This window comes from Blautia sp. 2227st1_G12_2227SCRN_220401 (genome assembly GCF_039062885.1).
Classification (GTDB): domain Bacteria; phylum Bacillota; class Clostridia; order Lachnospirales; family Lachnospiraceae; genus Blautia_A; species Blautia_A fusiformis.
In genome coordinates, this window is record NZ_JBCLNI010000008.1 from 57,672 (window position 1) to 115,342 (window position 57,671).

The window sequence follows — 57,671 nt, forward strand, 5'->3', positions numbered from 1 at the left end:
AGCCTGGATCGTTAAGAACAGCTGGGGTACAGGCTGGGGAAAATCCGGATATTTTTATATGTCCTATGAGGATAAGTCTGTCAGTGAGCTGGTTGCGGCTACGGTTGTCAATACACCGAAATATAGCAACAATTATTTTTATGACGGAACGTCAGGGCTTGGCTCCATCCGCATGTATGCGGGAGAACAGCTGTCCACGGTTTTTCGTGCCAGTGCAGGAAACGGAAAAGCGGAATCGCTTGGTGAGGTGACTCTTAGCTCCATGTCTGCCAATAATTCCTATACTGTGCAGGTATACACAAATCTGAAGGATGCCAGTGATCCTACCAGTGGAACACCGGCATATTCCACACCGGTTTGCTGCAGTCAGCCGATGGCTGGGGTTATGACCTTTCAGATCCCGGAGGTCCTGCTCAGCCAGAACAGTCTGTATTCTATTGTGGTGACAAATGCAGGAAGCACATATATAAAATACTGTGTGGAGGCAGAGGTCAGTTATGGCTGGTGCAGCTTTTCTCCGTCTATCGTATCCGGTCAGAGCTTTCTGCGATATAACGCGGAGGATACCTGGATGGATGCGGTTGAATTTAATCCATCGGTAACGCCGAGGATCAAGGCGCATACCAGGACTCTGAGCAGTGCGGCCAGGATGCAGCTTTCTTCCTCTGAGATAAGTCTGTATTCCGGAGATCAGAAAACACTGAATGCTTCGGCTACCAGATCCGAGATGGATGCTTCCGGCATTGTCTGGGAAAGCTCAGATACCAGTGTGGCTGCTGTAAATGGAAGCGGCGTTGTTACTGCAAAAAATCCGGGAACAGCAACCATAACCTGCTACGGAAAAAATGCCAGGGGAATCCGAGCTACCTGTAAGGTTACGGTGAAGCTTCGTCAGACCACAGGTGTAAAACTGGTTTCCAAGGCATTTAACAGGATACGGATCTCCTGGAAAGCAGTTCCCGGCTGCAATCGTTATGCTATCTATCGCTGGGATGAAAGCGGAAATTCAAAAAAAATGGCAACCGTGACAGCAGATGTAGTGACCTGGCAGGATACTGCAGTGAAAACAGGAAGCACTTATACGTATCGGATCCGGGCTTCTTATGTACTTTCCGGAAAGAAGACTGTTTATGGAGCCGTATCTTCGCCGTTCTCAGCAAAAGCGGAGCTGGGAAAGGCCCGTGCAGTGGCTGAAGCTGTCAGCGGACCATGTAACAGGGTATCCTGGAAGAAGGTTTCCGGAGCCAGTGGATATTATATCTACCGGAAGCTCCAGGGAAAAAGCTGGGTTCGGATCGGAACCGTGAACAACAAAGTATTATCCTGGCAGGATACGGAGATTGAAGGAATCACCTCCTACGCTTATGCTGTAAGGCCTTATAAGAATGTAGACGGGAAAAAAGTTTTCGGAGGATATCAGGCAAGCAGCTATATCCTGTCCTATCCGGAACTTCAGAAGATATCCAGTGTCAGGAAGACCTCCAGGGGGCTGAAGATCTGCTGGAAAGCGCAGAAGAAAGCAGATTGCTATCAGATCTACCGTAAGACCGGAAAGGGTTCATGGAAAAAGATCAGTACAGTTTCCGGAGGCAGCAGCTCCTCCTTTGAGGATAAGACCGCAAAAAAGGGAACAACGTATTACTATGCGGTGCGTGCAGGGATAAAAACCTCCGGTGGAAAAGTACTCTGCGGAGGATATGCCGCAAAAGCAGCAAAGAGATAAAAGTGTTAAAATATAAAACGCCCGGATCTGGCTTGAAACATTCCAGATCCGGGCGTTTTATGTTTTGGTTGAATATGTGTATTATATATGATTATATCAGGCAGTTCAAAAGAAAGATCAGTCGTTGTTGATCACAACGCCTTTCTGAAGCATGATGTTGGCATAAAGTGCTTTCTCACTTGTGGAGATGATGCAGTATGCAGTTTTTGCTTCGTCATAAAATGCGAAACGCTCGATGTTTCCGACGGCTTTTTCGCCACGCTCGTCATGCTTGGAAACGATTTCTTTATATGTATCCCAGATCGGTGTCTCCACATTATCGCCAGGCATTACTTCCATCAGGTTTACCGGATGCTCTACATAAGTATCCAGCGGGAAGAGCTTCAGGATGGCATCCAGGATCTCCGGAACGCCATGTCCGTCACAGCGGATGGTGATGGCATTTTTTCCCATGGATTCTACAGGGAAGTTTCCGTCAGCGATAACAAGACGGTCACTGTGTCCCATCTCACATAAAACCTTCAGTAATTCTGGTGATAAGATTTCTGGAATTCCTTTTAACATAGTTCATATCCTCCTAAGATCATTGTGTACTTACAGTATTTTCGGAAATTATAGCATCAGGCTCAGGTGATCAGAACAGGATACATGGATTTCCGAAACTGTTATGACGCCGGTAGTATCAGACAGACCTGCCCGGCCACAGGCTTTAGAACTCTTATTAATTAATCTAACGGTATTTGGTCTTCTTTTCAAGGGAATATTTTCCTGTAAATGATGAAAATTTTATGGTTGACAGAAACCCTGTGGAGCGCTATGATGAACTCAAACGGAAACGTTTCGGTTTCTGGACCAAATGAGGAAATAATACAAAACAAACACAATGATTATGATTCCAAGGAGGAGAAGATTATGCCACTGGTTACATCGAAGGAAATGCTGTTAAAGGCACAGAAGGGCGGATATGCAGTAGGAGCATTCAACGCAGAGAATATGGAGATGGTGAAGGCGATCATCCAGGCAGCTGAGGAGCTGAAAGCACCGGTTATGATCCAGACAACACCTTCTACTGTTAAATATGGTACGGTTGAGACTTACGCTGCGATCGTAGCAGCAGAGGCAGCCAAGGCTTCCGTTCCGGTATGCCTTCATCTTGACCACGGCAGTAGCTTTGAGCTTGCGATGCAGGCAATGCATGCAGGCTATACCTCTGTGATGATCGATGGTTCCAAGCTGGATTTTGAGGATAATATCAGAGAGACCAGGAGAGTTGCGGATGTGGCAGCAGCCCTGGATATCCCATGTGAGGCTGAGCTCGGTAAGGTCGGTGGTAAAGAGGATGATCTTGAGGCTGAGGCAGACACTAACACCGACCCGCAGGAGGCGAAGGAATTCGTGGAGCGTACAGGTGTTACTTCCCTGGCAGTTGCCATCGGAACCGCACATGGTTTCTATGTGGGAACACCGGTTCTTGACAAGGAACGCTTAAGCGAGATCCGCGAAGTCGTAGATATCCCCCTTGTTCTTCACGGGGCATCCGGACTCAGTGATGAGGATGTCAGCGACTGTGTAAAACGTGGTATCTGCAAGGTTAACTTTGCAACAGAGCTTCGTGCTGCATATTCCAGGGCAGTGAAGGAGACCTTTGCAGAGAATGAGAACACCATCGACCCGAAGGCCTACGGAAAGAAAGCGATCCAGGCAGTGAAGGAGCTGGTTGAGGCGCGTATGAAGGTTTGCGGCTGTGATGGAAAGGCAGAATGATCTTCTGTAAAAAAACAGAAACGGAGTGATCAGTATGGCAGCAACCATGAAAGATATTGCCAGGCGGACCGGACTTGGGCTCGCAACGATTTCTTCTTATTTTAACGGCGGAAACGTAAGAGAAAAAAACAGAATAAAGATCGAGGAGGCCATTCAGGAGCTGCATTATGAGGTCAATGAGGTGGCCAGAGGGCTTAAGACCAATGCTACCAAGACCATCGGCGTGGTGATCCCGGAGCTTAACAATACCTTTTGCGCGGAGATCATCACAGGAATGGAGGATGTCTTAAGGAGTCACGGATATGCGACTATTGTCTGTGACTGCCGTACCGATAAGAGACTGGAGCGGGATGCAGTGGAGTTTTTAAGCCGGAAGCGTGTGGACGGGATCATCAGCATGCCGGTGGATGCGGAAGGCAATCATCTGAAAAAATTCCAGAAAACCGGAAAGCCCATCGTACTCATTGACCGCAGAATCAGGGAGCTTTCCTGTGACAGTGTTCTTGTAGACAACGAGAAGGCGGCTGAGGACGCAATGAGAGTTTTTTTTCAGGCAGGACACCGTAAGATCGGGATCATTGGCGGACCGGAGGAAATTTCCACAGCTCAGGAACGTCTCCAGGGGTACCGCAATGCATACGAAAAAGAAAATATACCGGTACGGGAATCTCTGATCTATCACGGCGATTATACCATTCAGGGCGGTGTGCAGGGAATTGAGAAGCTTGTTGCGGACAATCCGGATATGACGGCCGTGTTTGTTACCAACTATGAGATGACCATGGGGGCGGTGATCGGGATGAATGAGCTGGGTCTTAAGATCCCGGAACAGCTGTCTATGATCGGTTTTGACAATCTGCAGTTTGCCAGAGCATGCAATCCCAAGCTTACCATTGTGGCACAGCCTACACAGGGGATTGCCGGAGAAGTGGCGGGAATCATGCTGAAACGGCTGGAAGGGGCTGCAAGTGAAGAAACAGAACCGATCACGGAGAAGCTTGGCGCAGAGATCATCATGGGAAAATCCGTCTGTGTGCTGGACGAGAAGGAGAAGCTATAATGAAACCATATTTATTAGGTATTGATATCGGAACCAGTGCCTGTAAGGTTGCGGTTTTTGAAAAATCGGGAACGGTTGTGGCTGCGGCCAACGGCGATTATCCGGTTTACTATCCGAAGGAGGGCTGGGCAGAACAGAATCCGGAAGAATGGTGGAGTGCTGTCTGTCAGGCGGTAAAGAAGGCCATCCAAAAAGTGGGGATAGCACCTGAGGAGATCGCAGGCATCGGTATTGACGGTCAGAGCTGGTCAGCCATTGCCATGGATAAGGACGGAAATGTACTGACAAACACTCCGATCTGGATGGATACCAGAGCACAGTCTATTTGTGACAGATTGAATGAAGAGATCGGGGCAGAGCAGATTTTTGAAGTATCCGGTAATTCCCTTCAGCCGTCCTACACAACTGCAAAGATCCTCTGGTATAAAGAAAATCTCCCGGAGGTGTACCAAAGGATCCACAAGATCCTGCAGTCTAACAGCTACATTGCATATAAGCTGACGGGTGTGATGAGCCAGGATGTTTCCCAGGGCTATGGCCTGCATTGCTTTGACATGAGAAAGGCAGCCTGGGATGAAGATATGTGCAGAAAGCTTGGGATTCCCATGGAATTTCTTCCTGAGATCTGTGCCTGTGATCATGTTGTGGGAACAGTTACAGAGAAGGCGGCGGAGGAATCCGGCCTTGCTGTGGGAACACCGGTTGTTGCCGGTGGTCTGGATGCGGCATGCGGAACACTGGGAGCTGGAGTAATCCATCCGGGTGAGACACAGGAGCAGGGAGGACAGGCCGGCGGAATGAGTATCTGCATGGATGCGTACAAGGCAGATCCCAGACTGATCCTTGGCTATCACGTGGTTCCGGGACAGTGGCTCCTTCAGGGAGGAACCACCGGAGGTGGTGGTGTCATGCGCTGGTTTGAACGTGAGTTTGCAGATTATGAGCGCTCTGTAGCAGGGGAAAAAGGCTCTTCTCTGAATCAGCTCAATGAGATCGCGGAAAGGGTCGCACCAGGCAGTGACGGAGTGGTATTTCTTCCATATATGTCCGGTGAGCGTTCCCCGATCTGGAATCCTAATGCGAAGGGCGTATTCTACGGACTGGATTTTGCCAAGACCAAGGGACATATGGTACGTGCCTGTATGGAAGGCGTAGCACTTTCTCTGAAACACAACCTTGAGGTGGCAAAGGAAGCGGGAGCAGATGTGGAAGTTCTCCGTGCAATGGGAGGCTCTGCAAATTCTCTTCTCTGGACACAGATCAAATCCGATATCACAGGAAAACCCATCGTAGTGCCGTCCTCTGATACGGCAACAACACTTGGTGCAGCGATTCTGGCAGGTGTTGGTGTTGGAATGTATCAGGATTATGATGAGGCCATCCGTCTTACGGTAAAGGAAACAAGAAGACATGAACCGAACCCGGAAAACCGGGACGTTTATGAGAAAACCTATAAAACCTATTTAAATCTCTATAAATCTCTTGAACCTATGATGAGAAATGAGGAGGAAAAGTGATCATGAAAGCAGCAGTAGTAGTAGCAAATGAGGATGTTCAATATCAGGATGTGGAAGAACCCCAGGTAACACCTGGCCATGTGAAGATCAAGGTAAGATATTCCGGGATCTGCGGATCTGATATCCCGCGTGTATTAAATCACGGCGTACATTTTTATCCCATCGTGCTTGGACATGAATTTTCCGGCGATGTGGTGGAAGTGGGAGAAGGCGTTACCAAGGTGAAGGTCGGCGACCGTGTATCCGGTGCACCACTTCTTCCCTGTATGAAATGTGACGACTGCCAGAAGGGTAATTTCTCTCTCTGCAAGCATTACAGCTTCATCGGTTCCAGAGAGCAGGGAGCAAACGCAGATTATGTAGTGGTTCCTGAGCAGAATGCAGTACCATTCGCAGACAATGTTCCATATGAGCAGGGAGCCATGTTTGAGCCTGCAACCGTAGCCATCCACGGTATATTCCAGAACGATTACCACGGCGGAGAGTATGTGGCGATCCTTGGCGGCGGTACGGTCGGTATGTTCACCATGCAGTGGACAAAGATCTTTGGCTCCAAAAAGGTAGTGGTCTTTGATATCAGCGATGAGAGACTTGCTCTTGCAAAGCGTCTCGGCGCAGATGAGATCATCAACACAAAGGAAGAGGGATATATGGAAAAAGCCATGGCCATTACAGGTGGAAAGGGCTACGGCTTCGTATTTGAGACAGCAGGACAGGTTCCTACCATGCATATGGCATTTGAGCTTGCAGCAAACAAGGCACATGTATGCTTCATTGGTACTCCTCATGAAAACCTTACCTTTACACCGAAGGAGTGGGAGAACATGAACCGTAAGGAGTTCAAGCTTACCGGTTCCTGGATGTCCTACAGTGCCCCGTATCCGGGCCGTGAGTGGGAGCTGACGGCGCATTATTTTGCAACTGGCCAGCTGAAGTTTGACCCGGGCTTCATCTATAAGAAAATCCCGATGAGCCAGGCACAGGAGGCATTCCAGCTGTTCAAGACACCGGGCCTTGTAAAAGGAAAGATCCTTCTTTCCAATGAGGAAGACTGATATGATCCTGACAGTAACCTTAAACGCTGCCATTGACAAGCGTTATGTAGTGGATGATTTTAAAGTGGGCAAAGTGAACCGTGTGCGTGAATGTACCTACGTTCCCGGCGGAAAGGGACTGAATGTTTCCAAGCCGGCGTCCATTTACGGTGCTGAAGTGGTTGCCACCGGCTTTGTAGGCGGCCACGCAGGCAATTATATAGAAGCTGCCCTGAAACCCTTTGGCATTAAGAGTGCTTTTTACCATGTAGAGGCGGAGAGCCGCTCCTGTATCAACATCTGGGATGAGGTGAATCATGTACAGACCGAATTCCTGGAGCCGGGATTTACACTGACAGAGGCAGATTTTGAGGGCTTTGAGAAAAAATTTCGCCAGCTTGTAAAAGACGCTTCTGTTGTGGCGATATCCGGCAGCGTGCCGAAGGGACTTGACGGAAGTGCCTACCAGCGCCTTGTGAAGATTGTGAAAGACGCCGGAAAACCGGTGATCCTGGATACCAGCGGCAAGCTTCTGGAAGAGGGAATCAAGGCAGCACCGACACTGATCAAGCCTAACATTGATGAGATCCGTATGCTGACAGGCAAGCATTGTGACGATATCAACGATATCATTGAAGCAGCGAAAGCCATCCATGCCGGTGGTGTGGAGATCGTGGCGGTTTCGCTTGGAGCAGATGGTTCCCTGGCAGTCGGAGAGGAAGGGATTTTCCGTGCGGTGGTTCCGAAGATCGATGCGGTAAATACCGTAGGCTGCGGAGATTCCATGATCGCAGGCTTTGCCCTTGGATTAAGTGAGGGACTTTCCCTGGAAGAGACTCTGCAAAGAGCCAGTGCGATCTCAGCGGCGGCAGCCATGCGCGAGGAAACGGGCTTCTTTGTGATGGAGGATATGGAGGCTCTTCTTCCGAAGATCGAGATCAGGCGTTTATAAGATAAGCTTATAATAAAAAAATTTTTATAAAAAAGGAGATGTAAAGATGGCAGAAGTTATCAATCCGGCAATTGTGCCGAAAGTGACACTTCCTTCCGGCGAGCAGGTTCCGTGTGTCGGAATGGGAACATTCGGTTCTGACCGTGTATCCGCAGAGGATGTATCTGCAGCTGTTGCAGGCGCGATCCGCAGTGGCTACCGTATGTTTGACTGTGCCGCATGTTACGGAAACGAGCATGAGATTGGCCAGGTATTTAAGGACGCTTTTGACGAAGGTGTTGTAGAGCGTAAGGATCTTTTTATCATGACAAAGGTATGGAATGACATGCACAGAAGAGTAGAGGAAGCCTGTGACAAGAGCATTAAGGATCTTCAGTGCGATTATGTGGATATGTATTTCATCCACTGGCCATTCCCGAACTATCATGCACCGGGATGTGATGTGGATTCCAGAAATCCGGAGTCCAAACCCTTCAGTGTGGAGGAGTTTATGGATACATACCGCCAGTGTGAGGCGTTGGTAGAAAAAGGAAAGATCCGTTACATCGGTATTTCCAATATGACCATTCCGAAGCTTGAGGCAGTTCTTCCGCTTATGAAGATCAAACCTGCAACCTGTGAGCTTGAGCTTCATGTATGCTTCCAGCAGCAGGAGCTTTATGATTATCTGGTAGAGCATAACATCCAGCCGGTAGGCTATATGCCGATCGGTTCTCCACGCAGACCGGAGAGAGATATCTGCCCGGAGGATGTTGCGGATCTGGAGGTTCCGGAGATGCAGGCGATCGCAAAGGCACATGGTGTTCATCCGGCTCTGATCGCTCTGAAATGGGCACATCAGAGAGGAGAGATCTCCATTCCGTTCTCTGTGCACAACTATGCAAGCAACCTGAAATGTGTCACAGAGGATCCCCTTACAGAGAAAGAAATGGCAACCATCGCAACTCTGGAAAAAGGCAACCGTCTTGTAAAAGGACAGGTATTTCTGTGGCATGGTGCCAGGGACTGGCATGACCTCTGGGACGAGGATGGCGTTATCGTAAAATAATAAAAGTGTTGCAGTAAAATCCCGTGTCCTATATGTTGGATGCGGGATTTCTTTGTATTTAATTTGGACTAAGAAACTCCGTTGTAAATTTTAACCAAACATGTTAACATATAAAAAGAATTAACAGTTATTGTTCACAGAAAGGACAGTAATCTTACCAATGAAAATGACAGAGACGGGGGGAAGGATCTGTCAGGGGGATGTGCAATAAAAACAACAGAAACTGATCAGAGGGGGACAACAGAAATTATGTATCGTATTTTACTGGTAGATGATGAGATACTTGTTCGAGATGCGATCCGGGAGAATATTGACTGGAAAGCAATGGACTGTGAGCTGGTAGGAGACTGTGATAACGGGAAAGCAGCAGCGGAATTTGTACAGAACCATCCGGTGGATATCGTGCTTACAGATATCCTTATGCCATATATGGATGGTATGGAACTGAGCCGTTTTCTCCATGATAATTATCCGGACATCGTGATCGTGATCTTCAGCGGATTCGGAGAATTCGAGTATGCCAAGAAGGCGATTCAGTATGGTGTCAGTGAATATATGCTGAAGCCGGTGACAGCCATGGAACTCAGAAATGTTATCGGAAAAATGAAAGAGAAGGTGGACCAGCAAAGAAAAGAAAAAGAGAAGCTGGAACGTCTGACACAAACTTCCGAGAATTATCAGAAAAACGCCATTGTGATCCGTTCCAGAGCGCTGCAGGGCTTTGTGGATAATATCAAGACACGGCAGGAAAGTCTGGAAGAGCTTGCTGCACTGGGAATCGATCTTGAGGCAGCATGCTATCGTGTGGCTGTTTTTGATCTGGATCTGTATTCGGACGGCAGTCAGCTTACTGCGGAGAAACGCCAGGAGAGTGCACTGATGTCTTTTGTCCTTTTTAATATCAGTGATGAGATCATCAGCAAAGAAAAAGCAGGAGTGGCATATCAGGCCGGAAATAACAAGGTCGGTGCTCTTTTCATGGGAAACCGTACCAGAGAGTTTGAACACAAGATAATGGAGATCTGCAGGACGATCCAGGATAAGCTGAAGGAACTGATGTCGCTGGATATTTCTATCGGTGTGGGAAGCTGGGCCAGAACTCAGCAGGAGCTTCGTGCATCCCATGAACTTGCAGAGAAAGCTATTGAATATCGTTATCTTCTTGGAGGAAGCCTTCTTATTGATATGGAAGAACAGCCGGAGGAAAAAAATCTTTCCATTAAAGCTTATGTAGAGAAGCTGGCAGCTGCTCTGAAAATGGGTAAAAAGGAAAACGCAGAGCATATTCTGGAACAGATCTCTTCTGAGATCAAGGAAGCGCGGGTGGATAAGAGTCGTGCTTGCGTGTATCTTCAGCAGATCATCCGTGCAGCAGATGAGACCTGTGAGGATATGGTTCCGGACAATAGGCTTTTTTCCAAAAGAGAAGCACTTCTGCAGCAGGTTACGGAGCAGAATTCTTTTGACAGTGCTGTTGAACTGGTCAGGAATCATATCGGAGAGATTTTCCAGACACTTTCTGATGCAAACAGCTCCAGCGGACAGCGTCAGGCCAGACTTGCCCTGGATTATATCCAGAAGAATTATATGGATCCGGATTTAAGCCTGAACAGTATTTGTTCCTATCTGAATATCAGTACAAGCTATTTCAGTACGATCTTTAAGGATCTTACGGGAGAGACTTTTACAGAGGTTCTGATCCGTACCCGTATGGAGAAGGCGAAGGAACTTCTGGAGAATACAACTATGAAGAATTATGAAATTGCCGAGAAAGTCGGATTTGCAGATCCCCATTATTTTGGGATCTCCTTCAAAAAAATGACCGGCTGCACACCAACAGAATATGCAAGGGAGAAACGTAAATGAGAGATATCCGGTTTGCGGCAAAGATCATAGGAAAATTTAAGAGTATCCAGAGTGCGATCTTTGCGGTAGTGACGGTGCTGCTTTTAAGTGCGGTGCTGGTCATAACAGGTGTTTCCATGAGATATACCCGCAATTCTATTTTTGAAAATTCTGCTGTCTACACCCAGAATATCGTGCAGCAGATGAATCAGAATATTGATTCCTATATTGATTACATGGAAAATATAGCCTATATGATCTCCAGTAACGAGGATGTACAGCAATATCTTTTTGGTGAAAATGTGGACAATGGAACAAGAGAGCGTCTGATCAATCAGTTCAAGACTATTCTGGATGGACGAAGTGATATCCGAAATCTTGGAATCATTGGAAGTAATGGACGGAAGCTGATCAACGACGGCAAACAGTCTGTGAATCCGGATCTGAAGCTTTCCACCCAGGAGTGGTATCTGGAAGCTTTACAGAAGCCGGAAGGCCCGCTTCTTACATCTTCTCATGTACAGCACATCATCAGCGGAGAGCGTCCGTGGGTGATCACTTTAAGCAGGGGAATCCGTAATTTTTCCAACAGTGGTGAGAAAGAGGGAGTCTTTTTTATTGATCTGAATTACAGTGCCATCAGTGAACTTTGTGATCAGAATACGATCGGGAAAAAGGGATACGCATTTATTCTGGATGAAAGCGGAAATATTGTATACCATCCCCAACAGCAGCAGCTTTACAATGAATTGCAGACTGAGAATATCGACCTGATCGTGAAATCAAAAGAAGATACGGTGCGTACCGAAAAGGGAAACAGAGGAAAGCTGTATTCCATTTCCAGATCAAATAAAACCGGATGGACCGTTGTGGGTTGTATGAGCGTCAGCGAGCTTCTGCGCAAAAGCAATCAGGCACAGAGTATTTATGTGCTTATTTCCGCACTTCTGATGATCGTGGCACTGCTTTTTTCCAGATTTCTGGCAAAGAGTCTTACATATCCTCTTCAGCGTCTCAGAGATTCCATGTCCAGAGTACAGGAAGGGCATTTTGACGGAGCAGATGTGGAGATCGATTCAGAGAATGAGATTGGAAGCCTGACGAAATCTTTCAATGTGATGACACATAGGATACAGGATCTTATGGAGCAGAACGTGAAGGAACAGGAAGCAAAGAGAAAAAGTGAGCTTAAGGCCCTTCAGTCCCAGATCAATCCTCATTTTCTCTACAATACCCTGGATTCGATCATCTGGATGGCAGAGGGCAGAAAGTACGAAGAGGTTGTTCTGATGACAGCATCCCTGGCGCGTCTTCTTCGTCAGAGCATCAGTAATGAAGATGAAGTGGTTCCTCTTGCAAGGGAAGTGGAGTATGCCAAGGGTTATCTTACGATCCAGAAGATGCGTTACAAGGACAAGCTGGAATTCGAGATCGATGTAGAACCTTCTATATTAAATATCCCTCTGATCAAGCTGGTTCTCCAGCCGATCATTGAAAATGCCATCTATCATGGACTGAAATATAAAGAGAGTAAGGGACTTTTGCAGGTAAAAGGCTTTATGAAGGACGGAAATGCAGTTCTTCAGGTGATCGACAACGGTGTAGGTATGGATGAGGAAACATTGTCACATATTTATGATAAGCATAAGGTGAATTATCATTCCAATGGTGTGGGTGTTTACAATGTACAGAAACGTCTGAAGCTTTATTATGGAGAAAATTACGGGATCACCTATGAAAGTGAAAAAGGTGTCGGAACCACTGCCACGATCACCATTCCGGGAATACAGGAGGAATCAATATGAAAAAACATAGAAAACTCCTGACTTTAGGAGTGGTCATCTGCCTTGTGGCGGGGCTTGTAGCCGGAATAGTCTATTATAAACAGGTAGAAGAAGAGAGAAAACTATCGCTGATCTATATTCCGAAGGTTGTGGACGGTACCAATGATTTCTGGACATCATTGATCCAGGGGGCGGAGATGGCTGCAAAGGAATATAATGCAGATATCCGCGTATGGGCACCTGAGGAAGAGAATGATGTGGCTGGGCAGAACAAGCTGATCGAAAGGGCAATAGAAGAAAAACCGGACGCGATCCTGATCTCGCCGTCCAGCTTCACTGAATCCGACCAGCTTTTGAAGAAGGCAAAGGAACAGGGAATACATATCGCATTTATTGATTCCTACACACAGGAAGAGGTCCAGGATCTTACCGTTGCGACCGATAATCTGGAAGCGGGACAGATCCTTGGCAGGTTTGCGAAGGATCTTGTGGGAACGGATGATCAGATTGCGATCGTTTCACATGTAAAGGGTGTATCTACGGCAGTTGAAAGAGAAAAAGGTTTCCGGACAGGACTTGGCAGTCTGAAGGATAATATCGTAGATGTGGTATACTGTGATTCTCAGTATGACAAGTCCTATGAGCTTACAAAAGAGCTGATGAAAAAATATCCGGATCTCAAGATGATCGCGGGAATGAATGAATATTCCTCTGTAGGTGCTGCAAGAGCAGTAAAGGCAGCAAAAGCAGAGAATCGGATCAGGGTGGTGGGAGTAGACAGCTCACAGGAGGCCGTCCAGCTGATGGAACACGGAATCTTCCAGGGAATCGTTGTACAGAAGGCATTTAAAATGGGGTATGTGGGTGTTCGGGAAACTGTTAAGATGCTGCGTGGAGAAGACTATAAGAAGAATATTAATTCCGGGTGCCAGCTGGTGACTCCTGACAATATGTATACCAGTGAGATCGAAAAACTGCTTTTCCCGTTTAATACGTTAAAAACATATGGTGATCTTACACCGTAAATAGTCATAAATGCACAAAGAAAAGGGTTAAATATTTACCATACAGTAAATATTTAACCTTTTTTTGAAAGATATTCTATTACAATTATTGATTTTTGACGGTATTATAATAACCAAGAAAACACAAGATACGTGCAAAACGTGAGGAGGGTAAAAATTGGAAAACTTAAAACAAAATCCAATCGTTAAGAAGCTCGGATTGAACAGAATACTTCTTGTCTGTGTTCTGATTCTTATGTTCCTGGTTTTTAAAGTAGTTCTTGGAAACAAGTTTCCGGCTGTTGATAGTATCAAGTCTACTTTGAACTATGTGTACTTCCTGGGCTTCTTGTCACTTGGCGTTACATTCGTAATCGCTACAGGAGGAATTGATTTCTCCATCGGACCTGTAATGTTCTGCTGTGCACTGGTATCCGGTTACTGCATGACATCTTACAAGGTTCCCTGTGCAGTTGCCATGATCCTTTGCATTCTGATCGGTCTCTGCTTTGGTATTTTCAATGGCTGGATGGTTTCTTACATGTCAGTGCCACCATTCATTATTTCCATGGCATCCATGAACATTGCAAAAGGTATTGCTTCTGTATTCACAAAAACACAGTCTGTAAGCTGGCCGGCAGCCAGCGATGCAAACGGCTGGTTCCGTAATATCGTTTCCGTAAACGGCTTCCCTGTAGGAATCATTATCTTCCTGGGAATGGCAGTTATCTGCGGTATCGTTCTTTACAACACAAAACCGGGACGTTACATCCTCTGCCTTGGTTCCAACAAAGAGGCTGTCCGCCTTTCCGGTGTTAACACAAAGAAATGGGAAATGCTTGCTTATGTGATCTGCGGATTCCTGGTAGGTATTGGAGCACTCTTCTTTGTAGCTACATACACAACTGTTCAGCCTGGTTATGGCGATCAGTACAACAATGAGGCTATTGCAGGCTGCGTTATGGGTGGTACATCCATGGTTGGTGGACTTGCTTCCATCGGCGGTACTGTAATCGGCGTATTCATCATCTCTCTTCTTCAGCAGGGCATCATGGCATTTGGTCTTGGTAAAGGACAGCAGATGATCATCACAGGTATCATCGTTATCGTTGCAGTTTATATCGACGTTTCTGCAAGACGCAGAAAGAACTGATCTTAGAGGGAGGATGCGACAATGGGTGAAGTTATTTTAACTATGAAGGACATTGATAAGTCCTTTCCTGGAGTTCATGCTCTGGATCACGTTAATTTCGAAGTAAAACGCGGCGAAGTACATGCACTTATGGGAGAAAACGGTGCCGGTAAATCAACACTGATGAAGGTTCTTACCGGTATTTATCAGAAGGATTCAGGTTCCATCGTTTACAAAGGACAGGAAACAGAATTCCACAATACACGTGAGGCACAGGATGCCGGCGTTGTAATCGTACATCAGGAGCTGAACATGGTAGGTGATCTTACCGTTGCTCAGAACATCTTCATCGGACGTGAACCGAAAAAAGGTTTCCGCATTGATGACAAAAAGATGATCGAGGATTCAAAGAAGCTTTTCCAGGATCTGAACATTGAGATCAATCCGAAGGAAAAGATGAAAAACCTGACAGTCGGAAAACAGCAGATGTGTGAGATCGCAAAAGCAATCTCTCATAAAGCTGAGGTCATCATCTTCGATGAGCCTTCCGCAGCACTTACCGAGAAAGAGATCGCGGATCTGTTCGAGATCATCCGTGACCTTCGTAAGAAAAATCTTGGTATCGTGTATATCTCACACCGTATGGATGAGATCAAAACCATCACAGACCGTGTAACAGTCATGCGAGATGGTGGTTACGTAGGAACTCTCATCACAAAAGACAGTACAAAAGAAGATATCATCAACATGATGGTTGGTCGTGTTATTTATGAGGATCCGAAGCAGGAGAGTGCAGTTCCGGCAGATGCACCGGTAGTTCTTAAGGTTGAACATCTGAACGCAGGAAAGATGGTTCAAGATGTAAGCTTTGAACTGAAGAAAGGTGAGATCCTTGGTTTCTCAGGACTGATGGGTGCAGGACGTACCGAGACAGCCAGAGCACTGTTCGGAGCAGACCCGAAACAGAGTGGTAAGATCTCTGTTATGGGTAAAGATGGACAGCTTCACGAAGTTACCATCAACAGCCCGCAGGATGCTGTTAAATACGGTATCGGTTATCTGTCAGAGGACAGAAGAAGATACGGCTGTGTTGTACAGAAATCTGTAACAGAGAATACAACACTGGCAACAATGGAAGAGTTTACCAATGGTATCTTTATCAACAAAGCAAAAGAGAAAAAAGTTGCTGAGAAATATGTAAACGAACTTGCAACTAAGACACCTACTACAGACCAGCTGGTAGTTAACCTTTCCGGTGGTAACCAGCAGAAGGTAGTTATCGCAAAATGGCTGACACGAGACAGTGACATCCTTATTTTCGATGAGCCTACCAGAGGTATCGATGTTGGTGCTAAGAACGAAATCTACAAATTAATGAACAGACTGGCAGCAGAAGGAAAATCCATTATCATGATTTCTTCTGAGATGACGGAAGTTCTCCGAATGAGTGACCGTATCATCATCATGTGTGAGGGTAAAGTTACCGGATGTATTGATATCTCCGAGGCAACCCAGGAAAACATCATGGACAAGGCCACACGGAATATCGATTAAGGAGGAAAGTCATGACTAAGAAGAAAAAAAGTATTTTAAGTGATCAGAGATTTATTGTTTTGCTCGTTATCATTGTCCTGTGTGCAATATTCTCAGGCTTGAGTAAAGAATTCAGACAGTACACCACGATCCTGAGTATGCTGGATTTCTCATATTACGATCTTCTTATGGCGATCGGAGTTACATTCCCGCTTATCACTGGTGGTGTTGACCTGTCAATCGGAACTGGTATGGTAGCATACGCACTGATCGCCGGAACATTGATCAGAAACAACAATTGCCCGGTAGCTCTGGCAATGCTGATCTGTGTTGTTCTTGGTATCGCAGTCGGTGCACTGAACGGTGTACTGATCGGTGTTATGAACCTGCCGCCATTTTTGGCAACACTTTGTACCTGTATGATCACCCGTGGTGCCGGATCTCTCTGCAGTGCGACACCTTGGCCGGGACTTACACAGGATGGTGGATGGTTCCACACAATCTTTAAAGTAACTGTTGGTACAGGAAGAAGTGCTTCCCGTTATCCGCTTGGATTCCTGTGGATGGTCATTCTGGTTCTTCTTATGGAGTACATCCTGAACCACACCAAATTCGGTCGTTATACAATTGCAATCGGTTCCAACAAAGAGGCAGCAGCCCTTTCCGGAATCAATACAAAGTTCTATCACGTAATGGTATACGTTGTCTGCGGTCTGTTTACAGGTCTTGCAGCGATCGCATACGCAGCAGTAACACCTACTGTACAGCCTGGTACTGGTGCCGGACTTGAGATGGATGCTATCGGTGGTGTATTCGTTGGTGGTGTAGCAGCTACCGGTGGATATGGTTCCGTGATCGGTACATTCGTTGGTATCTTCGTCATCATGCTTCTGAAAACAGGTCTTCCATATATCGGCCTGCAGGCAAACTGGCAGCAGATCATCACTGGTATCGTTCTGATCGTAGCCGTTCTGATCGATATCCTGAAAGAGAAAAAAGCAGCTCACTGATAAGCAGTGAGATATAATGTGAAAAAGGGTGCTGTTCACAGAGAAATGTGACAGTACCCATTATCAAAGATGTGAAACGCCAAGGGGTAGCAATGGCGTATGAACATAAAAAAACTATATAATATATTTAAGGAGGAAATATTATATGAAAGCAAAAAAGGTTATGGCATTAATGCTCTGTGCAGCAATGGTAACAAGCATGAGTGCAACTGCAGCTTTTGCAGCTGAGGAGAAAGAAGATGCAGCAACAGAGAAATCTGCAGATTCCACAGCAGCTGAGGATCCTACTGCACAGTTCGACGGACTGAAAGCAAACGAAGCTTATGTGTTCCCGATGATGGTTAAATCTTTCCAGTCCACATACTGGGATGCAGCTCAGGAAGGTATGAAGAAAGCATCTAAGGAGCTGGGCGTTGATTATAAACCACAGGGACCGAACAGTGAGTCCGATATCGCTGACCAGGTTAACATGATCAACACAGCTATCGCTTCCAATCCTGTTGGATTAGGACTTGCAGCTTGTGATACATCTTCCGTTACAGATGCACTTAAGACATGTGCAGAAAAAGGAATCCCGGTTGTAACATTCGATACAGGTATCGCTGATGCTCCGGAAGGATCTGTAGTATGCGAGGTTTGTACAGACAACGCACAGGCTGGTGCAGTAGCAGCTGAGAATATGTACAACTCCATTAAAGACGTTGTTAAAGATGCTGACGGACAGGTTATCATCGGTGAGGTTAACCAGGATGCAACAGCTCAGAACATCCAGCAGCGTGGTACAGGATTCATCAACAAGATGATCGAGCTTCTTCAGGCTGATGGCAAGACAGTTGCAGTAAGCGGTAACGAGTTCTATGTAAACGCAGCAGAGGGTGCTGACGCAGACGCTAAAGACGCTGACGTTGTTATCCAGGTAGCTGTTCCGGCACAGACAACTGTAGAGCTCTGCTCCACAGAGGCACAGGCAATCCTTTCCCAGGAGAACTGTATTGCAATCTTCGGTTCCAACCAGGTTTCCGCAGAGGGTGTTCTTGCAGCAAATGCTAACCTTAACGTTCTTGGTTCTGACCCGGCAAACGGTGATGTAGTTGGTGTTGGTTTCGATGCTGGTTCTATCATCAAAGCAGCTGTTAAAGATGGCACATTCGTTGGTGCTGTTACACAGTCTCCTCTTATGATGGGATACTATGCAATCTACGCTCTGACAGCAGCAGCAAACGGCCAGGAGCTTGAGGATGTTCCTACAGACGGTTACTGGTATGATGCAACAAATATGGAAGACGAGGATATCGCTCCTAACCTTTATGACTAATCATATAATTGATAAGATCGTGAAGTTATAATGAACGCGGATTGCGTTCACGGACGTATGAAATAAGAGATCCGCTGGCTGATTCAGTCAGCGGATTTTTTAAACAAATAATGCAGTAGTTCATAAATAATCGCTGTATTATTTGCAAATAAAGACACTTTTTTTGACAAAAGAGGTTCTTATCACCGGAAGGATCCTGATGTATGATAAATACAACATCAGATATGAAAGTGATCAGAAGCTTACATATTGAGGAGGATTTAAAAATGGCAACATATTATTTAGCAGTAGATATCGGAGCATCCAGTGGACGTCACATTCTGGGACATATGGAAAACGGAAAAATGATCCTGGAAGAAATCTATCGTTTTGAGAACGGTATGGTTAAGAAAGACGGAGAACTCTGCTGGGAGTTTGACCGCCTTTTCAACGAGATCGTAAACGGTCTTAAGAAATGTAAAGAGATCGGCAAGATCCCGGTAAGCATGGGTGTTGATACCTGGGGTGTTGACTTTGTGCTTCTTGACAAGGACGACAAGGTTCTTGGCAATACAGTAGGCTACCGTGATCATCGTACAGAGGGAATGGACGAGGAAGTTTACAAGACAATTTCCCTGAAAGATCTGTATGCAAGAACCGGTATCCAGAAAGCGATCTACAATACAGTATATCAGCTGATGGCAGTGAAGAAGAAACATCCTGAGTATCTGGAGCAGGCTGAGACACTTCTTCATGTACCGGACTACTTCCATTTTCTTCTTACAGGCGAAAAAACTTGCGAGTACACAGAGGCAACCACAGGACAGCTTGTATGCCCGACAACCAAGGACTGGGATTATGAGCTGATCGATATGCTGGGATATCCAAGAAAGATATTCCAGAAGCTGATCATGCCTAGCACAAGCATCGGACATTTAACAGACGCAGTGAAGGAAGCAGTTGGCTTTGATCTTGAGGTTGTAGCACCGGCTACACATGATACAGGGTCTGCAGTTCTGGCTGTGCCTGCAAATGATGACGATTTCATTTATATCAGTTCCGGAACATGGTCTCTGATGGGAATCGAGAGAAAAGAAGCAGACTGCTCTGAGAAGAGCTGTGAGATGAACTTCACAAACGAGGGTGGATATGCAGGACGTTTCCGTTATCTGAAGAACATCATGGGTCTCTGGATGATCCAGTCTGTACGTCATGAGTTTGATGATGCGTACAGCTTTGCACAGATCTGCGAGATGGCTGAGGAGGCAAAAGACTTCCCGTCAAGAGTAAACGCAAACGATGAGTGCTTCCTTTCTCCTGAGAACATGACAAAAGAGGTTCAGGACTACTGCCGCAGAACAGGACAGCAGGTTCCGGAAACTCTTGGCGAGATTGCAACCGTTATCTATACAAGCCTTGCAGATTGCTACGCTAAGATCGCAAAAGAAATCGAGGAGATGACAGGAAGAACCTACAGCCGTATCCATATCGTAGGCGGTGGTTCCAATGCAGGATACTTAAATGAGCTGACTGCAAAAGCTACAAAGAAAGAAATCCATGCAGGCCCTGGTGAGGCTACTGCAATCGGTAATATCACAGCACAGATGCTGAAGGCCGAGGAGTTTAAAACGATCGAGGAGGCTCGTACAACCATCCATGAGTCCTTCGGTATCAAAGTATACAAAGCATAAATAAAAATAACTGGAGGTTTTATTATGTTAGTTAACACAAAGGCAAAAGTTGGTGTATTTTCAATTGCTTTAGGCGCATATCTTCCGCAGTTCCCGTCACTGGTGTCGGAATTTGAGGCACAGTACGACGCATTCAAGAAAACGATCCCGGATACAGTAGAGATCGTTGACGGCGGAATGGTGACAACAAAAGAGCAGGCAATGGTGGCAGGAGATAAGTTCCGTGCAGCAGATGTTGACCTTGTATTTCTTCAGATGCTGACATACGCAACATCCTACAACATGCTTCCGGCAATCCGTGATCTGGATGTTCCGGTTGTTCTTGTAAACGTTCAGAAGATCAAAGCGCTGGATTATGAGCACACTGACATTGCCTCCTGGCTGGGTGAAGGCTATGCATGCGGTGCTGTAGGCGAGGCAGTTGCTGACCTTGAGAGAGCAGGCAAGAGACATGCGGTTATCACAGGCGTTGTAGAAGGCGGAGATCCTGCAGTTCAGGCTGAGATCGAAGACTGGTGCAAGGCTGCTCAGGTAAGAAGAAGATTCCGTGAGACTAACATTGCGCAGATCGGAAGACCATATCCGGGTATGATGGATCTGTATATTGATGAGACAAACCTCTATAACAGAATGTTCCTCTACACAAAACAGTTCGACTGGGAGAAGATGTGGGCGATCGCTGATGATATTACAGATGAGGAGGCAATCCGGGCAAAAGCACAGGATATCCTTGATACATTCGATATTGAGGGCGGCGGCACCATTGAGAAAGTATGGGATATGGCAAAATATGTAGTTGCTTTTGAGGAGTGGGTAAAAGACGAGCATCTTGGAATGATCGCTTCCCATTACGACGGATTTGCACAGGGTAAAGCAGGAGTCCTTGACAGTATGCTGATCCCGGCTTTCTCCATGCTGATCAAACAGGGTACTGCATGTGCCGTAGAGGGCGATATGAAAGTTGCCATGGCAATGAGTATCTTAAAGACAATTTCCGGTACAGGCCAGCTTTCTGAGATGTACTCCATCGATTTCAACGATGACATCTGCATCATCGGACATTCCGGAAGCGGTGACGCTGACATCTCCGACAAGAAACCAACCATGAAAATCGTGCCGGTATTCCACGGCAAAACAGGCGGCGGATACCTGACACAGTTCTATCCATACACAGGCCCTGTAACCTACCTTGCAATCACTCAGGATAAAGACGGAAACTTCAAATTCGTTGTAGCTGAGGGCGTAAACGAGGAGGGACCGATCCTTTCCTTCGGTGATACAAACATGAGAACACGCTTCACATGCGGAGCAAGAGAGTTCGTTAACCGCTGGAGCGAGGCTGGCCCGACACATCATATGGCAGCTGCTACAGGAAGACACATCGATACGATCCTGAAGGTTGCAAAAATCTTTAACGTACCGGTAGATATCGTGACAAGATAAATTCTTTCTTATGTATTCAACCTAAAACATATTCAAAAAAGGAGACTGCGCGGAGCGGTCTCCTTTTTCAGTGGGAAAAATAAGATAAAAAAGATCTGCCGGAAATGCAGCAGGCAGATTCGGCAGATTTTGGTTTTGCAGTTATTTTTTATGCATAAGTGTGTGCTCCCTGGAAAGCTCATCGTGCAGCTGGATGGAAGACCAGTGCTGAGTTACCGGTGTGAGCATGGCCTTCAGTGCAACAGGCGGGATCTGGTTTTCACGGAAAAAAGCAAGAAAATCATCCATCTGTGCACTGGAAAAATCCTTCAGCACGATCATCTCATCACTGAAATTGCTTCCCAGATTAAACTGGGATGAGGGATGAAATCCCGGAATCTCAAAAAGATATCCCAGCGGATGAAGAAATTCCGGCGCAGTGACGATCCGTGTCTTAACCTTCTGACGGTTCAGATAGCGGCGGATCTGGCGAAGCCGTTCTGGGTTGTTAAAATTATATAAAAGAGCTTCTGGCTGTGTATTCATATAGTGTCATACCTCATTTCTGAATAAAGATTTTTGTGGAACATAAGTTACTTTTCGCGATGTGCAGGGAAGCGGATCTCAACCTCTGTCCCCTCTCCAGGCTTGCTGGAATAAGTGAGTCCGTAATTATTTCCATAGAGAATTTGGAGTCTCCGGTGGGTATTATAAACTGCGATATTGGTGCCGCCGGACTGGCTTTTTCCCTTTCCGGAAAGGATAGTTGACAGGATTTCCGGCGAAATCCCAACACCGTCATCGGAAATCAGAAGAACAATATCCTCATTTTCCATCCATCCGGTAATAACAATAGTTCCGGATTTTGATTCTTTTTCCAGGATCCCGTGAAGAATGGAATTTTCCACAACAGGCTGAAGAGTCAGCTTCGGGATCTGGTATTCTGAAAGCTCATCCGGGATATCCGTGATCAGCTCAATGCTGTCGTGGTAGCGCATATTCTGAAGCTGCACGTAGATGGTTACATGCTCCAGCTCCCTTGCAATGGTAGAGATTCCTTTTTTGCGGCTCAGAGTCAGCTTATAAAAACGGGAAAGACTTTGCACTGCGTGACTGATCTCATCGGTCTGTCCCTGCAGTGCCATCCAGTTGATCATATCCATGGTATTATAAAGAAAATGCGGATTGATCTGTGCCTGGAGGGAATTGAATTCTGCGATCCGGAGATCTTCTGCAGCCTTAGCCTGCTTCTCCATCAGTTCCTCCATTTTTCGAGTCATATAGTTGTAGGTATCGATAAGATTACCGATCTCATCATGTGCCTGTGGACTTTCCATAGGAGTAGGCGGGCCGTGGCGGACGGTCTGCATCTGCCGGATCACAGAAGAAAGTCTTCCGGTAATGGAATGAGCCAGTACATTGGCAAAAATCAGAGCCAGAACCAGAAAAACTGCATAGATCAGTACGATCTGGACCATCAGTCGGTTGCTCGCATGGATCAGCGGCGGGGAAGGAAGGACCGTTACCATAAACCAGTCCGTATTGGAAATGCTGTAAAAACCGGCATAAACCTTTGTGTCCAGAATGTTCCGCTCAATGAAGTTATTGGAAGACATAAAGGAAGCCTTGATGGTGTCGTAATCCAGTTGGTAGATTCCGGATAATGACAAATCTGAGGTAGCAACAATGGCATCACGTTCGTTTACAATATATGAAACACTTCCTTCCAGAGATAGATTGTCGGAAAGAATGGAAGTAAGCTTGTCATCGGAATAATACACTGCCAGATAAGCCTTATAGGCAGTGGAGTGATAATAAAGGCTTAAAGGGCAGATATATGCCATATCACCATAATTCTTTTTTTCCCTGGGACCAAGATAGAAGGAAGGACAGAACATTTCCTGGGTGTTCCGGTTTCCCTGAAAGATACCGTACCAGTAGGTACCTTTCGCCTGACTTAAGGGAGCAAGGATATTCTTAGTGTTGGGATAAGTATCCAGTGTCTTCAGATCATCAGGAAAATCCACATAGATCTGTACATCGGTAACAATGGAATCTGTGGTCAGACGCTGAACGGCATTTTTAAAATCAGTGGCATGGTTAGATGTTGCAAGCTGTTCTGCTGAATCGCTGACCGGCATATAAAAAAGTTCCTGAAAAAAATTCTGTCCTGTAATATTCCGGGTAGTAGCGAGGATCGTATCCATAGTCCGTTCGATCAGAGGTGCAGTTTTTGCGGAGGCGTCCTGTTCCTGCCGGATGGTATTGGAAACCACCATGCTATAAAGTCGTCCATAAAAAAGAAAGGCGGTAAGACAGGCAGGAATTACCACAATGCTGATCAGGGCAATGGTGAATTTTGTCTGCAGGTTTAAATTCAGGTAGCCGTTTTTGAAACGGCGCCAGAGGGCCCTCATGACATTTTCTCCCGGTATTCAGACGGGGAAAAGCCGGAGTATTTTTTGAAGCTTTTTCCGAAGTAATTGCCATCCGTATAGCCTACCTTGGAAGAAATCTCGGAAATCTTGTATTTGGGATCGGAAAGCAGCTGCTTGGCCTTTTCCATTCGGTATTCTGTCAGATATTGATTGAGAGTCTGTCCGGTCTCACTTTTGAAAAAAGTGCATACATAAGATGCGGAAAGGTATACATGGCCGCTGATATCTTTTACGGAAAGTGTATCGTTCATATAGTTCCGGCTGATATAATCCTTGATCATAAAGATCGTGGAATTTTCCGGCTGGGAATTTTTCGCATCTTCAAAATACTGGGCGGTTTTTTCTTTCAGAGCTTTGTGAAGCTCTTCGTAGGTGAAGGCGTTGTTTAACGTATCTACGATCAGATCCTGCTTTTCATGAAGTTCGGTTTCCAGCTGATTTTTTTTACGGGAAGCCGAAAGTGTATTAAATAGCTGGTAATAAAGATCACGGATCTGGTTAGGCATAAATGTGTGATTGCAGCTATAATACCGGAAAAGCTCATCAAGAAACTGAAAACAGGGTTCTTCTTCTCCGGCCAGGAGATATTTGGAAAAAGTATTTTCCGGTGAATGCAGGGAATCCGGAACCGGTCCCTTCGGTGAAAGCAGGCGGATGGCATTTTCCGTTAGAAATGTTTTTTCCGGAAAGAAAAAACAGTTCTGCAGAAGGATCACGGCAGAAGCGTAGGACTGATAAACCCTGAAAATATCCGTTACGGTATTTCCGGCTGCGATCAGATGCTTTCCGCAGGTGTCATATTGTCTGGAAATATAGCTTCCCACTGCGGAAAGGGTAGTCGGGGAAAGGGCATTCCTTCCATATATATGGTGGACCAGATACTGAACTCTTTTTTCCACAAAAAGACATTTCAGATGGTAATGCTCCAGAAAACAGGAAATGTCGTTCTGGAGATCTTCCAGGAAAATACCGGAAGCCTCCACAGATTCATTAAGCTTTACGATCACAGAGGTAAAATTCATGCCGTTCTCAAGAAGCTCCGGCTGTCCCAGCTCCAGACAGAGATCTGCAATTTTGTTGTTATCGGAAGGTGGAAGAGTCAGCTGCTGTGCCAGCCGGGTAGCGATTTCCTGAGAATGGATCGCTTCGCCGCGATGGGAGCGGAGCTTTTGTTTGTAAAGAGTCTGCGCTTCCAGAACTGCCGCCTGTACTTCCTCGGGATGCAGAGGCTTTTCGATGTAATTGATGGCTTTTAGTTTGATGGCAGCTTTCAGATACTCTTTGTCAGAATATCCGCTCATAAAGATAGGGATACTGTCCGGCAGGAATTTCTCCAGACGTTCCAGCATGGCAATGCCTGTCATCCGCGGCATCCGTACATCGCAGAGAATGATCTCAGGTTTATACAGTCTGGCCATTTCCAGTCCGTTCACACCATCATCTGCCTGAAGGATCTCGGTGATCCCCAGAGAATCCCAGTCGATAGATGAGATCAGTCCGGTACGCGTAAGTTCTTCGTCATCGACGATCAGTAATTTCATATACAATTCTCCAATCGAGCATAGCTTCGTAAATCGGCCGTTTACAGCTCTGTTTATATTCCCAGAAAACTGTAACGTCAGCGTTATCATTATAGCATAAAATATATAGAAATACGAGAATGGGACAATGGTTTATGAGTAATATTTTACAGGGAAAAGAAGAATATTTTACCCTTATCCAAAAATATTCCCATTATCAACCTGTGGGCCGAATGATAGAATATAATCAGATTAAAGGAAAGGGAGGAGAAAGAGCCGTGTCAGAATATGTTCTTGAATTAAAAGGTATTACGAAGATATTCCCCGGTGTCAAAGCTCTGAATAATGTACAGTTCCAGCTCAAGCCTGGTGAGGTTCACGCACTGATGGGTGAGAACGGTGCTGGTAAATCTACGTTTATCAAGGTTATTACCGGAGTACATAAAGCAGAAGAAGGTGAGATGTTCCTGAACGGACAGAAGGTTGACTTCAAGGGTCCGAAGGATGCCCAGGAGGCAGGTATTGCAGCCGTATATCAGCATCCGACATCATATCCGCACCTTACAGTTGCAGAAAATATTTTTATGGGTCACGAGATCATCAAACATCATATGATCCAGTGGAAAGAGATGAATCAGGAGGCGAACAAGTACTTAGGTGAGCTGGATGCAGATTTTGATGCAACCGCTGAGATGGGAACTCTTTCTGTTGCACAGCAGCAGATGGTTGAGATCGCCAAAGCGCTTTCCACAAATGCAAAGATCATCATTCTGGATGAGCCTACAGCAGCACTTACCAGAAACGAGTCGGAGAAGCTTTACACACTGGTTGATAAGCTGAAAGAGAATGGCGTTTCCATTATCTTTATTTCCCACCGTTTCGAGGATATGTACCGTCTGGCTTCCAGAGTTACCGTATTCCGTGATTCTCAGTATATCGGAACCTATGATGTGAACGGGATCACAAACGCAGATCTGATCAAGGCAATGGTTGGACGTGAGATCAATGATCTGTTCCCGAAGCCGGAGGTTAAGCTGGGAGATGAGATGCTTCGTATTGAACATCTTTCCAGAACAGGATTTTTCAAGGATGTTTCCTTCAATGTACGTGCAGGCGAGATCGTAGGTCTTACCGGTCTGGTCGGTGCAGGACGTACAGAGGTTATGGAAGCTGTCAGCGGAATCACCCATCCGGACGAAGGAAAGGTTTTCCTTGAGGGAAAAGAGGTTTATATCAAGACTCCTTCCGAAGCAATGGAAAAAGGTATCATCCTTCTTCCTGAGGACAGACAGAAGCAGGGCCTTGTCATGAGCTGGGGCCTTGGAAGAAACGTAACCCTTCCGATCATCAGCAAATATGCAAAATCCGGATTCAATGACGAGAAAGCAGAAAGAGAGCTTTCCAAGAAGCTTCTTGAAGAAGTAGATACCAAGGCTGTTGATATTTTCCAGCCTGCAAGCTCACTGTCCGGTGGTAACCAGCAGAAGGTTGTTGTTGCCAAGGCACTTGCTCAGGAAATGAAGGTCGTTATCATGGATGAGCCGACAAAGGGTGTCGATGTTGGTGCAAAAGCCGAGATCTATGCAATCATGGGAGATCTTGCGAAGAAGGGCTATGCCATCATCCTGATCTCTTCCGAGATGCCTGAGATCCTTGGAATGTCTGACCGTATCATCGTTATGTGCAACGGCCGTAAGACAGGTGAACTGAACAGGGGAGAGGCAACACAGGAAGGAATCCTTGAGCTGTCCATGGAAAAGAGCACTGGAAAGGGGACTAAATAATGGAAAAGAAATCTGTTATCAAGAAGATTACAGGCTCCCGAGAGGCTCTGCTGGCAATTATCGTGGTCGTGCTGTTTGCCGTTGTCACAGTGATCAGCCCGTCATTCCTTACGCCGAAGTCACTCATGGAGATGCTGAAAAATAATGCAGTAACAATGGTAATGTCACTTGGTATGCTGTGTGTCATGCTGGTAGGCGGAATCGATATTTCCATCATGTCAACTCTGGCACTTTCCGGTATGTCCATCGGTATGCTCCTGAAATACGGACATATCACAAGTACATTACTTGCTTTCATCATTGCAATGGCGATCGGTATTGCCTGCGGACTGGTTGTAGGTCTTGTGATCTCAAGAGCAAACGTTCCGCCTATCATTGCAACCATGGGCTTTATGTACATCTACAGAGCAATGGGTTATCTTGTTTCCCACGGTGGTGAGTGGGCAAGTGCCGCAGCTCTTGGTGAGTTTAAGAATTTTGCAACAACCAGCTTCCTTGGGATCAACAAGGTTATCTGGGTGATCATCGTATGCTATGTGGTATTCTTCTTCTTTATGAAATGGACAAGAACAGGACGAAGGATCTACGCAGTAGGAAGTAATGCAAGCGCAGCACAGGTTTCCGGTATCAATGCAAAGAATATCAACCTTCTTGTATATGTGATCATGGGATTCCTCGCAGGTCTTGGCGGAGCACTTCAGGTATCTGTTTATGCTTCTGCAATGCCTGATATGCAGTACGGCGGTGAGATGGATGTTATCGCAGCCTGCGTTATCGGTGGTGTAAGCATGAGCGGTGGACGTGGAACCGTAGTAGGTGCATTCCTCGGTTCCATTATCCTTGCAACGATCGCAAAAGCTCTTCCGCTTGTAGGTATCAGTTCACTGTGGCAGAACATGATCAAGGGTGTTATCATCCTGGTAGTAGTTGTGATCAACGTTGTTCTGCAGAGAATCGCAGATAAAAACGCATTAAAGGGAAGGGAGATGTAAATCATGGCTGGAAAATCTGGAAGAAGTATTAACAATGTGCCGGAAAATCCGATGAAACACATCATATTCAGTTGGGAAGGCATCCTGGTCATTCTCTTTATCCTGGTAAATATTTTCTGCGCATCATTTTCTGAGTTTTATAATATGAAGAGTGTTCTTCGTCAGATGCCGGTTTACCTTGCAGAGGTATTCATGATGTTTCCAATGGCGTACATCCTGGTATTAGGCGAGATTGATATTTCCGTAGGTGCGATCGTGTGTCTCTCCGCTACCTTAAGCTGTATGGTCTGCAACACAAACGCTCCGTTCATTGTAGTAGTACTTACAGCACTGGTTGTTGGTGCCCTCTGTGGTGCGGTTAACGGATTTATCCTTACCCGTTTCAAGGAGCTGCCTCCAATGATCGTAACACTGGCAACACAGATCATCTTCCGTGGTATCGCTGAGGTAACACTTGGAGCAGGCGGAAGTATTGCGATCACAAACACAGATGGCTTCCGTGCTATCGGTGGAAAGGTTGGAAATATTCCATATATTCTTTTCCTGGTGCTGATCCTTGGTGTACTTTTTGCGATCTTTCTTGGAAAGAGCACATTCGGACGCCGTACATATGCGATCGGAACAAACCGTGTGGCAGCTTATTACGCAGGTGTTCACGTAGAGAAGATCCGTTTCATCATCTATACAGTTATGGGACTTATGTCCGGACTTTGCGCAGTATTCCTGGTATCCTCTTCCTACGGTGCAAATACAACAACCGGTAACGGATTTGAGATGGATGCCATTGCAATGGCAGTATTCGGAGGTATCTCCTCCACAGGTGGTAAAGGTAACCTGGCCGGCGGTATCATTTCTGCATTCATCATCGTATGCTTACGAGTTGGCCTTGGACAGAAGAACGTAAATGCTCAGGTGATCCTTCTCATCATCGGTGTACTTCTGGTAGCAGCAGTAGCTCTTCCGAATATCATCGGCGATGTGAAAAAAGCAGTCGCAATGAAGAAAAACTAATATCACTTTTGAAACCCATATGATTGTTAGCTGCCTCCATTGGTGTAGCGGAGGCAGCAGCATATAAAAAAATTATATTCTTGTAGGGAGGAACAACAATGAAAAAAAAGGTAATTAGCGCAATCCTTTGTGGAGCAATGGTTCTTGGTACAGTTTGCCCGGTTCTTGCAGCAGATGACAAAAAAGATGATACTAAGACAGAAGCAGCAGCTGGCGATTCCGCAAAAGACAAAAAGATCGCTCTGGTTGGTAAAGCAGCTGGTAATGCATTCTTCGAGATCGCAGCGAAATCTTTCCAGGAGACAGTAGAGGCTGAAGGCGGCGAGGTTCAGGTCGTTTATCCTGAGACAGCTACAGCTGATGCACAGATCAAGGTTCTTGACAACCTGATTTCCCAGGACTTTGATGCAATCTGTATTTCCGCTAACGATGTTAACGCTCTTCAGGCTAAGCTTGAGGAAGCTATGGATGAGGGAATCAAGGTATCTTCCTTCGATTCTGCACCGAACAAAGACAGCCGTGAGATTTTCGTAAACCAGGCTGGTACAAAAGAAGTTGCTCAGGCACTTATGGATGCAGTTCTTGATATTTCCGGTGGTGAAGGACAGTTCGCTATCCTTTCCGCTACATCTCAGTCCGCTAACCAGAATGCATGGATCGATGCAATGAAGACCATCATGGAAGGCGATGACAAATACAGCAAGCTTGAGCTTGTAGACGTTGTATACGGTGATGATGAGCCGCAGAAATCCACAGACCAGACAGCAGCTCTTCTTCAGAACTACAAGGATCTGAAGGTTATCTGCGCACCTACAACAGTTGGTATCGCAGCAGCAGCTAAATATCTTCAGGATAACGGTTCTGAGTGTAAACTGACAGGACTTGGACTTCCATCTGAGATGCAGGAGTACACAGGTGATGATGATTCTCATTCCTGCCCATACTTCTACCTGTGGGATATGCAGGGCCTTGGAAAACTCAGCGCTTACACAACAATCGCCCTGATCAACGAAGACATCACAGGTGCTAAAGATGACAAATTCACAGCTGGTGACCTTGGTGACTACACAGTAACAGAGGCAGATGACGGCGGTACAGAGGTTGTTCTTGGTGCACCTCTGAAATTCGATACAAGCAACATCGAGGAGATGGCTAAGCTGTACTAATCAATCCTCATATTGACTGTAATATTCATATGATAAATCCTTTCAGAGCAGGCGGGGTCTTTGGACTCCGCCTGTTTCTGTGTGCAGAGACGTTGGAGGTTCTTTTGCGCAGATCTTTTATATGAGGATTTTAGTTGTGTGGATGTGACAGCAGTGCTAAAATGAGGATAAAGAGGAACAAAGAAAGAAGAAACGGATAAAGGAGAGGAAGGCATGCAGCAGGCGCTACTGGATCAGCTGAGAAAGATCACAGAAGAAGAACGAAAGATCCTGGATGGAGAGGCAGAGGTGGACAGAGACCTTTATACCTCTGGCAGGGACTTTACCGTGGACAGCGGAAAAATGCTGGAGGAAGGCCGGCTGATCGCGGTCCGTACCCATACCCGTTTTGTGCATTTTCCGGCACACCGGCATAATTTCGTGGAAGTGCTCTATGTCTGCGAAGGCTCTCTGACTAACATCATTGATGGCAAAAAAGTCATCGTTAATAAGGGTGAGCTGCTTTTTCTCAACCAGTTTACGAAACATGAGATCCTGAAGGCTGGACAGAACGATATTGCCATTAACTTTATGGTGCTGCCGGAGTTTTTTGATGTGGCTTATTCCATGACCGGCAATGATAATATGCTGGCAGATTTTCTTGTGAATGTGCTCAGACAGGATGAGGAACGGGGAGAATATCTGCATTTTAAGGTGGCAGAGGTGCTACAGATCCAGAATCTTCTGGAAAACATCATCTATTCCCTGGTAAATGGAGAAGAGAACCGGGAACGGATTAATCAGACCACAATGGGCCTGATCTTTATGTACCTGGTGGAATCCGTACAGTACGTGGAGATGCGTCTTCCCAACCAGTACGAAAACATGATCTCCATGACCACACTGGACTACATTGAGCAGAAATACCGGACAGCTACCCTGACAGAGCTGTGCAGCCGTCTTCATCTGCCCATGCATGTATTAAGCAAGATGATCAAAAAAACGACAGGATTTAACTTTAAGGAACTTCTTCAGCGAAAACGTCTGAACAAGGCGGTGGAACTGATGTGTGACACAGATCTTCCCATCAGTGATATCATTGCCGCGGTGGGATATGAGAATAACAGTTATTTTCACCGGGTATTTAAAGAACATTATCATATGACACCCAGAGCATTCCGGGTAAAGAACAGCGAAAAAGAGCAGGTGAGGCTTTAACCCCACCTGCTTTTTAAATGTCGTGGAACTGTCCGATCTTATCCTTGATCCGCTGCATCTCATTATCCATGTCGATGACAGCTCTGGCGCAGTTGAGAAGTTCATCACTGACTTCTTCATATCCATCCATTTCTTCGATATTCTGCTTATAACGAAGCTGATGCTCCAGTGTGGCCCAGAAATCCATGCCGTTGGTACGGATCTGGATCTCGGCTCTCATCGGTGTTTTTCCTTTGGAGAAAAATACGGGGATTTCTACGATCATGTGATAGCTGCGGTAGCCGTTGGGCTTTGGATTTTTGATGTAATCTTTTACCTGGATAACAGTGATATCGTCCTGTTTGGAGATCAGATCCGCAATGGTGTAGATATCATCGATAAAAGCGCACACAACCCGGATGCCGGCTACATCATTCAGCTGATTCTGGATATTCTCGGCTGTAAATTCATAGCCAAGCTTCTTAAGCTTCTTGTAAATGCTTTCCGGTTTTTTGATCCTGGTTTTGATAAAAGAAATGGGATTACGTTTATATTCCACGGAAAATTCATCGTTGAGGACTTCCAGCTTGGTACGGACCTCCCGGACAGTACAGCGGTACATCATCATCAGGTCGTTAAATTTTGCGGAATTTTTGATAAAAACCCGGGGATCCGGTGTATCCAGCCAGGTATTGGTATTTTCTTTTGCCATGGTATTTTTTGAGAGAAACTCCTTTCGTATGTGAAATCTGCTGAAAACAGTAAAGACAGATTCTGATCTGTTCCTGTTATTTTTCGGCAATGTGATAAGATAATTATAGAATAAAATGACATTTTTTTCAACTTTTGTATTGACAGATTAAAAATCCTGTGCTATTTTATATGAAAAGTTTAATCAAGTAAACCACTAAACCGTTGAAGCGGAGATAAAAGTTTTCATGCGCGCACAGAGAATCCGGGAGGGTGAGAGCCGGGTCGAGAAGCAGTTTACTAAATGGACCGCTGAGGGCACAGGGAAAGGTATCCCGGATACCGAGTATTCTGTGACGTGAAGGCATACGTCAGTTGCCGGGAATATGCAGGTATTCCGACAAGTGCACAGGTCATACTGTGAAGCAGGGTGGCACCGCGGGTGTATTGAATTTTGAACGCTCGTCCCTGGCAGAACTGGATTCTGCCGGAGACGGGCTTTTTTTGTTACATAAATGTAGATCAGGAGGGACTGAATATGTATCCAGCATTAGAAGGATTAAGAGAAATCGCAAAGTCAGGGGAATACCGGCGTATTCCCGTATGCAGAGAACTGTATTCCGACCGCTATACACCTGTAGAAGTGATGCGGACTCTTCGCACAGCCAGCAGACACTGCTATCTGCTGGAAAGTGCCAGCCAGACAGAGGTATGGGGACGCTATTCCTTCCTGGGATATGAACCATCCATGGAGATCACCTGTACCGATGGAAATCTTCAGATCCGAAAGATCCATGAGGACGGTACCGAAGAAATAACAAAGCAGCAGGTAAAACATCCCGGAGATGCTATTCGAAAGATCCTGAAGGAATACAAAAGCCCGGTACTGGAAAAAATGCCAACCTTTACCGGCGGCCTGGTAGGCTATTTTTCCTACGATTATATTAAATACAGTGAACCGAAGCTGGAGCTTACCGATAAGACGGTAGAAGATTTCAGAGATATGGATCTAATGCTCTTTGACCAGGTCATTGCCTTTGATCATTACAGACAGAAGGTGCTTCTGATCACAGGGGTGATGACAGATGATCTGGAGAACTCTTTTGGAAAGGCAGAAAAGAAACTGCAGGAGATGGCAGATCTGATCAGAAAGGGAGAGCAGAAGGAATTTCCATCCCTGAAGTTGCAATCCTCCATTGAGCCGCAGTTCCCGAAAGAAAAATACTGTGAGATGGTAGAAACCGCCAGACATTATATTCGTGAGGGAGACATCTTCCAGGTGGTGCTTTCCAATCCCATGAGAGCCAGAGCAGAGGGAAGCCTTTTTGATACCTATCGTGTTTTAAGGGCCACAAACCCGTCCCCCTATATGTTTTATTTTTCCAGTGATGATATTGAGATTGCAGGAGCCTCCCCGGAAACACTTGCCAGGCTTGCAGGAACAGAATTAAGTACCTTCCCGCTTGCAGGAACAAGACCAAGAGGCAAGACAAAAGAAGAAGATCTGGCGCTGGAAAAAGGACTCCTGGCTGATGAGAAGGAACGTGCCGAGCATAACATGCTGGTGGATCTTGGTCGAAATGATATCGGAAAGATCAGTAAGATCGGTACCGTGAACGTAGAAAAATATATGTGCATCGAGCGTTTTTCTCATGTGATGCATATTGGTTCCACAGTTACCGGCCAGATCCGGGATGACAGGGATGCGGTGGATGCAGTGGATGCCATCCTTCCGGCAGGAACACTTTCCGGAGCACCGAAATTCCGTGCCTGCCAGATCATCCAGGAACTGGAACAGAGCAAGCGAGGCATTTACGGCGGTGCTATCGGATATCTGGATTTTGCCGGAAACCTGGATACATGTATTGCCATTCGCCTGGTTTATAAGAAAAACGGTGAGATCTGTATCCGGTCAGGAGCAGGGATCGTAGCAGACAGTATTCCGGAAAGTGAATTTCAGGAGTGCTGCAACAAGGCAAGAGCCGTTGTACAGGCAATCGAAACTGCACAGGAGGGACTGGAATGATAGTACTGATCGATAATTATGATAGCTTTTCCTACAATGTTTACCAGCTGATCGGTTCTGTGAAGCCGGATATCAAAGTGGTAAGAAATGATGAAGTGACCATCAAAGAGCTGGAGGCCATGAAGCCGGAGGCATTGATCCTTTCCCCTGGTCCGGGAAAACCGGAGGATGCGGGAATCTGTATTGAATCCATAAAATATTTCAAAGACAAGCTGCCGATCCTGGGTATCTGCCTTGGACATCAGTCCATCTGTGAAGCCTTCGGAGGGACAGTATCCTACGCAAAAGAGCTGATGCACGGAAAGCAGAAAGAGATACATAAAGTTGGAAAGAGCCGGATGTTTGAAGGACTTCCGGAAACTTTTCCGGCAGCCAGATATCACTCACTGGCAGCTATCCGGGATACCTTACCGGAGGAACTGGTTGTTACCGCTGAGTCTGAGGACGGAGAGGTGATGGCACTGGAGCATAAAGAATATCCGATATTCGGATTACAGTTCCATCCGGAATCTGTTATGACACCGGATGGAAAAACAATGATCGAGAACTTTATGAAGGTTATCAGAGACAGATAAGACAGAGAACAGCAATCCATAAAAGATAGAATCGTTACAGAACAGGAGGAAACAACAATGATCAAAGAAGCAATCATCAAGCTTTCAAAAAAAGAAGATCTTACATATGACGAAGCAGAAGCCGTAATGAATGAGATCATGGACGGAGCGGCAACACCGGTACAGATGGCATCCTACCTTACTGCACTTTCCCTGAAAGGAGAGACTATTGATGAGATCACTGCATCAGCAGCCGGAATGCGTGCACACTGCATCAAGCTTCTCCACGATATGAATGTTCTGGAAATCGTAGGAACCGGTGGTGACGGAGCAAACTCCTTTAACATTTCTACGACATCTTCTCTTGTGATCGCAGCAGGTGGCGTTCCGGTAGCAAAACACGGAAACCGTGCAGCATCTTCCAAGAGCGGTGCAGCAGATGTTCTGGAAGCACTTGGCGTAAAGATCACCATTCCGCCGGAAAAAAGTGCAGAGATCCTGAAAAAGATCAACATCTGTTTCCTGTTCGCCCAGAATTATCATATTGCCATGAAATATGTGGCACCGATCCGTAAAGAGCTGGGAATCCGCACGGTATTTAATATTCTCGGACCATTAAGCAACCCGGCAGGCGCAAACATGGAGCTGATGGGAGTCTTTGACCAGTCTCTGGTAGAGCCGCTGGCACAGGTTATGATGAAGCTTGGCGTGAACCGTGGAATGGTAGTTTTCGGGCAGGATAAGCTGGATGAGATCTCCATGAGCGCACCGACTTCTGTGTGCGAGATCAAGGACGGATGGTTCCAGTCCTATGAGATCACACCGGAGCAGTTCGGCTATACACGCTGCAGCAAAGAAGATCTGGCAGGCGGCACATCGGCAGAGAACGCAGAGATCACAAAAGCCATTGTAAACGGAACCGAAAAAGGCCCGAAGCGTCAGGCGGTCTGCATGAACGCTGGTGCAGCACTTTATATCGCAGGAAAGGCAGAGAGCCTGGAAGTCGGCGTAAGAATGTCTGAAGATCTGATCGACAGTGGTGCAGCTGCTGCCAAGCTTGCGGAATTTATCAAATTAAGTAACGAGATTTGAAAATAATAGCGGCAGAAGAGAAATCGGCAATTCCTATCGGAAGAGATACGAACGGAAACATTAATCTGTCAGACTTCTTGAAATTGCCGAATGAGAGTTGAACTGAAATATCAAGGAGACAAACAAAGAATGAGCGAAAAAAACATTCTGGAGGAAATCGCAGAAAAAACAAGAGAACGTATCCGGAAGGAAAAACGTCAGTTTCCTCTGGATCAGCTGAAAACCCTGGCAGAAAAAGCACCACAGCAGCCGTCCTTTCTGGAAGCGTTGAAAAAGCCGGGTATGTCCTACATCTGTGAAGTAAAAAAAGCTTCCCCCTCCAAGGGGCTGATCGCACCGGAATTTCCGTATCTGGAAATTGCGAAAGAATACGAGGCAGCAGGTGCATCTGCGATCTCCTGCCTCACAGAGCCATTTTATTTCATGGGAAGTGATACTTATCTCCGTGAGATCACAGAAACAGTGGATATTCCGGTCCTTCGGAAGGACTTCACGGTGGATAAGTACATGATCTATCAGACAAAAGCATTTGGTGCATCGGCAGTGCTTCTGATCTGTGCTATCTTAAATGACCAGGAACTCCTGGAATACCGAGAGCTTGCAGAAACTCTGGGAATGGATGCACTGGTGGAAGCTCATGACGAGAATGAAGTGGCAAGAGCATTAAAGACAGGTGCAAAGATCGTCGGTGTAAATAACCGTGACTTGAAAACCTTTAAGGTTGATATGAATAACAGCATCCGTCTTCGAAACCTGGCACCGGACAATGTGGTATTTGTGTCTGAGAGCGGAATCAAAAACGCAGGTGATATCGCTATCCTGGAAAGAAACCGGGTAGGTGCAGTCCTGATCGGTGAGACTCTGATGCGAAGCCCGGATAAGAAAGCTGCATTGGAAAATCTGAATGGTGGAGCGCTTGTATAAAGGCCAAACGAAAGAATAGAGCAAATAAGTAACAGAGCTGACCAGCAGCAAATAGTAACGAAACAGGAAGGGGCAGGGGCAGACAGAAAGGGCAGGATTGGCTGAATATGAGAGAACAACCGTTGAAACATGGGAGCAGAACCAGGATCAAGATCTGCGGCCTGACCCGCCCGGAAGATATCCAGGCAGTGAACCAGGCTAAACCGGACTTTGCAGGATTCATTGTAGAATTCCCAAAAAGCAGAAGAAACGTCACCGTGGAGCAATTGAAGGCTCTCCGGGAAGAACTGGATGATAGCATTTTGCCGGTAGGCGTATTCGTCAATGCACCGGTGGAGCTTCCCGCACAGCTTTTAAACGAGGGAACCATCGCACTGGCACAGCTTCACGGCCAGGAGGACGAGAATTATATCAGACAGCTTAAGACCATGACAGACCAGCTTCTGATAAAGGCTTTTTCCATAAAAACAGAAGCAGATATAAAGAAAGCGATCCGTTCGGAAGCAGACTATATTCTGCTGGATCAGGGCGCAGGAGGAACAGGAGAAACTTTCGACTGGAGTCTGGTACCGGCGATCAAACGTCCCTGGTTTCTGGCAGGAGGTCTGGGCTGTGAAAATCTGGAATCGGCCATACATCTGCTTCACCCCTGGGCAGTAGATTTAAGCAGCAGTGTAGAAACCGACGGTCACAAAGACCCGGATAAAATATTAGAAGCAGTATACGCAGTAAGGAACATAAAGGAGGAAATATAACATGTCAAAAGGAAGATTCGGCATCCATGGCGGACAGTACATCCCGGAAACACTGATGAACGCCGTTCTGGAGCTTGAGGAAGCATACAACCATTACAAAAACGATCCGGAATTCAACCGTGAGCTCACAGAGCTTCTCAATGAATACGCAGGAAGACCATCCCGTCTTTACTATGCGGCACATATGACCGAGGACCTTGGCGGAGCCAAGATCTATCTGAAAAGAGAAGACTTAAACCACACAGGAGCCCACAAGATCAACAACGTACTTGGTCAGGTGCTCCTGGCAAAAAAAATGGGCAAGACCCGTGTCATCGCAGAGACAGGAGCCGGCCAGCACGGTGTTGCAACTGCAACCGCAGCAGCACTGATGGGAATGGAATGTGAGGTATTCATGGGAAAAGAAGACACGGAACGTCAGGCACTGAATGTTTACAAAATGCGTCTTCTCGGAGCAAAAGTCCATGCAGTCACAAGCGGAACCGCAACCTTAAAGGATGCCGTTTCCGAGACCATGCGTGAGTGGACAAACCGTATTGCAGATACCCATTATGTACTGGGATCTGTTATGGGCCCGCACCCGTTCCCGACCATCGTACGTGATTTCCAGGCCGTGATCTCCAAGGAGATCAAAGAACAGATGCTGGAAAAAGAGGGCAGACTTCCGGATGTTGTCCTGGCCTGTGTGGGCGGCGGCTCCAATGCTATCGGAACTTTCTACAATTTCATTGAGGACAAAGACGTTCGTCTCATCGGCTGTGAGGCAGCAGGACGTGGCGTGAATACTGCGGAGACTGCGGCAACCATCGCAACTGGTCGTCTCGGAATCTTCCATGGTATGAAATCTTACTTCTGCCAGGATGAATACGGACAGATCGCACCGGTATACTCCATCTCCGCAGGTCTTGATTACCCGGGTGTAGGTCCGGAGCATGCACACCTTTATGATATCGGAAGAGCAGAGTACGTTCCTGTTACAGATGACGAAGCAGTAGAGGCTTTTGAATATCTTTCCAGAACAGAAGGAATCATTCCTGCGATCGAAAGTGCCCACGCAGTGGCCTATGCGAAAAAGATCGCACCGACACTTGGAAAGGACAAGATCATGGTAGTTACCATTTCAGGACGTGGAGATAAGGACTGTGCGGCAATCGCCCGCTACAGAGGGGAGGATATTCATGAATAAGAGAATTACAGAGGCATTTGCAAACGGAAAAGCATTTATTCCTTTTTTGACCTGCGGAGATCCGTCTCTGGAGGTAACAGAGCAGCTGGTTTATGCAATGGAAGAAGCAGGAGCAGATCTGATCGAGCTTGGGATCCCGTTCTCAGATCCTACCGCAGAGGGACCTGTGATCCAGGAAGCCAATGTCCGGGCATTTGCAGGTGGCGTGACTACAGATAAAGTTTTTTCAATGGTAGAAAAAATCCGTAAAAATACAAAAATCCCAATGGTATTCATGACCTATGCAAACGTAGTATTTTCTTACGGAACAGAGCGTTTTATCAAGAAAGCAGCGGAAGTTGGAATGGATGGACTGATTCTTCCGGATGTTCCGTTTGAGGAAAAAGAAGAGTTTGATGTTGTGTGCAAACAGTACGGCCTTGACCTGATCTCCCTGATCGCACCGACCTCCCATGAGCGGATCGCCATGATCGCAAAAGAGGCGGAAGGCTTTGTTTACTGCGTATCTTCCCTTGGTGTAACAGGAATGCGTACCAGCATTACCACAGATATCGGAGCTATGGTGAAATTAGTAAAAGCTCAGAAAGACATTCCATGTGCAGTAGGATTCGGAATCTCCACACCGGAGCAGGCAAAAAAAATGGCAGATCAGTCAGACGGTGCCATTGTAGGATCTGCGATCGTGAAGCTCTGTGGTGCCTACGGCAAAGACTGCGTGCCGAAGGTGAAGGCTTATGTGAAAGAGATGAAGGATGCGATCAGATAAGTTCCCGGCTGAAATTGGAACACAGATCACAAAGTGTAATAAAAATCTGCTTTATCCCAAAGAAAGGGTAAAGCAGATTTTTTTCTGCTCTGAACAGAGGCCGGAAAAATTGCAGGAAATATCTACTTGACAGTCAGAGACCAAATGATAGATGATATAAAAAAAGGTGAGGAGGAAATTGGGGATGAATCGGGAAGAAGCAAAGAAGAAAGCAGAAGCGCTGGTTGCCAGGATGACTCTGGAGGAAAAAGCCAGTCAGTTAAGGTACGATGCACCTGCAATAAAAAGATTGGGAATTCCGGCGTATAACTGGTGGAATGAGGGACTTCACGGTGTTGCCAGAGCAGGGCAGGCAACGGTTTTTCCACAGGCGATCGGAATGGCGGCAGCTTTTGACCGGAAAAGTGTGGCAGAGATGGCCGGTATCGTGGCAACAGAGGGCAGAGCAAAGTATAATGCATATTCCGTAAACGGTGACAGAGATATTTATAAGGGATTGACGTTCTGGTCTCCTAATGTCAATATTTTCCGTGATCCACGATGGGGTAGAGGCCATGAAACTTATGGGGAAGATCCGTATCTTACAAAAGAACTTGGAGTTTCCTTTGTAAAAGCACTTCAGGGAAATGGGGATACAATGAAGGCAGCAGCCTGTGCCAAACATTTTGCAGTACATTCCGGGCCGGAGGCACTCCGTCATGAATTTGATGCGGAAGCATCCGCAAAAGATATGGAAGAAACGTATCTGCCGGCATTCGAAGGTCTGGTAAAAGAAGCCAAAGTAGAAGCGGTTATGGGAGCTTATAACCGGACAAACGGGGAACCCTGCTGCGGAAGTCCCACATTACAGAAAAAACTCAGAGGCGAATGGAAATTTCAGGGGCATTTTGTATCAGACTGCTGGGCAATCCGTGATTTTCATGAACACCATATGGTAACGGATACAGCCGTTGAATCTGCAGCACTGGCGATTAATAATGGCTGTGACCTGAATTGTGGAAATACTTATCTTCACATTATGAAGGCATACGAAAAGGGGCTTGTCACAGAAGAAACCATAACCCGGGCAGCAGTGCGGCTTTTTACCACAAGGTATCTGCTGGGGTTGTTTGATGGAAGCGAATATGACAATATCTCCTATCTGGAGGTGGAATCTCCCAGGCATCTGGATGCAGCGGAGAAAGCAGCGGAAAAAAGCTTTGTTCTGCTGAAAAATAACGGGATTCTTCCGCTTGATAAAGAAAAACTGAAAACAATAGGGATCATCGGACCAAATGCGGACAGCAGGCAGGCGCTGATCGGCAATTATCACGGGACAGCTTCCAGGTATATTACCATACAGGAAGGCATCCAGGATTATGTGGGAGACGATGTAAGGATCCTTACTTCCAGAGGCTGTGATCTGTTCCGAGACCGGACGGAGCACCTTGCGTTTACCAGAGATCGTATTGCGGAAGCCAAGGTGGTTGCGGAAAACAGCGATGTGGTGATCTTATGTATGGGACTGGATGAGACACTGGAAGGGGAAGAGGGAGACACCGGAAACAGCTATGTATCGGGAGATAAAGAAGATATTGAACTTCCCGGAGTACAGCGAGAACTGATGGAAGCGATCGCAGATACCGGAAAACCGGTAGTATTCTGTCTGCTGGCAGGAAGTGACCTTAATCTGAAATATGCGGCAGAGAAATTTGATGCAGTCATGATGCTGTGGTACCCTGGATGCCAGGGCGGGAAGGCAGCGGCAAGGGTATTGTTTGGAGAAATCTCGCCATCAGGAAAACTTCCGGTGACATTTTATGAAAGCCTGGAAGAACTTCCGGATTTTACCGATTATTCCATGAAAGGCAGAACATATCGCTATATGGAACGAAAAGCACAGTTTCCTTTTGGATATGGTCTGACGTACAGTAAGGTGGCAGTAGATAAAGCAGAGGTCAAAACATGTGGACAGAAGATAAACGTGGAGGTAGAAGTGCAGAATAACGGCGCATATGATACAGAGGATGTTGTTCAGATTTATGTAAAAAATATCGACAGCAAAAATGCCATTCCAAATCCGATGCTGGCCGGTTTTCATCGGATATTCCTGAAGGCGGGAGAATGCCGAAAAATAGAAATCCCAATATGGGAAAAAGCATTCACCGTAGTAGATGAAACAGGAAAACGGATGGAAGAAGGAAAGAAATTTGAAATTTATGCAGGCTGCAGCCAGCCGGATGAAAAAAGCAAAGAACTGACCGGGATCATGCCGGTAAAGATCATCTGGGAAAAATAATAAGAAAATCTAAAGTAACAGGAGGGCGATGCATCAGGTAGCGCCCTCCCTTTATATCTAACGCATAAACAACCGTACCATTTTCTCATAAATCTTCCGATATTTCTGATACCGCATAGGAAGATCGATCCAGGTCTTTTTATCTACAATACTCTTATAATGAGAGAATGTCCGGAAGCCGTCGATGCCATGATAGGATCCCATGCCGCTTTCACCAAAGCCGCCGAAGCCCATATTGCTGGTTGCCAGATGTATGAGGACATCGTTGATACAGCCACCGCCGAAACCACATCGGGAAGTAACTTCCCGGGCATTTTTTTCATCTTCGGTGAAGATATAAAGAGCCAGCGGATGTGCCATGGAATTGATCTTTGTTACGGCACCTCCGAGAGAGTCATAGGTGAGGACCGGAAGTACCGGACCGAAGATTTCCTGCTGCATGACCGGATCTTCGAAGGTTACGTTATCAAGAACCGTCGGCTCGATCTGAAGTGTTTCACGGTTGGAACCACCGCCGCAGACAGTTTTGGAAGGATCGATCAGACTGTTGATACGGTCGAAATGCTTTTCGTTGATGATCTTTCCATAATTCCGGTTCTTCAGTGCTTCTTTTCCATACTGGCGTGTGATCTGTCTGCGAAGCTCTGCGACCAGGGCTTCTTTGATCTCCGGATCACAGTAGATGTAGTCCGGAGCCACGCAGGTCTGGCCACAGTTCAGGAACTTGCCGAATACGATACGTTTTGCCGCAAGGCGGAGATTGGCTGTTTTGTCCACGATGCAGGGGCTTTTTCCACCCAGCTCCAGAGTGACTGGTGTGAGGTGTTCGGAAGCCTTTCTCATGACCTCTTTTCCCACAGACTGGCTTCCCGTGAAGAAGATGTAATCAAAGTGCAGACTGAGAAGATGTGTGTTTTCCGCACGTCCGCCTGTGACAGTTGCAACGTATTTTTCATCGAAACATTCATGGATGAGAAGACGGATCACTTCACTTGTTGCCGGTGAGTAGGCGCTTGGTTTCAGGATGACTGTGTTTCCGGCTGCAATGGCGTCTACCAGTGGTTCTATGGTGAGAAGAAACGGATAGTTCCACGGACTCATAATGAGAACCACACCGTAGGGGGATGGTTTGCGGAAACTGTGGGAATGGAACTGTGCCAGTGGAGTTGGAACGGTCTGTTCTTTTGCGTAGGAGCGGATATTTTTCAGCATATGTGTGATCTCGGAGAGCACCAGTCCGGTCTCACACATATAGCTTTCGAAATTACTTTTTCCAAGATCCTTTTTCAGCGCGGCGTGGATCTGATCTTCGTGTTTCCGGATGGAAGCGCGGAGACGTTTCAGGGCGCTGATGCGAAAATCAAGGTCAAGAGTTGCGCCGGAGTAGAAGTACTGGCGCTGTTTATCTAAAAGCTGGTTGATCTGTTCTTTTTCCATGGAATTGTAGTCCTTTCTGAAAAAACTGTATTCGAAATATCGAAAAAATCTTTCTATGCCAATGGCTGTTTTAGCAATTGCCTGCCGGAGGCATCAGTCTGTAATACAGTGTTTCAAGTTCGCCGGCATCCATCAGTACAGGAACCGGGTACAGAGGATTGGCTTCTTTATCTGCGTAATGGGCAAGCTCCGGGATGTCTGTTTCCTGGATTTCCGGAATATAGTCTCCGATGCTAAAGCGTTTTTTCATATCTTTTATTGCATCAATAAACATCCGGGCAGCAGTTTTATCGTCCTCATGTTTATCGCAGAGACCGGCAGTTACGGCAAGGTTGCGGAGTTTGTGAGTGATGGAATCTCCGTATGTTTCCAGTACCATAGGAAGGATCACTGCATTGGCAAGCCCATGTGGAACATTATATTTTCCGCCGAGGGAATGTGCAATTGCGTGGACATATCCAACGTAGGATTTGGTGAAGGCACAGCCTGCGAAATAGGAGGCGCGGAGCATATTTCGTCTTGCTTCAATATTATTGCCGTCTGTGTAGGCGGTATCCAGATTTTCAAAGATCAGTCTGACAGCATCCAGGGCATTTTTTCTTGTGCCAGGTGTAGTGGAATTTCCAATGTAGGCTTCCACCGCGTGAGTCAGGGCATCCATGCCGGTGGTAGCTGTGATAAACGGCGGAAGGCTTAAAGTCACTTTCGGGTCAAGGACTGCGTAGCGTGGGATCAGCGGAAAATCGTTGATGGCATATTTGTGCCGTGTTTCTGCATCGGTAATGACAGCAGCAAGTGTTGTTTCACTTCCTGTTCCTGCAGTCGTGGGGATGGCGATGAGAAGAGGAAGCTTTTTGTGGATCTTCAGGATTCCCTTCATCTGAGCAAGAGACTGGTGTGGCTTGGCAATGCGGGCTGCTGTGGCTTTTGCACAGTCCATACTGGAACCTCCGCCGAAGCCGATGATCGCCTGGCAGTCATTGTCCAGATACATGTGAAGGGCTTCGTCCACATTGACGGTTGTTGGATTGGCAACGGTTTTGTCGTAGATGTGGTAAGAGATGCAGCTTCGCTTCAGTGTCTGCTCCAGCCTTTCTGTAAGGCCAAGGCTTCGGATCCCTGCATCTGTGATGATGAGTACATTGTTATAGTTTCTTTTTTCCAGAACTTCCGGAATACCTTTGACGCTTCCGATGATCTTCGGATTGCGGTAAGGAAGCAGTGGAAGGGCGAATTTAAAGACATTCTGGAAAACCCGGCAGTAAGCTTTTTTTAATGGATTCATGGTAGTTTTCGTTCCTTTTAAAGTCAAATTATTTTATTCTAAATATTATATATAGCAGTTGGAAGGGGAAAAGTCAAGGTTGCCGTTTATGGAAGTGCATCGCGAAGCGTGTTGCTGAGAACAGAGTAACCGTAACGTCATAAAAAAGAAAACAGGAAAATATAATATTGTCATGGTTGTAAATATCCTTTACACTAAGGGAGTCAAACAGAATCATTATGCAAGGATTGGATATCCAGCGGAAGGCAAATGTCCGCAGGATAGATATTGATCACGGAGGAAATCATGCCAGAAACAGACACATCCGCAAAAAATCCTCTTCATGTATCCGAAGTGGATGATAATTTAAAAGAATTAAGCCCTCACGGTTCCTTTGAGCTGCCGGTGGAAACCTATATGGCGAACTGTGAGATCTTTCATGCATTGTATGACCACTGGCACAGTGAGATGGAGATCATGTATATTGAAAAAGGCAGTGGCTTTGCCAGACTGAACCGGGAGAGCATCCGCCTGAAAAAGGGGGATATCCTGATCGTGAACTGCGGAGTTCTCCATAGTATGCGCACGGATCTTAAGAAGCCTCTTTATTATAAGAGTGTGGTTTTCAGCTTGGGCTTCCTTGCAGGTCAGCCGGGAGATATCTGCCAGGAATGTGTGGTATCACCATTAATAGAAAACAAGGCAGAATTCTGCCATCATATAGAAGAAGGAGATTCCGGATATGAGAAGCTACGGGAAATTTTTCTGGAGATCCATGACTGTCATACGGAGAAGAAGCCATATTTCTATGTGAAGCTGAAAATGCTGTTTTTTGATTTCTTTTATGAGATGCTGACGAAGCATTATATTATCCCGGTAAGCACAGAGCAGAACAAGAGCCTTGCAGCAGTAAAGGAAGTGCTGGATCATATCAGCCTTCACTACCAGGAGAATCTTACCGTTTCAGAGCTTTCCGGACTTTCCAATTACAGTGAGTATTATTTTATGAAGCTTTTCCGCCAGTATACGGGAAAAACCCTGGTGGAATACATCAATGACTTCCGTATGGAGAAGGCGAAGTATCTTCTTACGCATTCCGATGCACCTGTGACGGAGATCGCCATGCAGGTGGGATTTAACAGTACAAGTTATTTTATAAAGAAATTTCAGCAGTCCAATAAGGTTTCACCGCATAAGTACAGGAAGAGTATGAGACAGATCTGAGACAGATCCCGAAACAACCGCATATGTACCGGTTATGTTTTTATGCAGAGCTACAGTAAAAAGTGAAAAACAGTCTGACAAATATCTTGCATATCATGACAGGATTGTTATATTTTTGAAAAGAAATGCGTGATATCCTAATATCATCAAAAACAAAGCAAACAACCTTGTAAAAACATATTTCATCCCATCAAGATCCATGAAAGGAGATCAAAATGGAAACATTAAGCAAAGTATTTGAAGACAAATATAACAAAAATGTAAAAGATTGTACAAACGAGGAAATCTATCACGGACTTCTCTCCTGGACAAAGGAGCAGCTGAAGGGCCGCGGCTACCAGGAAGGAAAAAAGAAAATTTATTATATTTCCGCAGAGTTCCTTATCGGTAAGCTTCTTTCCAACAACCTGATCAATCTGGGCGTTTATGATGAAGTTGCGAAATATCTTAAAGAAAACGGAAAAGAGCTTTCCATGATCGAGGAGATCGAGCCGGAGCCATCTCTCGGAAACGGCGGACTTGGCCGTCTGGCAGCATGTTTCCTGGATTCCATTGCAACTCTGGGACTTCCGGGAGAAGGAATCGGACTTAATTATCACCTCGGACTTTTCAAACAGGAGTTTAAGGATCATCTTCAGTTTGAGACACCGAATCCGTGGATCCAGCCGGAGAGCTGGCTTACAGATGCAGGCGTTTCCTATTACGTGCCGTTTAAGGGCTTTATGCTGAAATCCACACTGTATGATATTGATGTTGCAGGCTATGAAAACAAAGCGATCAAGCTTCGCCTTTTTGATATTGATATTGCAGACGAGAGCATTGTGGGCGAGGGAATCTCCTTTGATAAGAAGGATCTGCTCCACAATCTGACACTGTTCCTTTATCCGGATGACAGCGATGATGCAGGAAGAAAGCTTCGTATCTATCAGCAGTACTTCATGGTAAGCAATGCGGCACAGCTGATCCTGGATGAGGCAACAGCAAAAGGCTGCAATCTTCATGACCTTGCCGATTACGCAGTGATCCAGATCAACGATACACATCCGAGTATGGTAATTCCGGAGCTTATCCGTCTCCTCACAGAGCGTGGAATCGAGTTCGAGGAGGCATGCGAGATCGTATCTCATGTATGCGCTTATACCAACCATACCATTCTTGCAGAGGCACTTGAGAAATGGCCGATCTCCTATCTTGAGGAGGTTGTTCCGCATCTGATGCCGATCATCCGCAAGCTGGACGAGCGTATCAAAGCAAAATATCCGCAGGAAAATCTTGCCATCATCGACAAGAACGACCTGGTACACATGGCACATATGGACATACACTACGGATTTTCCATCAACGGTGTTGCATCCCTTCATACCGATATCCTGAAGGAGACAGAGCTTCATCAGTTCTATGAGATCTATCCGGAGAAATTCAATAACAAGACAAACGGAATCACCTTCCGCAGATGGCTCCTTCACTGCAACCATCCGCTGACAGAGTACATCACATCCATGATCGGTGACGGCTTCCGCAAGGATTCCTTTGAGCTTGACAAGATGCTTGGCTTCAAGGGAAATCAGGACGTTCTTGCAAATATCCTTAAGATCAAGCAGGATGCAAAGAAGAGATGTGCGGAGTTTATCAAAGCCAACACAGGTGAAGAGATCAACACACACAGTGTTTATGATATCCAGATCAAACGTCTTCATGAGTACAAACGTCAGCAGCTGAACGCACTTTACATCATTGACCGTTACCTGAAGATCAAGGCAGGCGAGAAGCCGCAGCGCCCGGTAACCTTTATCTTCGGTGCAAAGGCAGCTCCTGCATACGTTATCGCAAAGGATATTATCCACCTGCTTCTCTGCTTACAGGAGCTTATCAACAATGATCCGGAGGTTTCCCCGTACATGAAAGTTGTTATGGTGGAAAACTACAACGTAAGTGCAGCAGAGAAGCTGATCCCTGCCTGCGATATCTCCGAGCAGATCTCTCTTGCTTCCAAGGAGGCCAGCGGAACAGGAAACATGAAGTTCATGCTCAACGGTGCTGTAACACTGGGAACCATGGATGGTGCAAATGTGGAGATCAGCCAGCTGGTAGGCAAGGATAATATCTATATCTTCGGAGAGTCCAGTGAGCAGGTTATCGAACACTATGAAAAGGCTGACTACTGCTCCAGAGATTTTTATGAGAAAGACGAGCGCATCCGTCGTGCAGTAGACTTTATCGTAGGAAACGAGCTTCTTTCTATTGGAAGTGAGGAGCATTTAAGAAGACTGCATCATGAGATCGTAAGCAAAGACTGGTTCATGACTCTTCTTGACTTCGAGGATTATGCGAAGGTGAAAGATCAGGCACTGTCCGATTATGAGGACAGAACCGCATGGGCAGAGAAAATGCTTGTAAATATCGGAAAAGCAGGATACTTCTCTTCAGACAGAACCATCGAGGAGTACAACAGAGATATCTGGCATCTGACACCGGAGAAATAAAACGGTTTTAGGCAGATTGCTCCGGCTCGGAAGAAAAATAGAAAAATAGAAAATAAAAACGCCGGCATTCATTGGAATATGTACTGGGGCTGAGATGTCAGAGATGATCTGGCAGCCTGGACAGGACATGTTACAGATGAATGGCCGGTGTTTTTTTGTGAAATTGGTTGCGAAAAATTGTTTACGGAATCAGGCAAGCGATACTTCAGGCTTTTCCATGCTTAAATGCCATCATCATCTCCTTGGTAAGGCTGATATTATCTCCTTCATCCGGAATGTCTTCCCGGTTGAACCAGGAGGCCATGGAAAGCTCATCGTGGTCTACAGTCAGAGTGTCGTCGCCATCCAGATCACAGTAGAAGCCAAACAGAAGTGTTCCGGAGAAGGACCATGGCTGACTTTTGTAGTAGCGGAGATTTTTGACCTTTACGCCGATCTCTTCCATAACTTCACGGTGGACAGTCTCCTCGATGGTCTCGCCAATCTCGGCAAAACCTGCGATCATGGCGTAGCGGGTGTGATTTCGGCCCTCATATTTGGAGAGGATCAGCTTGTCACCGTTGGTAACGCCTACGATCACAGCTGGAGAAAGCACTGGATATTCACCGTTTCCACAGGCAGGGCAGATCATCTTGCGCTCATGTTTATCATGTACCATCGGTTTTCCGCAGCAGCCGCAGAAACGGCGCTTGCTGTACCACTGAAAGAGCTGATATCCGGTGATTCCTGCGAAAGCCAGATACTGTGGCTCTGCTGTGCGGAGAACTCTTGTGATCTCAAACTGATAACCAGGAAGGAGCCTGGTGTCAAGATCCGGGATCAGATAAAAATGCTCTTCGTCAATGGAGAAGAGATAGATATAATTCTCATAGAGATTTTCAACTTTTCCTTCCAGCTCTCCAAAGCTTGGAAGAGTCATAGTCTCGCCATCTTTTTTCATAAGGATCTTTCCTTCTTCATAGGCGAGGATGTGGCTTTCTTTATCCGGGGCCACAGGTTTGTACTCATTGTGATAGGTATGTGGTGCGATATCCTGGATCATGATCGATAATTCCTTTCCGAATTTATTGTTTTACAGTGTTTGCTGAGAAGTTTTGCCATATAAAATACAGCACGCTTTCTACAGTATAAGCTTACCTTAAGAAAAAGGCAACTCCAGCAATAACAAAAAAAGTTGTATGAGTCAGAAAATCAGTGTAAGATAAATGTATTATATTGTGCAGAAGATGTGAAAGATCTGAAAATTTTTCTGCACAGAAGGAGAAAATTATGCCAACAACAGAAAAGCCGGGACTGACCCGGGATGCCATTAAATATCTGGCAATTTTTACCATGCTTCTGAACCATATCGCCAACGTGCTTCTGCCGGAAAACACGATCCTGTGGGAAGTGTTTATAGACATTGGCTACTTCACAGCCATTACCATGTGCTATTTTCTTGTGGAAGGTTTTTACTATACACATTCCAGGAGAAAATACGGTGAAAGGCTTCTGATCTTTGCCGGGATCTCCCAGGTTCCCTATATGATAGCCTTTGGGAATTCACAGCTGAATATGATCTTTACTCTGTTTATCTGTTTTATGATCCTGGTTGTTCAGGAAAGGATGATGGCAAGTAAATGGAGAATTCCACTTCTGATCCTGCTCCTTTTACTATCCGTTTATTCGGACTGGGCAATCCTGGCACCGGTTTTTACCATCTGGTTCCATGAGAGCTGGGGGAACAGGAAGAGGATGATAACAGCGTACGGAGTCGGTGCTGCCCTTTTTGTGCTGTTTAACTACAGCTCCTACGTGGAAAAAATGGCAGCGGGACCGGCAATGCTCCATGCTCTGTTTTCGGCAGCAGGGATCGTGGCATCAGGAATCATCATCCTGTGCTTCTATAATGGCAAAAAATCCGAAAAAGCACCGAAGTTTTCCAAGTGGTTTTTCTATATTTTCTATCCGGCACATCTGCTGATCCTGAGCATAGTCCGTGTTATAGTACAGTAATAGATAAAATAAAATCTCTCCAATATTTATAACCGGATAGATTGCCGAAAATAAATTTCATATCCACATAAAACATAGTAATTCTGTAAGAAAACAGAAAAATAGCGAAAAAACTCTTGAAAACCCACAAATTATCTGCTATGCTAACTGACATGACAAAGGCGTCTGGAAATTGAGTTTCCAGGCGCTTTTTGCGTTGCAGAATAATTGAGGGAATCGAGGAGGAAATGTATGATGAATGCAGGAGATACCGGCTTTATGCTGATCTGTACAGCCTTTGTGTTCTTTATGACACCTGGGCTTGCGTTTTTCTACGGAGGACTGGTCCGCAGGAAAAATGTGGTAAATACCATGATGGCCTGTGGGGCGATCATGGGACTGTCCGTAGTTATGTGGACATTGTTTGGATATTCGCTGGCATTTGGAGGAAATCATGGCGGGATCATCGGAGATTTTCGCTGGTTTTCGCTGAATGGCGTAGGCTGGGAGCCGGGACCTTATGCGGATACGATCCCGCATCTGGTATTTGTGGCGTTCCAGATGATGTTTGCCATGATCACACCGGCACTGATCACCGGTGCCGTGGTTGGAAGAATGCGTTTTAAGGCGCTGTTTTTCTTTATTGCGATCTGGTCTTTGATTGTGTATTATCCAATGGCACATATGGTCTGGGGAGACGGTGGATTTCTGGCAGCCATTGGCTCTGTGGACTTTGCAGGAGGAAATGTGGTACATATCAGTTCTGGTGTCAGTGCACTGGTTCTTGCCATTTATCTTGGACAGAGACGAGGCTATGCAAAAGCAACCTATCGCACACACAATATCCCATTTGTATTTCTCGGAGCAGCTATGCTGTGGTTCGGATGGTTCGGCTTTAATGCAGGAAGTGCGCTGAAGGCAGACGGCCTTGCGGCACATGCCTTTATGACCAGCAGCATTTCTTCTGCCTGCGCACTGCTGACCTGGATGCTGATCGAGGTGATCCGCGAGGGAAAACCGACACTGGTTGGTGCATCCACAGGTCTTGTTATCGGACTGGTAGCCATTACACCGGGAGCTGGTTTCGTACCGGTATGGGCATCCTTTATCATTGGGATCCTGGTAAGCCCGATCTGTTACTTTACTGTGCTCCTTCTGAAACAGAAGCTGAAGATCGATGATGCCCTGGATGCTTTTGGCTGCCATGGTATCGGTGGTATCTGGGGAGGAATCGCAACAGGTCTCTTCGGAAAAACTTCCATTAACTCTGTTGCAAAATGGGATGGCCTTGTGTTTGGAGATCACCGTCTGTTCCTGGCACAGGTATTGAGTATTGTGATCACCATTGCGGTTGCTATTGTGGGAACGCTGATCTGTATCGGGCTCGTGCGGATCTTTACACCGCTTCGTGTAGATCCGAAGGAAGAGATGGTCGGTCTGGATGCATCCCAGCATGGAGAGAATGCATATCCGTCATTTAATGGATTTGACTGATAAGAGTCCATTTCCTGTTAATGTGAATGATGGTGTTAAAGAGGAGATTATAGTATGTTGATTAAAATAGAAGCAATCGTAAGAGAAGAAAAAATGGAAGATGTCAAAGCAGCGTTAAATGAGATCCAGGTTAACGGTTTTACAGTAACCCAGATCATGGGCTGCGGAACACAGCGCGGCTATACAGAATATGTCCGTGGTTCCAAGATCGATGTATTTCTGAAACCGAAGATCAAGTTTGAGATTGTAGTATCATCAGAAGACTGGGAGATTAAAGTTATTGATGCCATTCAGAAAGCAGCATTCACCGGTGATCCGGGCGATGGTAAGATATTCAGCTACGAGATCCGTAACGCTGTTCGTATCCGTACAGGTGAGACCGGATACGATGCGCTGCAGTCGGAATTTCTGTAAATTGTTTTATTAATATGTAAATTATGTGTGAAAGAGTCCTTCGGGAAGTCGCAGAGATATCAGGAGATATAATCTTGAGATTTTTCGGAGGACTTTTTTACCACAGATTTAACAATAGTCTTACGTTGATTTGATGAAAAACAGCATGTGGCCGGTATAATATATAAGATGTACACGAAAACTAAAAATAATAGATAAGGCAGACATGACAAAAAAGAAATCAAAGAAAAAAATAAGAAAAAAACAGAAATCCATTAAAGATGGATTCGAGCAGGACCAAGAAGAGCAGGAGAAGGAGAATCCCAAAAAGGATGCTCCGGCTCAGAAGTCAGAACAGAGGTCCGGAGCCAATAGAACCAGAAAATCAGAAGCTGGCAGCAGAAAAAACAGCAGGGCTGTAAAATGTCCGCATGCCCAAAAGAAAACGGAGAATTCCCGAAAGAAAAATTTAAGGAATTCTCCGTTTTATTATCTGACTGAGCAAACTATGAAGTTATTATTCAATATAGAGCTGTGCAACAAATGGGGCATAAGATATCCAACTGCTTTTTCTCTGCCATAGTTGCATTTCAACTGCAAAGATGACACTTCTCACAGGCGGACGGTGTGGCTGCACAACCGCCGAGAGCAGTTTCACGAAGCTCTGCAGGAAGCTTTTTGCCCACAGTATACATGGCATCGATCATCTCATCCAGCGGGATGAACTGGGGGATACCGGCCAGTGACATTTCCGCTGCGATAAGGGCATTGGAAACACCGGCTGCGTTACGGTTCTGGCAGGGATATTCCACTAGGCCGCCTACAGGGTCGCATACAAGTCCAAGCATGTTCATAAGAACCGTGGAAGCAGCATAAGTACACTGAAGAGGTGTACCGCCAAGAAGTTCCACAGCAGCAGAAGCAGCCATTGCAGAAGCGATTCCGACCTCAGCCTGACATCCGCCAACAGCACCGGCAACTGTTGCATTACGCATGGCAAGATAGCCGATCGCGCCTGCATTAAATAATGCCTGGCGGATTTTTTTATCGGAAAAGCCATAGACCTCCTGAAGAGCAAGCATCATTCCGGGAACGATCCCGGCACTGCCGGCAGTAGGAGAGGCAACGATAAGTCCCATGGAAGCGTTGGTCTCAAGGGTTGCCATAGCGTAGGTGATCCCCTTTCCGAGAACGTTTCCGCACAGGCTTTTTCCCAGGTCATGAAATTCGCAGAGCTTTCGGGCTTCACCGCCGATCAGTCCGCCCATAGATATCACCGGATCTTTGATGGGGGAAAAAGCAGCATCCTTCATGATCTCCAGAACACGGTCCATGCGCTGGTCCACGATTTCAGCAGTGGTTTCACCGAGAAGGATCTCACGTTGGCGCATTACTTCGGAAATCGGAAGCTTTTTTTCCTGGCAGAGAGCAAGAAGTTCCTTGGCATTTTTGAAATCCATAAAACACATCCTCCTTTTCCCTACATCTGAACAACCATGACATCATGGATGTTGGTGTTCCGGTGAATGCTTTCTACGATATCTTCCGGGAGATGACCATCGGATTCCACAATCGTATAGGCTGTGGTTCCTTTGGATTCACGGAAGAGGCGCATGAAGGCAATGTTAATGTTACGTTCACTTAAGCATCTGGTGATGTAGGCCACAACACCGGGAGTATCCTGATGGATCACGATGATGGCACTGTATTCGCCGGTGAAATCCACTTTCACGTGGTTGATCTCCACAATGCGGACCTTGCCGCCGCCCAGCGATTCCCCCCGGACTGTCATTTCCTGTCCCTGTTCATTGACCATATGGATATCTACAGTGTTGGGATGGACATCGGTTTCCTCTTCATTTGGAGTAAAGGAAAAGTCGATCCCCTGTTCCCTGGCAATATCAAAAGAATTCCGTATACGCATGTCATCTGTGGAAAAGCCCATGATCCCGCCAAGGAGGGCACGGTCTGTACCGTGTCCCTTGTATGTTCTGGCGAAGGAACCATAAAGGATGAATTCCACTTTTTTCAGGGGCGGCGTGATCATCTTCTGGGCAAGGAAAGCAATGCGTGCAGCCCCTGCGGTATGAGAACTGGAAGGACCGATCATGTTGGGACCCATAACGTCAAATACACTGATAAAAGACATTTTGCTTAATTCTCCTGTGGTGTTTTTGCGATAAATTTCTTATAAATGGTGTCAACGATCACGCCGATGGCGTTGTCACCGGATACATTGCAGGCAGTTCCGAAGGAATCCTGGGTAATGTAAAGGGCAACCATGATAGCACAGATGGCACCGTCCGGATCACCGGCTTCCGCTCCGAATACCATGTAAAGGAATGGAAGAGCAGTCATGATGGAACCACCGGGAGCACCGGGAGATGCAACCATGGCAACACCGAGAGTCATGATGAACGGAACGATGATCCCAAGACTGATGGGCAGCTGGTTCATAAGGCAGACTGCAGTAGCACAGGCTGTGATGGTGATCATGGAACCGGCCATGTGGATGTTTGCACAGAGCGGTACTACGAAGTTGCGGATCTGCTCACACACGCCGTCCTTTTTGGCACATTCCAGATTGACCGGGATGGTAGCTGCGGAAGACTGGGTTCCCAGAGCAGTTGTGTATCCCGGGATCTGATTTTTGATCAGAGTGAAAGGATTCTTTTTGCTGACAGTACCTGCGATCACAAACTGGATCGTAATGCAGATCAGGTGCATGATGATAACAACAAGGAATACCTTCCAGAGGATGCTTAAGATGGCAAAGGTTTTTCCGGAAATAGTCATATCTGTGAAGGTTCCGCAGATGTAAAGCGGAAGCAGCGGGATGATAATGGTATGAAGGACCTTGTCAATGATCTTGGAAAAGTCACTCATTCCGTTATAAAGGCTGTTTCCCATTTCTTTTCCACGCATGGAAGAGAGGCACAGTCCCATGACAAAGGCAAGGGCAACAGCAGAAAGAGTATCCATGACCGGCTCCAGTGTGATGGAGAAAAATGGTGTCAGGGATGCGTCTGCGGTAGCTGCGATCTGATCCAGTGCACCTTCACTCATAAAGTGCGGGAACAGGCTGGATGATACCAGATAGGATGCGGAACCTGCGATCAGAGTGGAGCCATAAGCCAGAGCCACTGTGATCAGGAGAAGCTTCCCTGCACCCTGTGAAAGATCCGCAATACCCATGGTCACATAGGCAAGGATCATCAGCGGGATGACGAATTTCAGAAAGGTACTGAAAAATCCGGAAAGGGTTACAACAAAGCGACAGAAGCCTTCCGGAAGGAACTGGCCGAACAGGATACCTACGATGATGGCAATGATCAGCTTCGGCACAAGTCCGATCTTGATTTTTTTCTTTTCCATTTGGATTCTTTCCTCCCAAGTATGAATTTATTCATTTTGCACAAAAATACGATTGACGTCCTCGTGATTGTATTGTAACATTGACATAAAAATAAGGCAAATTCACAGATTTCATCATCACGATGAAAAAATTTCATAGTAAAAGGGAGAAAATCATGGAAATCCGTCAGTTGGAGACGTTTGTACATGTAGCACAGCTTCAGAGCTTTTCCAGGGCAGCAGAGGTTCTGGGATACACTCAGTCAGCGATCACTGTCCAGATCCGTCTTTTGGAAAATGAGCTGGAAACAAGACTTTTTGACAGAACCGGAAAGCGTGTGGTGCTTACTCCGTCCGGAAAAGAGTTTATGGAGCATGCAAGCCGAATCTTATATGATGTAAATAAAGCAAAAAAGTCAATGAATGACGATGCGGAACTGAAAAATCCATTGCATATCGGGACGATCGAATCCCTGTGCACTGCCAAGCTCCCGGCTGTTCTCAGCAAATTTCGTGAGTTTCACCCGAAAGTAAATATGCAGGTGACTATTGATACACCGGAGCAGCTGATACGGATGATGGAGCATAACGGGCTGGATCTTATTTATATACTGGACACCCCAAGGTGGGACCAGAACTGGGTGAAGGTCATGGAGAAGGCGGAGCCGGTAGTATTTGTGGCCTCTGCAGATTCGGAGTTTGCGGGAAAGACGCTGAAGATGGAGGATATTCTGGAAGAGCCTTTTTTTCTCACGGAAAAGAATGCCAATTATCGGCAGGCCCTAGAGCAGCAGCTGGCGCTTAAGAAGCAGGCCCTGTCACCGGTACTGGAGATCAGCGATACCGCTTTTATCATCCGCATGCTGGAAAAGAACCACGGACTTTCCTTTCTTCCCTATCTGGCTGTGGAGCGGGATATCCGGAAAGGAAGAATTGCCCTTTTACATGTGGAAGATGTGGAGATATCCATGTACCGGCAGATCTTTTACCATAAAAATAAGTTTAAGACAAGAGAGATGGAGGAGTTTATCCGCCTGGCGGCAGAGTGAAAGTCAGAGCTTGTAAAAACAAATAAAATGTGGCACTATAAAAGAAAAAAAACACAGGAGAGAAAAAATGAATCTTATTGAAGAAGCAAAAGCTCTTGGTTTTTCCGATGCAGCGGTCATAAGTACCGATCAGCTTGTATTTGTGCCGGAATACCGGGTTTTCTGCGAGGACAATCTTTGCGGGAATTATGATAAAAACCCGGCATGTCCACCACAGAGTGGCACTGTAGAGGAGATGAAAGAGCATGCGCTGAAATACGAAAAAACGCTGATACTCCAGACAATGCAGGATGGCCTTATGGACTACAAAAAGGCAAAACTTGCTCATAACAAACTGACAGAACAGCTGGCAGAGAAGATGAAAGAAGAGGGAATAACTGATCTTCTGATCATGAGTGCAGGACCTTATAAACATAATTCCTGCATGTCCGCTTACTGTGTGGATGCACAGAAAATGGCAGACGCTGCAGGAATGCTATGCTGGACCAGCGACGGAATGATCCGTTATTTTTCCCAGGTTCTTTTCCAGGGGTAAGATGAAGAATTTTGTAAAGGAATATGGGAGAAATAGATGGAGTTTTACGAATGCGAGTATCCGTTGACAGAAACAGAAAAAACGTGTAGAGTTTAAATAAATGTAATTACATAAAAAGAATCAGCAGGAGAAAAACCAGAATGGAAAAATCAACAGTTTATTTCACTGATTTTCGTTGTCCGGTGGGAACCAGCCAGCTGGACAAACTGAAAAAACTCTGCGTTGCCGCAGGAATCAAAGATATCGATATGGATGGAAAATTCGTAGCCATCAAGATGCATTTCGGAGAGCTT

The 57,671-nt window shown here is 46.1% G+C and carries 48 protein-coding genes (2 of these 48 cut by a window edge); 37 read left to right on the forward strand and 11 right to left on the reverse strand.

Going from position 1 to position 57,671, the window contains the following annotated elements; all coding sequences use genetic code 11:
* Nucleotides 1-1,723: the 3' portion of a C1 family peptidase gene (locus ABCM67_RS05790; protein WP_147602914.1), read on the forward strand. 1,202 nt of this gene lie to the left of the window's left edge; only the last 1,723 of its 2,925 coding nucleotides appear in the window; its start codon lies beyond the left edge, outside the window; it ends in the stop codon at nucleotides 1,721-1,723.
* A gap of 117 nt (nucleotides 1,724-1,840) precedes the next feature.
* Here ABCM67_RS05790 and ABCM67_RS05795 read toward each other — a convergent pair whose 3' ends face one another.
* The gene (locus ABCM67_RS05795; protein ID WP_015527311.1) at nucleotides 1,841-2,287 is read right to left on the reverse strand and encodes an RbsD/FucU domain-containing protein; all 447 of its coding nucleotides are present in this window, start codon (nucleotides 2,285-2,287) and stop codon (nucleotides 1,841-1,843) included.
* Between the two features lie 348 nt (nucleotides 2,288-2,635).
* Between ABCM67_RS05795 and ABCM67_RS05800 the strand changes: the two genes are divergently transcribed.
* The 15 genes from ABCM67_RS05800 to ABCM67_RS05870 all read left to right on the forward strand — a co-directional run bounded on the left by ABCM67_RS05800 (nucleotide 2,636) and on the right by ABCM67_RS05870 (nucleotide 21,834).
* Complete coding sequence (locus ABCM67_RS05800) at nucleotides 2,636-3,487, forward strand: class II fructose-bisphosphate aldolase (protein WP_015527310.1); 852 nt, start codon at nucleotides 2,636-2,638, stop codon at nucleotides 3,485-3,487.
* 34 nt (nucleotides 3,488-3,521) lie between these two features.
* Nucleotides 3,522-4,547 (forward strand): LacI family DNA-binding transcriptional regulator, encoded by a 1,026-nt coding sequence (locus tag ABCM67_RS05805; protein WP_147602915.1) that lies wholly within the window; start codon nucleotides 3,522-3,524, stop codon nucleotides 4,545-4,547.
* Nucleotides 4,547-6,064 (forward strand): xylulokinase, encoded by a 1,518-nt coding sequence (xylB, locus tag ABCM67_RS05810; RefSeq protein WP_147602916.1) that lies wholly within the window; start codon nucleotides 4,547-4,549, stop codon nucleotides 6,062-6,064. The genes ABCM67_RS05805 and xylB overlap by 1 nt, the downstream gene beginning before the upstream one ends.
* A gap of 2 nt (nucleotides 6,065-6,066) precedes the next feature.
* Entirely contained in the window at nucleotides 6,067-7,119 is a 1,053-nt protein-coding gene (locus tag ABCM67_RS05815; RefSeq protein ID WP_147602917.1) for a galactitol-1-phosphate 5-dehydrogenase, read from the forward strand.
* Nucleotide 7,120: 1 nt separating this feature from the next.
* Entirely contained in the window at nucleotides 7,121-8,050 is a 930-nt protein-coding gene (gene pfkB / locus ABCM67_RS05820; RefSeq protein ID WP_147602918.1) for a 1-phosphofructokinase, read from the forward strand.
* Between the two features lie 46 nt (nucleotides 8,051-8,096).
* Nucleotides 8,097-9,098: an aldo/keto reductase gene (locus ABCM67_RS05825; RefSeq protein WP_147602919.1), complete on the forward strand. Its 1,002-nt coding sequence runs from the start codon at nucleotides 8,097-8,099 to the stop codon at nucleotides 9,096-9,098.
* 249 nt (nucleotides 9,099-9,347) lie between these two features.
* Nucleotides 9,348-10,964: a response regulator gene (locus ABCM67_RS05830; RefSeq protein WP_147602920.1), complete on the forward strand. Its 1,617-nt coding sequence runs from the start codon at nucleotides 9,348-9,350 to the stop codon at nucleotides 10,962-10,964.
* On the forward strand, nucleotides 10,961-12,748 hold the full coding sequence (locus ABCM67_RS05835) for a sensor histidine kinase (RefSeq protein WP_015527303.1): 1,788 nt from the start codon (nucleotides 10,961-10,963) through the stop codon (nucleotides 12,746-12,748). The genes ABCM67_RS05830 and ABCM67_RS05835 overlap by 4 nt, the downstream gene beginning before the upstream one ends.
* Nucleotides 12,745-13,752, forward strand: a complete 1,008-nt coding sequence (locus ABCM67_RS05840) for a substrate-binding domain-containing protein (protein WP_022427197.1) — start codon at nucleotides 12,745-12,747, stop codon at nucleotides 13,750-13,752. Before ABCM67_RS05835 ends, ABCM67_RS05840 begins: the two co-directional genes overlap by 4 nt.
* Nucleotides 13,753-13,909: 157 nt before the next feature.
* Nucleotides 13,910-14,884, forward strand: coding sequence for an ABC transporter permease (locus tag ABCM67_RS05845; RefSeq protein WP_021652142.1), 975 nt, complete (start codon nucleotides 13,910-13,912; stop codon nucleotides 14,882-14,884).
* Between the two features lie 21 nt (nucleotides 14,885-14,905).
* Nucleotides 14,906-16,417 (forward strand): sugar ABC transporter ATP-binding protein, encoded by a 1,512-nt coding sequence (locus ABCM67_RS05850; protein ID WP_118608416.1) that lies wholly within the window; start codon nucleotides 14,906-14,908, stop codon nucleotides 16,415-16,417.
* An 11-nt stretch (nucleotides 16,418-16,428) separates the two neighbouring features.
* The gene (locus ABCM67_RS05855; RefSeq protein WP_118608415.1) at nucleotides 16,429-17,406 is read left to right on the forward strand and encodes an ABC transporter permease; all 978 of its coding nucleotides are present in this window, start codon (nucleotides 16,429-16,431) and stop codon (nucleotides 17,404-17,406) included.
* Nucleotides 17,407-17,551: 145 nt separating this feature from the next.
* Nucleotides 17,552-18,721, forward strand: coding sequence for a substrate-binding domain-containing protein (locus ABCM67_RS05860; RefSeq protein ID WP_342992610.1), 1,170 nt, complete (start codon nucleotides 17,552-17,554; stop codon nucleotides 18,719-18,721).
* Nucleotides 18,722-18,987: 266 nt separating this feature from the next.
* The gene (rhaB, locus tag ABCM67_RS05865) at nucleotides 18,988-20,391 is read left to right on the forward strand and encodes a rhamnulokinase (protein ID WP_015527297.1); all 1,404 of its coding nucleotides are present in this window, start codon (nucleotides 18,988-18,990) and stop codon (nucleotides 20,389-20,391) included.
* Nucleotides 20,392-20,415: 24 nt separating this feature from the next.
* Nucleotides 20,416-21,834 carry an arabinose isomerase gene (locus ABCM67_RS05870; protein WP_118608413.1) on the forward strand — a complete coding sequence of 473 codons (1,419 nt, stop codon included), beginning with the start codon at nucleotides 20,416-20,418 and terminating at the stop codon, nucleotides 21,832-21,834.
* A 141-nt stretch (nucleotides 21,835-21,975) separates the two neighbouring features.
* Here ABCM67_RS05870 and ABCM67_RS05875 read toward each other — a convergent pair whose 3' ends face one another.
* Genes ABCM67_RS05875 through ABCM67_RS05885 form a run of 3 tightly spaced genes read right to left on the reverse strand, consistent with a single transcriptional unit; the run spans nucleotide 21,976 to nucleotide 25,792 of the window.
* Nucleotides 21,976-22,359, reverse strand: coding sequence for a DUF3783 domain-containing protein (locus tag ABCM67_RS05875; RefSeq protein ID WP_147602922.1), 384 nt, complete (start codon nucleotides 22,357-22,359; stop codon nucleotides 21,976-21,978).
* Between the two features lie 47 nt (nucleotides 22,360-22,406).
* Nucleotides 22,407-24,230, reverse strand: coding sequence for a histidine kinase (locus ABCM67_RS05880; protein ID WP_110102891.1), 1,824 nt, complete (start codon nucleotides 24,228-24,230; stop codon nucleotides 22,407-22,409).
* Nucleotides 24,227-25,792 carry a response regulator gene (locus ABCM67_RS05885; protein ID WP_059086066.1) on the reverse strand — a complete coding sequence of 522 codons (1,566 nt, stop codon included), beginning with the start codon at nucleotides 25,790-25,792 and terminating at the stop codon, nucleotides 24,227-24,229. Before ABCM67_RS05885 ends, ABCM67_RS05880 begins: the two co-directional genes overlap by 4 nt.
* Before the next feature lie 257 nt (nucleotides 25,793-26,049).
* Between ABCM67_RS05885 and ABCM67_RS05890 the strand changes: the two genes are divergently transcribed.
* The 5 genes from ABCM67_RS05890 (at nucleotide 26,050) to ABCM67_RS05910 (ending at nucleotide 31,921) form a co-directional block, all read left to right on the forward strand.
* A complete protein-coding gene (locus ABCM67_RS05890) occupies nucleotides 26,050-27,555 on the forward strand; it encodes a sugar ABC transporter ATP-binding protein (protein ID WP_059086913.1) in 1,506 nt (501 codons plus the stop codon).
* The gene (locus ABCM67_RS05895; RefSeq protein ID WP_059086065.1) at nucleotides 27,555-28,547 is read left to right on the forward strand and encodes an ABC transporter permease; all 993 of its coding nucleotides are present in this window, start codon (nucleotides 27,555-27,557) and stop codon (nucleotides 28,545-28,547) included. The genes ABCM67_RS05890 and ABCM67_RS05895 overlap by 1 nt, the downstream gene beginning before the upstream one ends.
* Before the next feature lie 3 nt (nucleotides 28,548-28,550).
* Nucleotides 28,551-29,558 carry an ABC transporter permease gene (locus ABCM67_RS05900; RefSeq protein WP_092068559.1) on the forward strand — a complete coding sequence of 336 codons (1,008 nt, stop codon included), beginning with the start codon at nucleotides 28,551-28,553 and terminating at the stop codon, nucleotides 29,556-29,558.
* 98 nt (nucleotides 29,559-29,656) lie between these two features.
* A complete protein-coding gene (locus ABCM67_RS05905) occupies nucleotides 29,657-30,724 on the forward strand; it encodes a substrate-binding domain-containing protein (RefSeq protein WP_118368704.1) in 1,068 nt (355 codons plus the stop codon).
* 213 nt (nucleotides 30,725-30,937) lie between these two features.
* Entirely contained in the window at nucleotides 30,938-31,921 is a 984-nt protein-coding gene (locus ABCM67_RS05910) for an AraC family transcriptional regulator (protein ID WP_059086062.1), read from the forward strand.
* Nucleotides 31,922-31,934: 13 nt separating this feature from the next.
* Here the strand turns inward: ABCM67_RS05910 and ABCM67_RS05915 are convergent, their stop codons facing one another.
* Nucleotides 31,935-32,612 (reverse strand): GTP pyrophosphokinase family protein, encoded by a 678-nt coding sequence (locus tag ABCM67_RS05915; protein WP_021652156.1) that lies wholly within the window; start codon nucleotides 32,610-32,612, stop codon nucleotides 31,935-31,937.
* Between the two features lie 516 nt (nucleotides 32,613-33,128).
* Between ABCM67_RS05915 and trpE the strand changes: the two genes are divergently transcribed.
* The 8 genes from trpE (at nucleotide 33,129) to ABCM67_RS05955 (ending at nucleotide 42,171) form a co-directional block, all read left to right on the forward strand.
* Nucleotides 33,129-34,616, forward strand: a complete 1,488-nt coding sequence (gene trpE / locus ABCM67_RS05920) for an anthranilate synthase component I (protein WP_147602923.1) — start codon at nucleotides 33,129-33,131, stop codon at nucleotides 34,614-34,616.
* Entirely contained in the window at nucleotides 34,613-35,191 is a 579-nt protein-coding gene (locus tag ABCM67_RS05925) for an aminodeoxychorismate/anthranilate synthase component II (protein ID WP_114002277.1), read from the forward strand. The genes trpE and ABCM67_RS05925 overlap by 4 nt, the downstream gene beginning before the upstream one ends.
* A 57-nt stretch (nucleotides 35,192-35,248) precedes the next feature.
* Entirely contained in the window at nucleotides 35,249-36,262 is a 1,014-nt protein-coding gene (trpD, locus tag ABCM67_RS05930) for an anthranilate phosphoribosyltransferase (protein ID WP_114002278.1), read from the forward strand.
* A gap of 129 nt (nucleotides 36,263-36,391) precedes the next feature.
* Nucleotides 36,392-37,186 (forward strand): indole-3-glycerol phosphate synthase TrpC, encoded by a 795-nt coding sequence (gene trpC, locus ABCM67_RS05935; RefSeq protein WP_147602924.1) that lies wholly within the window; start codon nucleotides 36,392-36,394, stop codon nucleotides 37,184-37,186.
* Nucleotides 37,187-37,293: 107 nt separating this feature from the next.
* Nucleotides 37,294-37,941, forward strand: a complete 648-nt coding sequence (locus ABCM67_RS05940) for a phosphoribosylanthranilate isomerase (protein WP_021652161.1) — start codon at nucleotides 37,294-37,296, stop codon at nucleotides 37,939-37,941.
* A gap of 1 nt (nucleotide 37,942) precedes the next feature.
* Complete coding sequence (gene trpB, locus ABCM67_RS05945; RefSeq protein ID WP_015527286.1) at nucleotides 37,943-39,127, forward strand: tryptophan synthase subunit beta; 1,185 nt, start codon at nucleotides 37,943-37,945, stop codon at nucleotides 39,125-39,127.
* A complete protein-coding gene (trpA, locus tag ABCM67_RS05950) occupies nucleotides 39,120-39,893 on the forward strand; it encodes a tryptophan synthase subunit alpha (protein WP_110102899.1) in 774 nt (257 codons plus the stop codon). The genes trpB and trpA overlap by 8 nt, the downstream gene beginning before the upstream one ends.
* A gap of 184 nt (nucleotides 39,894-40,077) precedes the next feature.
* Nucleotides 40,078-42,171: a glycoside hydrolase family 3 C-terminal domain-containing protein gene (locus ABCM67_RS05955; protein WP_186582435.1), complete on the forward strand. Its 2,094-nt coding sequence runs from the start codon at nucleotides 40,078-40,080 to the stop codon at nucleotides 42,169-42,171.
* Between the two features lie 57 nt (nucleotides 42,172-42,228).
* Here the strand turns inward: ABCM67_RS05955 and ABCM67_RS05960 are convergent, their stop codons facing one another.
* Both ABCM67_RS05960 and ABCM67_RS05965 read right to left on the reverse strand, forming a co-directional pair.
* A complete protein-coding gene (locus ABCM67_RS05960) occupies nucleotides 42,229-43,608 on the reverse strand; it encodes an aldehyde dehydrogenase (protein ID WP_110102901.1) in 1,380 nt (459 codons plus the stop codon).
* A 70-nt stretch (nucleotides 43,609-43,678) separates the two neighbouring features.
* Nucleotides 43,679-44,893: an iron-containing alcohol dehydrogenase gene (locus ABCM67_RS05965; protein WP_022426709.1), complete on the reverse strand. Its 1,215-nt coding sequence runs from the start codon at nucleotides 44,891-44,893 to the stop codon at nucleotides 43,679-43,681.
* 285 nt (nucleotides 44,894-45,178) lie between these two features.
* Between ABCM67_RS05965 and ABCM67_RS05970 the strand changes: the two genes are divergently transcribed.
* The gene (locus ABCM67_RS05970; protein WP_015527280.1) at nucleotides 45,179-46,096 is read left to right on the forward strand and encodes an AraC family transcriptional regulator; all 918 of its coding nucleotides are present in this window, start codon (nucleotides 45,179-45,181) and stop codon (nucleotides 46,094-46,096) included.
* A 215-nt stretch (nucleotides 46,097-46,311) separates the two neighbouring features.
* Entirely contained in the window at nucleotides 46,312-48,579 is a 2,268-nt protein-coding gene (glgP, locus tag ABCM67_RS05975; RefSeq protein ID WP_114002280.1) for a glycogen/starch/alpha-glucan phosphorylase, read from the forward strand.
* 205 nt (nucleotides 48,580-48,784) lie between these two features.
* Here glgP and nudC read toward each other — a convergent pair whose 3' ends face one another.
* Complete coding sequence (gene nudC / locus ABCM67_RS05980; RefSeq protein WP_114002281.1) at nucleotides 48,785-49,621, reverse strand: NAD(+) diphosphatase; 837 nt, start codon at nucleotides 49,619-49,621, stop codon at nucleotides 48,785-48,787.
* Nucleotides 49,622-49,848: 227 nt separating this feature from the next.
* On the opposite strand from nudC, the gene ABCM67_RS05985 reads away from it, so the two are divergent.
* From ABCM67_RS05985 to ABCM67_RS05995, 3 genes are all read left to right on the forward strand, one after another.
* Nucleotides 49,849-50,574, forward strand: coding sequence for a TraX family protein (locus ABCM67_RS05985; RefSeq protein ID WP_235812364.1), 726 nt, complete (start codon nucleotides 49,849-49,851; stop codon nucleotides 50,572-50,574).
* 234 nt (nucleotides 50,575-50,808) lie between these two features.
* Nucleotides 50,809-52,047 (forward strand): ammonium transporter, encoded by a 1,239-nt coding sequence (locus tag ABCM67_RS05990; RefSeq protein WP_114002288.1) that lies wholly within the window; start codon nucleotides 50,809-50,811, stop codon nucleotides 52,045-52,047.
* A gap of 54 nt (nucleotides 52,048-52,101) precedes the next feature.
* Complete coding sequence (locus ABCM67_RS05995; protein ID WP_092068522.1) at nucleotides 52,102-52,461, forward strand: P-II family nitrogen regulator; 360 nt, start codon at nucleotides 52,102-52,104, stop codon at nucleotides 52,459-52,461.
* 569 nt (nucleotides 52,462-53,030) lie between these two features.
* Here the strand turns inward: ABCM67_RS05995 and sdaAA are convergent.
* Genes sdaAA through ABCM67_RS06010 form a run of 3 tightly spaced genes read right to left on the reverse strand, consistent with a single transcriptional unit; the run spans nucleotide 53,031 to nucleotide 55,815 of the window.
* A complete protein-coding gene (gene sdaAA, locus ABCM67_RS06000; RefSeq protein WP_015527274.1) occupies nucleotides 53,031-53,900 on the reverse strand; it encodes an L-serine ammonia-lyase, iron-sulfur-dependent, subunit alpha in 870 nt (289 codons plus the stop codon).
* 20 nt (nucleotides 53,901-53,920) lie between these two features.
* Nucleotides 53,921-54,589 (reverse strand): L-serine ammonia-lyase, iron-sulfur-dependent subunit beta, encoded by a 669-nt coding sequence (gene sdaAB / locus ABCM67_RS06005; protein WP_342992613.1) that lies wholly within the window; start codon nucleotides 54,587-54,589, stop codon nucleotides 53,921-53,923.
* Between the two features lie 5 nt (nucleotides 54,590-54,594).
* Nucleotides 54,595-55,815, reverse strand: coding sequence for a dicarboxylate/amino acid:cation symporter (locus tag ABCM67_RS06010; RefSeq protein WP_021652178.1), 1,221 nt, complete (start codon nucleotides 55,813-55,815; stop codon nucleotides 54,595-54,597).
* 155 nt (nucleotides 55,816-55,970) lie between these two features.
* On the opposite strand from ABCM67_RS06010, the gene ABCM67_RS06015 reads away from it, so the two are divergent.
* The 3 genes from ABCM67_RS06015 to ABCM67_RS06025 form a co-directional block, all read left to right on the forward strand.
* Nucleotides 55,971-56,843, forward strand: a complete 873-nt coding sequence (locus tag ABCM67_RS06015; RefSeq protein ID WP_144092498.1) for a LysR family transcriptional regulator — start codon at nucleotides 55,971-55,973, stop codon at nucleotides 56,841-56,843.
* 67 nt (nucleotides 56,844-56,910) lie between these two features.
* The gene (locus tag ABCM67_RS06020; RefSeq protein ID WP_144092495.1) at nucleotides 56,911-57,378 is read left to right on the forward strand and encodes a DUF2284 domain-containing protein; all 468 of its coding nucleotides are present in this window, start codon (nucleotides 56,911-56,913) and stop codon (nucleotides 57,376-57,378) included.
* A gap of 140 nt (nucleotides 57,379-57,518) precedes the next feature.
* On the forward strand, nucleotides 57,519-57,671 hold the beginning of the coding sequence (locus ABCM67_RS06025) for a DUF362 domain-containing protein (RefSeq protein WP_147602928.1). Its footprint extends 972 nt past the window's final position; only the first 153 of its 1,125 coding nucleotides appear in the window; the start codon lies at nucleotides 57,519-57,521; its stop codon lies beyond the right edge, outside the window.

Bases quoted from the DNA above. Each gene is read 5' to 3' on its own strand.
- ABCM67_RS05795 (WP_015527311.1), bottom strand. From the start codon at position 2,287: ATGTTAAAAGGAATTCCAGAAATCTTATCACCAGAATTACTGAAGGTT.
- ABCM67_RS05800 (WP_015527310.1), top strand. From the start codon at position 2,636: ATGCCACTGGTTACATCGAAGGAAATGCTGTTAAAGGCACAGAAGGGC.
- ABCM67_RS05805 (WP_147602915.1), top strand. From the start codon at position 3,522: ATGGCAGCAACCATGAAAGATATTGCCAGGCGGACCGGACTTGGGCTC.
- xylB (WP_147602916.1), top strand. From the start codon at position 4,547: ATGAAACCATATTTATTAGGTATTGATATCGGAACCAGTGCCTGTAAG.
- ABCM67_RS05815 (WP_147602917.1), top strand. From the start codon at position 6,067: ATGAAAGCAGCAGTAGTAGTAGCAAATGAGGATGTTCAATATCAGGAT.
- pfkB (WP_147602918.1), top strand. From the start codon at position 7,121: ATGATCCTGACAGTAACCTTAAACGCTGCCATTGACAAGCGTTATGTA.
- ABCM67_RS05825 (WP_147602919.1), top strand. From the start codon at position 8,097: ATGGCAGAAGTTATCAATCCGGCAATTGTGCCGAAAGTGACACTTCCT.
- ABCM67_RS05830 (WP_147602920.1), top strand. From the start codon at position 9,348: ATGTATCGTATTTTACTGGTAGATGATGAGATACTTGTTCGAGATGCG.
- ABCM67_RS05835 (WP_015527303.1), top strand. From the start codon at position 10,961: ATGAGAGATATCCGGTTTGCGGCAAAGATCATAGGAAAATTTAAGAGT.
- ABCM67_RS05840 (WP_022427197.1), top strand. From the start codon at position 12,745: ATGAAAAAACATAGAAAACTCCTGACTTTAGGAGTGGTCATCTGCCTT.
- ABCM67_RS05850 (WP_118608416.1), top strand. From the start codon at position 14,906: ATGGGTGAAGTTATTTTAACTATGAAGGACATTGATAAGTCCTTTCCT.
- ABCM67_RS05855 (WP_118608415.1), top strand. From the start codon at position 16,429: ATGACTAAGAAGAAAAAAAGTATTTTAAGTGATCAGAGATTTATTGTT.
- ABCM67_RS05860 (WP_342992610.1), top strand. From the start codon at position 17,552: ATGAAAGCAAAAAAGGTTATGGCATTAATGCTCTGTGCAGCAATGGTA.
- rhaB (WP_015527297.1), top strand. From the start codon at position 18,988: ATGGCAACATATTATTTAGCAGTAGATATCGGAGCATCCAGTGGACGT.
- ABCM67_RS05870 (WP_118608413.1), top strand. From the start codon at position 20,416: ATGTTAGTTAACACAAAGGCAAAAGTTGGTGTATTTTCAATTGCTTTA.
- ABCM67_RS05875 (WP_147602922.1), bottom strand. From the start codon at position 22,359: ATGAATACACAGCCAGAAGCTCTTTTATATAATTTTAACAACCCAGAA.
- ABCM67_RS05880 (WP_110102891.1), bottom strand. From the start codon at position 24,230: ATGAGGGCCCTCTGGCGCCGTTTCAAAAACGGCTACCTGAATTTAAAC.
- ABCM67_RS05885 (WP_059086066.1), bottom strand. From the start codon at position 25,792: ATGAAATTACTGATCGTCGATGACGAAGAACTTACGCGTACCGGACTG.
- ABCM67_RS05895 (WP_059086065.1), top strand. From the start codon at position 27,555: ATGGAAAAGAAATCTGTTATCAAGAAGATTACAGGCTCCCGAGAGGCT.
- ABCM67_RS05900 (WP_092068559.1), top strand. From the start codon at position 28,551: ATGGCTGGAAAATCTGGAAGAAGTATTAACAATGTGCCGGAAAATCCG.
- ABCM67_RS05905 (WP_118368704.1), top strand. From the start codon at position 29,657: ATGAAAAAAAAGGTAATTAGCGCAATCCTTTGTGGAGCAATGGTTCTT.
- ABCM67_RS05910 (WP_059086062.1), top strand. From the start codon at position 30,938: ATGCAGCAGGCGCTACTGGATCAGCTGAGAAAGATCACAGAAGAAGAA.
- ABCM67_RS05915 (WP_021652156.1), bottom strand. From the start codon at position 32,612: ATGGCAAAAGAAAATACCAATACCTGGCTGGATACACCGGATCCCCGG.
- trpE (WP_147602923.1), top strand. From the start codon at position 33,129: ATGTATCCAGCATTAGAAGGATTAAGAGAAATCGCAAAGTCAGGGGAA.
- ABCM67_RS05925 (WP_114002277.1), top strand. From the start codon at position 34,613: ATGATAGTACTGATCGATAATTATGATAGCTTTTCCTACAATGTTTAC.
- trpD (WP_114002278.1), top strand. From the start codon at position 35,249: ATGATCAAAGAAGCAATCATCAAGCTTTCAAAAAAAGAAGATCTTACA.
- trpC (WP_147602924.1), top strand. From the start codon at position 36,392: ATGAGCGAAAAAAACATTCTGGAGGAAATCGCAGAAAAAACAAGAGAA.
- ABCM67_RS05940 (WP_021652161.1), top strand. From the start codon at position 37,294: ATGAGAGAACAACCGTTGAAACATGGGAGCAGAACCAGGATCAAGATC.
- trpB (WP_015527286.1), top strand. From the start codon at position 37,943: ATGTCAAAAGGAAGATTCGGCATCCATGGCGGACAGTACATCCCGGAA.
- trpA (WP_110102899.1), top strand. From the start codon at position 39,120: ATGAATAAGAGAATTACAGAGGCATTTGCAAACGGAAAAGCATTTATT.
- ABCM67_RS05955 (WP_186582435.1), top strand. From the start codon at position 40,078: ATGAATCGGGAAGAAGCAAAGAAGAAAGCAGAAGCGCTGGTTGCCAGG.
- ABCM67_RS05960 (WP_110102901.1), bottom strand. From the start codon at position 43,608: ATGGAAAAAGAACAGATCAACCAGCTTTTAGATAAACAGCGCCAGTAC.
- ABCM67_RS05965 (WP_022426709.1), bottom strand. From the start codon at position 44,893: ATGAATCCATTAAAAAAAGCTTACTGCCGGGTTTTCCAGAATGTCTTT.
- ABCM67_RS05970 (WP_015527280.1), top strand. From the start codon at position 45,179: ATGCCAGAAACAGACACATCCGCAAAAAATCCTCTTCATGTATCCGAA.
- glgP (WP_114002280.1), top strand. From the start codon at position 46,312: ATGGAAACATTAAGCAAAGTATTTGAAGACAAATATAACAAAAATGTA.
- nudC (WP_114002281.1), bottom strand. From the start codon at position 49,621: ATGATCCAGGATATCGCACCACATACCTATCACAATGAGTACAAACCT.
- ABCM67_RS05985 (WP_235812364.1), top strand. From the start codon at position 49,849: ATGCCAACAACAGAAAAGCCGGGACTGACCCGGGATGCCATTAAATAT.
- ABCM67_RS05990 (WP_114002288.1), top strand. From the start codon at position 50,809: ATGAATGCAGGAGATACCGGCTTTATGCTGATCTGTACAGCCTTTGTG.
- ABCM67_RS05995 (WP_092068522.1), top strand. From the start codon at position 52,102: ATGTTGATTAAAATAGAAGCAATCGTAAGAGAAGAAAAAATGGAAGAT.
- sdaAA (WP_015527274.1), bottom strand. From the start codon at position 53,900: ATGGATTTCAAAAATGCCAAGGAACTTCTTGCTCTCTGCCAGGAAAAA.
- sdaAB (WP_342992613.1), bottom strand. From the start codon at position 54,589: ATGTCTTTTATCAGTGTATTTGACGTTATGGGTCCCAACATGATCGGT.
- ABCM67_RS06010 (WP_021652178.1), bottom strand. From the start codon at position 55,815: ATGGAAAAGAAAAAAATCAAGATCGGACTTGTGCCGAAGCTGATCATT.
- ABCM67_RS06015 (WP_144092498.1), top strand. From the start codon at position 55,971: ATGGAAATCCGTCAGTTGGAGACGTTTGTACATGTAGCACAGCTTCAG.
- ABCM67_RS06020 (WP_144092495.1), top strand. From the start codon at position 56,911: ATGAATCTTATTGAAGAAGCAAAAGCTCTTGGTTTTTCCGATGCAGCG.